Annotated in this window: 54 protein-coding genes and 1 pseudogene (2 of these 55 only partly in view); 23 read left to right on the plus strand and 32 right to left on the minus strand. The window is 71.7% G+C overall.

Annotation, left to right across the window (positions count from 1 at the left end; translation table 11 throughout):
- The 3 genes from ACGFNH_RS10835 to ACGFNH_RS10845 form a co-directional block, all read right to left on the minus strand.
- Window positions 1-914, minus strand: partial view of a DUF3492 domain-containing protein gene (locus tag ACGFNH_RS10835; protein WP_393652703.1) — the beginning only. Its footprint begins 1,114 nt before the window's first position; the window shows 914 of its 2,028 coding nt (coding positions 1-914); its start codon is at window positions 912-914; its stop codon lies off the left edge, out of view.
- Window positions 915-1,329: 415 nt separating this feature from the next.
- A complete protein-coding gene (locus ACGFNH_RS10840; RefSeq protein ID WP_393652704.1) occupies window positions 1,330-2,346 on the minus strand; it encodes a DUF3152 domain-containing protein in 1,017 nt (338 codons plus the stop codon).
- A 586-nt stretch (window positions 2,347-2,932) separates the two neighbouring features.
- Window positions 2,933-3,952, minus strand: coding sequence for an alpha/beta fold hydrolase (locus tag ACGFNH_RS10845; protein WP_393652705.1), 1,020 nt, complete (start codon window positions 3,950-3,952; stop codon window positions 2,933-2,935).
- 124 nt (window positions 3,953-4,076) lie between these two features.
- Between ACGFNH_RS10845 and ACGFNH_RS10850 the strand changes: the two genes are divergently transcribed.
- The 4 genes from ACGFNH_RS10850 to ACGFNH_RS10865 all read left to right on the plus strand — a co-directional run bounded on the left by ACGFNH_RS10850 (window position 4,077) and on the right by ACGFNH_RS10865 (window position 5,945).
- Window positions 4,077-4,298 carry a hypothetical protein gene (locus tag ACGFNH_RS10850; protein WP_393652706.1) on the plus strand — a complete coding sequence of 74 codons (222 nt, stop codon included), beginning with the start codon at window positions 4,077-4,079 and terminating at the stop codon, window positions 4,296-4,298.
- Window positions 4,299-4,452: 154 nt separating this feature from the next.
- Entirely contained in the window at window positions 4,453-5,091 is a 639-nt protein-coding gene (locus tag ACGFNH_RS10855; RefSeq protein ID WP_393652707.1) for a TetR/AcrR family transcriptional regulator, read from the plus strand.
- 160 nt (window positions 5,092-5,251) lie between these two features.
- Entirely contained in the window at window positions 5,252-5,479 is a 228-nt protein-coding gene (locus ACGFNH_RS10860; protein WP_393652708.1) for a DUF3107 domain-containing protein, read from the plus strand.
- 196 nt (window positions 5,480-5,675) lie between these two features.
- Window positions 5,676-5,945, plus strand: coding sequence for a hypothetical protein (locus ACGFNH_RS10865; RefSeq protein ID WP_393652709.1), 270 nt, complete (start codon window positions 5,676-5,678; stop codon window positions 5,943-5,945).
- Between the two features lie 99 nt (window positions 5,946-6,044).
- On the opposite strand, the gene ACGFNH_RS10870 is transcribed toward ACGFNH_RS10865, so the two are convergent.
- Entirely contained in the window at window positions 6,045-6,803 is a 759-nt protein-coding gene (locus tag ACGFNH_RS10870; RefSeq protein ID WP_393652710.1) for a ferritin-like fold-containing protein, read from the minus strand.
- Between the two features lie 467 nt (window positions 6,804-7,270).
- Between ACGFNH_RS10870 and ACGFNH_RS10875 the strand changes: the two genes are divergently transcribed.
- Both ACGFNH_RS10875 and ACGFNH_RS10880 read left to right on the plus strand, forming a co-directional pair.
- Window positions 7,271-8,857 (plus strand): DEAD/DEAH box helicase, encoded by a 1,587-nt coding sequence (locus ACGFNH_RS10875; RefSeq protein ID WP_393652711.1) that lies wholly within the window; start codon window positions 7,271-7,273, stop codon window positions 8,855-8,857.
- 245 nt (window positions 8,858-9,102) lie between these two features.
- Complete coding sequence (locus tag ACGFNH_RS10880; RefSeq protein ID WP_393652712.1) at window positions 9,103-10,008, plus strand: alpha/beta fold hydrolase; 906 nt, start codon at window positions 9,103-9,105, stop codon at window positions 10,006-10,008.
- Here the strand turns inward: ACGFNH_RS10880 and ACGFNH_RS10885 are convergent.
- Window positions 10,005-10,937, minus strand: coding sequence for an NYN domain-containing protein (locus tag ACGFNH_RS10885; protein ID WP_393652713.1), 933 nt, complete (start codon window positions 10,935-10,937; stop codon window positions 10,005-10,007). The genes ACGFNH_RS10880 and ACGFNH_RS10885 overlap by 4 nt on opposite strands.
- 258 nt (window positions 10,938-11,195) lie before the next feature.
- On the opposite strand from ACGFNH_RS10885, the gene ACGFNH_RS10890 reads away from it, so the two are divergent.
- Window positions 11,196-11,348 (plus strand): hypothetical protein, encoded by a 153-nt coding sequence (locus ACGFNH_RS10890; RefSeq protein WP_393652714.1) that lies wholly within the window; start codon window positions 11,196-11,198, stop codon window positions 11,346-11,348.
- A gap of 180 nt (window positions 11,349-11,528) precedes the next feature.
- Here ACGFNH_RS10890 and ACGFNH_RS10895 read toward each other — a convergent pair whose 3' ends face one another.
- The 4 genes from ACGFNH_RS10895 to ACGFNH_RS10910 form a co-directional block, all read right to left on the minus strand.
- A complete protein-coding gene (locus tag ACGFNH_RS10895; protein ID WP_393652715.1) occupies window positions 11,529-12,134 on the minus strand; it encodes a MarC family protein in 606 nt (201 codons plus the stop codon).
- A 94-nt stretch (window positions 12,135-12,228) separates the two neighbouring features.
- Window positions 12,229-13,089: a PHP domain-containing protein gene (locus tag ACGFNH_RS10900; RefSeq protein WP_393652716.1), complete on the minus strand. Its 861-nt coding sequence runs from the start codon at window positions 13,087-13,089 to the stop codon at window positions 12,229-12,231.
- A gap of 216 nt (window positions 13,090-13,305) precedes the next feature.
- Window positions 13,306-13,944: a DUF6758 family protein gene (locus ACGFNH_RS10905; RefSeq protein ID WP_393652717.1), complete on the minus strand. Its 639-nt coding sequence runs from the start codon at window positions 13,942-13,944 to the stop codon at window positions 13,306-13,308.
- Between the two features lie 173 nt (window positions 13,945-14,117).
- Window positions 14,118-14,714: a suppressor of fused domain protein gene (locus ACGFNH_RS10910; RefSeq protein ID WP_393652718.1), complete on the minus strand. Its 597-nt coding sequence runs from the start codon at window positions 14,712-14,714 to the stop codon at window positions 14,118-14,120.
- Window positions 14,715-15,199: 485 nt separating this feature from the next.
- Here ACGFNH_RS10910 and ACGFNH_RS10915 point away from each other — a divergent pair, with 485 nt between their 5' ends.
- Window positions 15,200-16,309, plus strand: a complete 1,110-nt coding sequence (locus ACGFNH_RS10915; RefSeq protein WP_393652719.1) for a magnesium and cobalt transport protein CorA — start codon at window positions 15,200-15,202, stop codon at window positions 16,307-16,309.
- A 149-nt stretch (window positions 16,310-16,458) separates the two neighbouring features.
- On the opposite strand, the gene ACGFNH_RS10920 is transcribed toward ACGFNH_RS10915, so the two are convergent.
- Complete coding sequence (locus tag ACGFNH_RS10920; protein WP_393652932.1) at window positions 16,459-17,379, minus strand: DMT family transporter; 921 nt, start codon at window positions 17,377-17,379, stop codon at window positions 16,459-16,461.
- 296 nt (window positions 17,380-17,675) lie between these two features.
- Between ACGFNH_RS10920 and ACGFNH_RS10925 the strand changes: the two genes are divergently transcribed.
- Window positions 17,676-18,206 carry a hypothetical protein gene (locus ACGFNH_RS10925; RefSeq protein WP_393652720.1) on the plus strand — a complete coding sequence of 177 codons (531 nt, stop codon included), beginning with the start codon at window positions 17,676-17,678 and terminating at the stop codon, window positions 18,204-18,206.
- Window positions 18,207-18,290: 84 nt separating this feature from the next.
- On the opposite strand, the gene ACGFNH_RS10930 is transcribed toward ACGFNH_RS10925, so the two are convergent.
- The gene (locus tag ACGFNH_RS10930) at window positions 18,291-19,064 is read right to left on the minus strand and encodes a hypothetical protein (RefSeq protein WP_393652721.1); all 774 of its coding nucleotides are present in this window, start codon (window positions 19,062-19,064) and stop codon (window positions 18,291-18,293) included.
- Window positions 19,065-19,236: 172 nt separating this feature from the next.
- Here ACGFNH_RS10930 and ACGFNH_RS10935 point away from each other — a divergent pair, with 172 nt between their 5' ends.
- Complete coding sequence (locus ACGFNH_RS10935; protein WP_393652722.1) at window positions 19,237-20,397, plus strand: Mrp/NBP35 family ATP-binding protein; 1,161 nt, start codon at window positions 19,237-19,239, stop codon at window positions 20,395-20,397.
- 138 nt (window positions 20,398-20,535) lie between these two features.
- On the opposite strand, the gene ACGFNH_RS10940 is transcribed toward ACGFNH_RS10935, so the two are convergent.
- The 5 genes from ACGFNH_RS10940 to sigE form a co-directional block, all read right to left on the minus strand.
- Entirely contained in the window at window positions 20,536-21,252 is a 717-nt protein-coding gene (locus ACGFNH_RS10940; RefSeq protein ID WP_393652723.1) for a hypothetical protein, read from the minus strand.
- Window positions 21,253-21,366: 114 nt separating this feature from the next.
- Window positions 21,367-21,819 (minus strand): sec-independent translocase, encoded by a 453-nt coding sequence (locus tag ACGFNH_RS10945; protein ID WP_393652724.1) that lies wholly within the window; start codon window positions 21,817-21,819, stop codon window positions 21,367-21,369.
- A gap of 123 nt (window positions 21,820-21,942) precedes the next feature.
- The gene (locus tag ACGFNH_RS10950; protein WP_393652725.1) at window positions 21,943-23,232 is read right to left on the minus strand and encodes a S1C family serine protease; all 1,290 of its coding nucleotides are present in this window, start codon (window positions 23,230-23,232) and stop codon (window positions 21,943-21,945) included.
- A gap of 838 nt (window positions 23,233-24,070) precedes the next feature.
- Window positions 24,071-24,940, minus strand: a complete 870-nt coding sequence (locus ACGFNH_RS10955) for an anti-sigma factor family protein (protein WP_393652726.1) — start codon at window positions 24,938-24,940, stop codon at window positions 24,071-24,073.
- The gene (gene sigE / locus ACGFNH_RS10960; RefSeq protein WP_360851912.1) at window positions 24,937-25,731 is read right to left on the minus strand and encodes an RNA polymerase sigma factor SigE; all 795 of its coding nucleotides are present in this window, start codon (window positions 25,729-25,731) and stop codon (window positions 24,937-24,939) included. The genes ACGFNH_RS10955 and sigE overlap by 4 nt, the downstream gene beginning before the upstream one ends.
- Before the next feature lie 140 nt (window positions 25,732-25,871).
- On the opposite strand from sigE, the gene ACGFNH_RS10965 reads away from it, so the two are divergent.
- On the plus strand, window positions 25,872-26,537 hold the full coding sequence (locus tag ACGFNH_RS10965) for an O-methyltransferase (RefSeq protein ID WP_393652727.1): 666 nt from the start codon (window positions 25,872-25,874) through the stop codon (window positions 26,535-26,537).
- 276 nt (window positions 26,538-26,813) lie between these two features.
- On the opposite strand, the gene ACGFNH_RS10970 is transcribed toward ACGFNH_RS10965, so the two are convergent.
- Window positions 26,814-26,981, minus strand: coding sequence for a DUF3117 domain-containing protein (locus ACGFNH_RS10970; RefSeq protein ID WP_003966491.1), 168 nt, complete (start codon window positions 26,979-26,981; stop codon window positions 26,814-26,816).
- A 346-nt stretch (window positions 26,982-27,327) separates the two neighbouring features.
- On the opposite strand from ACGFNH_RS10970, the gene ACGFNH_RS10975 reads away from it, so the two are divergent.
- A complete protein-coding gene (locus tag ACGFNH_RS10975; RefSeq protein WP_393652728.1) occupies window positions 27,328-28,128 on the plus strand; it encodes an enoyl-CoA hydratase/isomerase family protein in 801 nt (266 codons plus the stop codon).
- A gap of 115 nt (window positions 28,129-28,243) precedes the next feature.
- On the opposite strand, the gene ACGFNH_RS10980 is transcribed toward ACGFNH_RS10975, so the two are convergent.
- Window positions 28,244-28,837: a DNA-3-methyladenine glycosylase I gene (locus ACGFNH_RS10980; protein WP_393652729.1), complete on the minus strand. Its 594-nt coding sequence runs from the start codon at window positions 28,835-28,837 to the stop codon at window positions 28,244-28,246.
- Window positions 28,834-29,319 (minus strand): cell division protein DivIVA, encoded by a 486-nt coding sequence (locus tag ACGFNH_RS10985; protein WP_393652730.1) that lies wholly within the window; start codon window positions 29,317-29,319, stop codon window positions 28,834-28,836. The genes ACGFNH_RS10980 and ACGFNH_RS10985 overlap by 4 nt, the downstream gene beginning before the upstream one ends.
- Before the next feature lie 204 nt (window positions 29,320-29,523).
- On the opposite strand from ACGFNH_RS10985, the gene folP reads away from it, so the two are divergent.
- Window positions 29,524-30,336, plus strand: a complete 813-nt coding sequence (folP, locus tag ACGFNH_RS10990) for a dihydropteroate synthase (protein WP_393652933.1) — start codon at window positions 29,524-29,526, stop codon at window positions 30,334-30,336.
- A 207-nt stretch (window positions 30,337-30,543) separates the two neighbouring features.
- Here the strand turns inward: folP and ACGFNH_RS10995 are convergent, their stop codons facing one another.
- Both ACGFNH_RS10995 and dapE read right to left on the minus strand, forming a co-directional pair.
- Window positions 30,544-31,242 carry a TIGR00730 family Rossman fold protein gene (locus tag ACGFNH_RS10995; protein WP_393652934.1) on the minus strand — a complete coding sequence of 233 codons (699 nt, stop codon included), beginning with the start codon at window positions 31,240-31,242 and terminating at the stop codon, window positions 30,544-30,546.
- Between the two features lie 211 nt (window positions 31,243-31,453).
- On the minus strand, window positions 31,454-32,524 hold the full coding sequence (gene dapE, locus ACGFNH_RS11000; RefSeq protein WP_393652731.1) for a succinyl-diaminopimelate desuccinylase: 1,071 nt from the start codon (window positions 32,522-32,524) through the stop codon (window positions 31,454-31,456).
- A 20-nt stretch (window positions 32,525-32,544) separates the two neighbouring features.
- On the opposite strand from dapE, the gene ACGFNH_RS11005 reads away from it, so the two are divergent.
- Window positions 32,545-33,555: a hypothetical protein gene (locus tag ACGFNH_RS11005; RefSeq protein WP_393652732.1), complete on the plus strand. Its 1,011-nt coding sequence runs from the start codon at window positions 32,545-32,547 to the stop codon at window positions 33,553-33,555.
- Window positions 33,556-33,859: 304 nt separating this feature from the next.
- The gene (locus ACGFNH_RS11010) at window positions 33,860-34,288 is read left to right on the plus strand and encodes an ATP-binding protein (protein ID WP_393652733.1); all 429 of its coding nucleotides are present in this window, start codon (window positions 33,860-33,862) and stop codon (window positions 34,286-34,288) included.
- 259 nt (window positions 34,289-34,547) lie between these two features.
- Here the strand turns inward: ACGFNH_RS11010 and dapC are convergent, their stop codons facing one another.
- Together dapC and fdxA are read right to left on the minus strand one after the other, a co-directional pair.
- Window positions 34,548-35,642: a succinyldiaminopimelate transaminase gene (dapC, locus tag ACGFNH_RS11015; RefSeq protein WP_393652734.1), complete on the minus strand. Its 1,095-nt coding sequence runs from the start codon at window positions 35,640-35,642 to the stop codon at window positions 34,548-34,550.
- 318 nt (window positions 35,643-35,960) lie between these two features.
- On the minus strand, window positions 35,961-36,281 hold the full coding sequence (gene fdxA, locus ACGFNH_RS11020) for a ferredoxin (protein WP_018089397.1): 321 nt from the start codon (window positions 36,279-36,281) through the stop codon (window positions 35,961-35,963).
- A gap of 137 nt (window positions 36,282-36,418) precedes the next feature.
- Between fdxA and ACGFNH_RS11025 the strand changes: the two genes are divergently transcribed.
- Together ACGFNH_RS11025 and ACGFNH_RS11030 are read left to right on the plus strand one after the other, a co-directional pair.
- Window positions 36,419-37,447 (plus strand): GNAT family N-acetyltransferase, encoded by a 1,029-nt coding sequence (locus ACGFNH_RS11025; protein ID WP_393652735.1) that lies wholly within the window; start codon window positions 36,419-36,421, stop codon window positions 37,445-37,447.
- 17 nt (window positions 37,448-37,464) lie between these two features.
- Window positions 37,465-38,304, plus strand: a complete 840-nt coding sequence (locus ACGFNH_RS11030) for a transglutaminase-like domain-containing protein (protein ID WP_393652736.1) — start codon at window positions 37,465-37,467, stop codon at window positions 38,302-38,304.
- Window positions 38,305-38,337: 33 nt separating this feature from the next.
- On the opposite strand, the pseudogene ACGFNH_RS11035 reads toward ACGFNH_RS11030, so the two are convergent.
- The 5 genes and pseudogenes from ACGFNH_RS11035 to ACGFNH_RS11055 form a co-directional block, all read right to left on the minus strand.
- A pseudogene (locus ACGFNH_RS11035) lies at window positions 38,338-38,506 on the minus strand (ABC transporter ATP-binding protein); the annotation flags it as partial.
- 192 nt (window positions 38,507-38,698) lie between these two features.
- A complete protein-coding gene (locus ACGFNH_RS11040; protein WP_393652737.1) occupies window positions 38,699-40,921 on the minus strand; it encodes a hypothetical protein in 2,223 nt (740 codons plus the stop codon).
- 150 nt (window positions 40,922-41,071) lie between these two features.
- On the minus strand, window positions 41,072-41,440 hold the full coding sequence (locus tag ACGFNH_RS11045; RefSeq protein WP_393652738.1) for a DUF6113 family protein: 369 nt from the start codon (window positions 41,438-41,440) through the stop codon (window positions 41,072-41,074).
- Window positions 41,437-42,345, minus strand: a complete 909-nt coding sequence (gene mshB, locus ACGFNH_RS11050; RefSeq protein WP_393652739.1) for an N-acetyl-1-D-myo-inositol-2-amino-2-deoxy-alpha-D-glucopyranoside deacetylase — start codon at window positions 42,343-42,345, stop codon at window positions 41,437-41,439. The genes ACGFNH_RS11045 and mshB overlap by 4 nt, the downstream gene beginning before the upstream one ends.
- Window positions 42,346-42,398: 53 nt before the next feature.
- Entirely contained in the window at window positions 42,399-42,593 is a 195-nt protein-coding gene (locus tag ACGFNH_RS11055; RefSeq protein ID WP_360851860.1) for a hypothetical protein, read from the minus strand.
- Between the two features lie 381 nt (window positions 42,594-42,974).
- Between ACGFNH_RS11055 and ACGFNH_RS11060 the strand changes: the two genes are divergently transcribed.
- A complete protein-coding gene (locus ACGFNH_RS11060; RefSeq protein ID WP_393652740.1) occupies window positions 42,975-45,101 on the plus strand; it encodes a prolyl oligopeptidase family serine peptidase in 2,127 nt (708 codons plus the stop codon).
- 114 nt (window positions 45,102-45,215) lie between these two features.
- On the opposite strand, the gene ACGFNH_RS11065 is transcribed toward ACGFNH_RS11060, so the two are convergent.
- Window positions 45,216-46,202, minus strand: a complete 987-nt coding sequence (locus ACGFNH_RS11065) for a hypothetical protein (RefSeq protein ID WP_393652741.1) — start codon at window positions 46,200-46,202, stop codon at window positions 45,216-45,218.
- A gap of 388 nt (window positions 46,203-46,590) precedes the next feature.
- Between ACGFNH_RS11065 and ACGFNH_RS11070 the strand changes: the two genes are divergently transcribed.
- The 5 genes from ACGFNH_RS11070 (at window position 46,591) to ACGFNH_RS11090 (ending at window position 52,790) form a co-directional block, all read left to right on the plus strand.
- Window positions 46,591-47,619, plus strand: a complete 1,029-nt coding sequence (locus tag ACGFNH_RS11070) for an ABC transporter permease (RefSeq protein ID WP_393652742.1) — start codon at window positions 46,591-46,593, stop codon at window positions 47,617-47,619.
- A 98-nt stretch (window positions 47,620-47,717) separates the two neighbouring features.
- Window positions 47,718-49,517: an ABC transporter substrate-binding protein gene (locus tag ACGFNH_RS11075; protein WP_393652743.1), complete on the plus strand. Its 1,800-nt coding sequence runs from the start codon at window positions 47,718-47,720 to the stop codon at window positions 49,515-49,517.
- Window positions 49,518-49,621: 104 nt separating this feature from the next.
- Window positions 49,622-50,599 carry an ABC transporter permease gene (locus ACGFNH_RS11080; protein ID WP_393652744.1) on the plus strand — a complete coding sequence of 326 codons (978 nt, stop codon included), beginning with the start codon at window positions 49,622-49,624 and terminating at the stop codon, window positions 50,597-50,599.
- An 11-nt stretch (window positions 50,600-50,610) separates the two neighbouring features.
- Window positions 50,611-51,672: an ABC transporter ATP-binding protein gene (locus tag ACGFNH_RS11085; RefSeq protein ID WP_393652745.1), complete on the plus strand. Its 1,062-nt coding sequence runs from the start codon at window positions 50,611-50,613 to the stop codon at window positions 51,670-51,672.
- 11 nt (window positions 51,673-51,683) lie between these two features.
- Window positions 51,684-52,790 (plus strand): ABC transporter ATP-binding protein, encoded by a 1,107-nt coding sequence (locus ACGFNH_RS11090; protein WP_393652746.1) that lies wholly within the window; start codon window positions 51,684-51,686, stop codon window positions 52,788-52,790.
- An 80-nt stretch (window positions 52,791-52,870) separates the two neighbouring features.
- Here the strand turns inward: ACGFNH_RS11090 and ACGFNH_RS11095 are convergent, their stop codons facing one another.
- The 3 genes in view from ACGFNH_RS11095 to ACGFNH_RS11105 are tightly spaced (at most 12 nt apart) and all read right to left on the minus strand, a layout consistent with a single transcriptional unit that may run on beyond the window.
- Window positions 52,871-53,920: an ABC transporter ATP-binding protein gene (locus ACGFNH_RS11095; RefSeq protein ID WP_393652747.1), complete on the minus strand. Its 1,050-nt coding sequence runs from the start codon at window positions 53,918-53,920 to the stop codon at window positions 52,871-52,873.
- Window positions 53,913-54,893, minus strand: a complete 981-nt coding sequence (locus ACGFNH_RS11100) for an ABC transporter ATP-binding protein (RefSeq protein WP_393652748.1) — start codon at window positions 54,891-54,893, stop codon at window positions 53,913-53,915. Before ACGFNH_RS11100 ends, ACGFNH_RS11095 begins: the two co-directional genes overlap by 8 nt.
- Before the next feature lie 12 nt (window positions 54,894-54,905).
- On the minus strand, window positions 54,906-55,770 hold the 3' portion of the coding sequence (locus ACGFNH_RS11105) for an ABC transporter permease (protein ID WP_393652749.1). It continues 71 nt past the right edge of the window; only the last 865 of its 936 coding nucleotides appear in the window; its start codon lies off the right edge, out of view — the gene reads right to left on this strand; the stop codon is at window positions 54,906-54,908.

Genomic DNA, 55,770 nt, shown 5'->3' on the forward strand with positions numbered 1-55,770 from the left:
AGCTTGGCACGGTCGGCGCCGCAGCGCTCCTGCCAGCGGTACGCGTGGGTGTTGCCGGGTGTGATGAGCGACGCCTGGGCGTACACCTCGGTCGCCAACTGCCGCTGGAAGGAGGCGAGCAGGGCGCGCACAGGGGCGGTCAGGGGTGCGGCGGCGGAGGCGAGGTAGTGCTCGCGGAGCCGTACGCCATACTCGGTCACGAGCAGGGGGATCCCGTAGAAGCGCTTGGCGATCAGGCCGGGCAGGGCCGCTGTGCCTCCGGACGTCGCGTGGCAGAGGTCGACGCCGCCCAGGCCCGCGTCGCCCTCGCCGTACCAGTCGAGGGACAACGGCCGCAGTGCGCGCTCAAGTCCCTCGAGCACGGCGAGTACGTCGGAGAGCTGCGCCCCGTGCGCGCCGCGGAGGGCGCCGGGGGCACGGCAAGCCGTCTCAAGGGCGCGCACGGCCGCCTCGGAGCGGAGGGCGGAGCGCAACCCGCCCTGTTCCTGGGCGAGTTCGGCGAGTCCGTAGAGACCACTGGCGAAACGGTCCGCCTGGGTGCCCCCGGCCGGCGGAGCCTCCGCCGCGGACGCGGGTGAGGCCTCCGGTGCGGCCCCGCAGACCGCCGCGACGAGATCCGTGAAGTGCGCGGCGAACCGGCGCCGCTCGCGCCGGCCGTAACCGCGCGCCCGCGTGCGCCCCTTGAGGCCGTCCCGCTGCGGGTCCTCGGCCGTCCCCCACAACGGCGCCGTGCGCACCCGGGTCACGTGCGGCGGCAGTTCGAGCAGGCCGTGCGCTTCCTGACGCTCGCTGCGGCTCAGCGCATGGACGGCGAACTCGTGCTGCGCGAGACCGCGCACGAGACGGTCGCACCACACCCTTGCCTCACCGGTCGCATACGGATACCCACCCTCCGTAAGCAGTCCTACGCGCACGTGTGCACCCCCGTACTCGATCACTTGGCCGCCGAGTGGCAGCGAAGAGACCGTATGCGGGCCTGCGGGCAGTGCGATGGACGGTTGTCCATCGCACCACCGGAAGGGGTGAACGGTCGTGACTTTCGCTGTAGATCGACGTTGCGACGCGCTAAAGACAGCGGCACCGCGCCCCGTATCCCCACGCAACGGGCAGGTCAGACCCCGCTGCGCCCGGGCCGTCCGGCACGGCGGCCGGCCGCGACTCCCGGGGTACGGACCCCTACGACTGCGGGCGCGAGCAGACCCCCCAGGTGGCGGAGGGCTCGTACGCCCCGTGCGCCACGCGCCGTTCCGCACATCGGCTCATCCCGCATCGGACATCGCCTATCGGACCTCACACGGGACAGGCTCTCCCCGTGCGGGCGGGAGGGGATCAACCCTTGGGGTACGGCCAGGCGTTGGGCTTGCAGATGCGACCGTCGGTCGCCAGGTACTTGGTCTGCTGCATCATGACCGGCGCCAGTGCTCCCGACTTGGGGCACCCCTCGTGCCCGAGCCCGAGGCGGTGCCCCACCTCGTGGTTGATGAGCATTTCGCGGTACGTCAGCATCTTGTCGTCGCCGTAGGTCTCCGCGCCCTGGGCCCACCGGTAGGCGTTGATCATGACGCGCTCCGTGGAGGCGGAGTCGCAGGAGACGTTGTCGACGGTGGTGTCGAGACCGGACTTCGCGCACCAGGTCGCGGTGGTGCCCGGACTGGCAAGGGTGATCACCCAGTCAGGTTCGCCGGATGAGACCCGCTCGAAGGTGCGGGTGCCACCGCGGCCCCAACTGCGGCGATCGTTGAGGGTCTTCTGCACGGCCTGCGCGAACAGCTTCCCGTCGAGAGGGAGTTTCTTCTCGACATCCACGCGGTACCGCACGACCTCGCCCCTGCCGGGTGCCTTGTCGCGGCCGCCGACCGTCGCGAAGTCGCCCGACCCGGAGAGCCGTTCGTCGAGCGGGTACAGAGCGACCATCTTCTGGTCGTAGGTGACGGGAGCGGCGGGGGGCTTGGTCGGCGCGGGCCGGTTGTCGGAGCGGGAGGTGTCACGGGTGTCCTCGCGCGGCGCCTTGCTCGCGCCCGGCGACGCGGCGCGGCCCCGGTCGCCACCGACGAACTCCCCCGCGGCGACGACGGCGAGCACCGTGATCACGGCCGCGGCGGCGATGCCGGTGAACGTGCGGCCCTTCCCGCCCTTGGGGCGTCGAGTGCCGGGCTCGGCGTGGGACGCCGCGCCGTCGCCCGCCCCCTCCGTCTCGCGGAGGTCCACGGGCGCGGTTGCGGCGATCCTCTCCCTCGCGCCGCGTTCGCGCCCACCGCGCCCACCGCGCCCGCCGGGCCCGCCGGGCCCGCCGCCGTGGACGTCGTCATCGAATGCGTCGATGTACTCCTGCCGCGGCCTCGGCACGAACACGCCTCCTGGCGGGGTTTGGGTGGCAGCGGCGGTGGCTGACGCGGTGACGGATCCGGACGCGGATCCGTATCCGGGGGATGCCGAAGCGGCGGCGCCGGGTCCGCGGCGCCCCTGACGGTACGCGGGAACTCCGTTCGGCGGCGTGCCCGGGCCGTATGCCGGAACCCCGTGCGGCGGGGTTCCGGGACCGTATGCGGGAGCCGGCGGGCCGGACCGGCGCGGACCGGGTTCCGGCGCCGGGAAGGGCCTGCCCTGGACGGGCACCCCGTGCGATGGCGTGCCCTGCCGGGCGCCGGGCCCACCCGGTGAACCGTCCCCGCGCGGCGGCGGTCCGCCGAAGCGCATGCCGTGCGGCGGCGTTCCGTTGTGGATGACCGGTGTGCCGTGGGGCGGAGTCGGCGCTGCCGGCGCGGCGCCCCGGGCGCCGCCCTGTTCGCGCTGTTCGGGACGGCCGCCGCGGACATCGCGCGGCTGCTGCGCGCCGGGGCCCCGGATGATCCGTGGGGCTGCCTCCCCGTCAGCGGATTCCCGCCCTGGCGCCGGATCCGTTGCAGCGGCCGCATCGTTGCGGCCGCGACGGCTATGACGTCCCACGCGTCGACTCAGCTCCTGCCCGCTTCGCGGCCGTGGCCGCTGTCGTCGTCCCCGCGGCCTTCTCGTCATCCATCAACTCGCGGAAGGCCCGCGCCACCACATCGGGATACTCCATCATCGATACGTGCCCGGCCTCCGGCAGCGTCAGGAGCCGCGAGTCGCGAAAAGCCCGCGACGCGCGGGCAGCCATGCGGAAGGAGACCAGCTTGTCCCGTCCGCCGTACACGAGCAAGGTCGGCGCGAGCACACGCTCGGCCTGCCGCCACAGGGAATGCTGGCCGCCAAGCGTGTACGCGTCAACGACGCCGCGCGAGGAGCGCGCTATCACGTCCCAGAAGTACGGCAGTGCGAGCCGCCGTTCGTACTCGGCGACGGCGGCGGTGAAGCCGTCCGGATCGACGCGGCCCGGGTCGCCGTAGCAGAGGGCCAGCACCTCCAGGGCTCGCCGCTCGGCGGTCCACTCCCGGGTCAGGCGCGCGAAGAGATTGGTCACTCCGGGCACGGCGAGCAGCGCGGTGGGCAGCGCGGAGATCTGCGGGCGCAGTTCGGGCAGCGCGGGCGAGACGAGCGTGAGCGTTCGGACCAGGTCGGGGCGGACCGCGGCGACGCGGGTGGTGACGGCCCCGCCCAGCGAGTTGCCGAAGAGGTGGACGGGCCCGCGGCCGGCGGCGTCGAGGTGGCGGATGACGGCCCGCGCGTGTCCCGAGATGGAGTAGTCGCCGTCGTCCGGCGGCGCCGAGTGCCCGAAGCCGGGCAGGTCGAGGGCCTCGCCGTCCACCGTCTCCTCGAGGGACTTCATGAGGGCGGACCAGTTGAGCGACGAGCCTCCGAGTCCGTGCACGTACAGCGCCGGAGGAAGACACTCGCGGGCCGGCGGTCTGGTCCGTACGGTCAGATTGAGCCCCGGCAGCACGACCGGGCGCAGTTCCTCTCCGGCAGCACGGGCACCTCGCTGCTGGATTGCGGCGTGCGGGGCGCGGGTACCCGGCAGCTCGGTCGAAGACATGCGGCAATGTTACGAGACGATCACGCTGTGGCTTGTGTGGCGGCCGTCACACATTGTCATGGTGCAGCACACCCCGCCTCATAGGCTCGTGTAGAGGGCGCCCGCCCTGGAAAGGGGAGACTGCATGTCTGTCGACCCAACTGATCCCGAGACCTTCGAGGACGACCTCGAGCAGCCGGAGGAAATCGACGTCGAGGCCCCCGAGGCCGACGCCGTCGAGCAGCACGCCGAACTGGTGGAGGGGCGCGATGCCCCGCTCGACGACCTCACTCTGGAATCCGCCGATCCCGCCGACGCCGCAGAACAGGCGCGGGTCGTCGAGCAGAATGAGGACGACTACCGGTGATCTGCCCTTTTTGTCATCCCCCTAGCGCACCGGGCAATCTGTCCGGACCGTGAAATTCTGTGCCCGCACCGAGCACACCCGGGTTACCCGAAAGTACGATGGCGGACGCGGTGGACATGGCGTCGCCGCACACGGAACGACCATGGGAGGCGGCGTGACAGCCATCGAGCAGACCGAGGCGCGCCCGCGAGGCACGCGCCTGCCGCGCCGTGCCCGACGCAACCAGCTCCTGGGCGCGGCCCAGGAGGTCTTCGTCGCGCAGGGCTACCACTCGGCGGCAATGGACGACATCGCCGAGCGGGCGGGGGTGAGCAAGCCGGTGCTGTACCAGCACTTCCCCGGCAAGCTCGACCTCTACCTGGCACTGCTGGACCAGCATTGCGAAGCGCTGCTGCAGGCGGTGCGCACGGCACTCGCCTCGACCTCGGACAACAAGCTGCGCGTGGCGGCCACGATGGACGCCTACTTCGCGTACGTCGAGGACGAGGGCGGCGCGTTCCGGCTGGTCTTCGAGTCCGACCTGACGAACGAGCCCGCGGTGCGCGACCGCGTGGACAAGGTCAGCCTGGACTGCGCGAAGGCCGTCAGCGAGGTCATCGCGGAGGACACCGACCTCCCGGCCGACCAGTCGATGCTCCTCGCCGTGGCGCTGTGCGGCATGGCGCAGATCACCGCGCGCTACTGGCTGGGGTCCGGGCAGAAGCTGCCCCGGGACGCCGCGGCCAAGCTCGTCTCGTCACTGTCCTGGCGCGGTATCGCGGGCTTCCCGCTGCACGGCGCGAGCCGCTCGTAGGCGCGGCGGCCCACCCGGCGCGTGCCCGCGCGGCGCGCCCAAGGCGTTGTTCGCTCCTGGCGTGCACGAACGGCGGTCGGGAGGTCCCCGCACCGGGCTAATGTGTGCTGCGTACAGCGCGGCTGTCCGCGCACCCTACTGACCGTCGGAGGACGAAGCCGTGGAGGTCAAGATCGGCGTGCAGCACGCGCCCCGCGAGATCACCTTGGAGAGCGAGCAGTCTGCCGAGGAGGTCGAGCGAGCGGTGGCCGAGGCGCTCGCCGGCAAGGCGCAGCTCCTGAGTCTGGTGGACGACCATGGCCGCAAGGTCCTGGTTCCCGCAGACCGGCTGGCCTACGTGGAGATCGGTGAGCCGACCGCCCGCAAGGTCGGCTTCGGCGCCGCGTAACCGCGCCGCGCGTCACCCGCGCTGAGCAGCACGAACCCGTCACGGCGGTCGGGTGGTCGGATACGACCACTTGGCCGCCGTACGCGTGTCTCCCGCAGGATCCTGGCGGAGGATTACGTTCCGGAGGGCCGGGGTACGACGGCCGTGGACCGGTTTGCACCTGCCTGTTCGGCTGTCATGCGGGAGGGACGACACGATGATCCTGGAAGCGCTCGGCTCGCTACTGATCGGCCTCGCGGTCGCCTACGCAGGCACGCGCTGGCTGCCCGAGCGGCTCCCGGCCCGGCCCCTCGTACTCGCCACCGGCGCGGTCGCCGCGCTCTTCGGCGGCCTGATCACTTACACCGTCGTGGGTGATGAATTCCCGCTCGCGACGCTGTTCGGGGCCCTGGTCGTGGGCGTGGCGCTGCTGTCGCTGCTGATCCGCCCGGCAGGAGGCTGGGTCCGCCGCTCGGCCGCGGCCTGACGGTCCTCTCCGGAACCGCCGGGCCGCCGCCTTTCCGGCCCGCCCGGCCCCGCGACAGGAGCACGGCCGTCGCGGGAGTTCGGGAGGGACGTACGGGGTTCAGGCCGCGAGGCCCAGCGCGGCCATCCGCTTGGTGTGGGCTTCGGTGATCCGCGAGAACATCTTGCCGACCTCGGCCAGGTCGAAGCCGTCGGCGACCCCGCCCACGAGCATCGTCGACAGCGCGTCGCGGTCCGCCACGACCCGCTGCGCCTGGCTGAGCGCCTCGCCCATCAGTCGCCGCGCCCAGAGCGCCAGCCGTCCGCCGACCCGCGGCTCGGCCTCGATGGCGGCGCGCACCTTCTCGACCGCGAAGGTGGCATGGCCGGTGTCGTCCAGGACGCGGAGCACCAGGTCACGGGTGTCGGTGTCCAGACGCGCCGCCACCTCGCGATAGAAGTCACTCGCGATCGAGTCCCCCACGTAGGCCTTGACCAGGCCTTCGAGCCAGTCGGAGGGCGCGGTCTGGCGGTGGAACTCGTCCAGCGCGGCCGCGAACGGCTCCATGGCCTCGGTCGGGGAGGCCTCGATCGCCGCGAGACGGTCCCGCAACTGCTCGAAGTGGTGGAATTCGGCGGAGGCCATTTTCGCCAGCTCCGCCTTGTCCTCCAGGCTCGGCGCCAGCTTGGCGTCCTCGGCGAGCCGCTCGAAGGCCGCCAGCTCGCCGTACGCGAGGGCGCCGAGCAGGTCGACGACGGCCGCCCGGTACTGCGGGTCGGCGGATGCCTGCGCCCAATCCTGGGCGGCGATTCCCGTGTGATTCCCGGCGCTCCCGGTGTCGATTTCGGCGGGGGCGGTGGTCTCGTCAGGCGTCTCCATGAAGCGCACAATAGCCCGCTCGTGGCCGTGCGGAAGTCCCTGGTCAGGCATGTGCGACGGTGGGCGCTACCCGAATGACCCAACACATGTGCGCGAATCCGGGGTATGGTGGTAAAGAGCCTGCCGGTCATACGGTGGGTGCTCTGATGAATGCGGATGCCCGGTCGGTGGCCCGATCGGCTCCGACCGACAGCCCTCCCCGCGGGACGTGCAGCCGCACGAACCGCTGAGCGAGGGGCCCGCTCGCGGTGCGAGTGGATGTGCGAGAGCCAGTGGTCCTGCGCCGATGACGGCCAACCCACGGCCGACTGAATTCCGGGTGCGGTACGACCCCCCCCTCGCCTTCTGCCGCCGCGTTTCACAGAAGAGGCAAAATCCTGACTACGTTCCGAGACCTCGGGATCCTTTCCGAGACAGCCGAAGCCCTTGAGGCAGTCGGCATCACGTCCCCCTTTCCCATCCAGGAGATGACGCTCCCCGTCGCGCTTTCCGGCAGCGACGTCATCGGCCAGGCCAAGACCGGCACCGGCAAGACGCTCGGTTTCGGCCTTCCGCTGCTCGATCGCGTCGTCGTACCCGCGGACGTCGAGGCGGGCCGGGCCGAGCCCGGCGCCATCACCGAGAGCCCGCAGGCGCTCGTGGTCGTCCCGACCCGCGAGCTGTGCCAGCAGGTCACCAACGACCTTCAGACCGCCGGCAAGGTCCGTAACGTCCGTGTGCTGTCGATCTACGGCGGCCGCGCCTACGAGCCCCAGGTCGAGGCCCTGAAGAAGGGCGTCGACGTGGTCGTCGGCACCCCCGGCCGGCTGCTGGACCTGGCGGGCCAGAAGAAGCTGCGCCTCTCCGAGGTCAAGGTGCTCGTCCTCGACGAGGCCGACGAGATGCTCGACCTGGGCTTCCTGCCCGACGTCGAGAAGATCGTCCAGCAGCTTCCCGCCAAGCGTCAGACGATGCTGTTCTCCGCGACGATGCCCGGCCAGGTCATCTCGCTCGCGCGGCGCTACATGTCGCAGCCCACGCACATCCGGGCCACCGCTCCGGACGACGAGGGCGCGACCGTCGCGAACATCACACAGCACATCTTCCGCGCGCACTCGCTCGACAAGCCCGAGCTGGTGGCCCGCATCCTCCAGGCCGATGGCCGCGGCCTATCGATGATCTTCTGCCGTACCAAGCGCACGGCGGCCGACATCGCCGAGCAGCTCGCGCGGCGCGGCTTCGCGTCCGGCGCCGTTCACGGCGACCTCGGCCAGGGCGCGCGCGAGCAGGCACTGCGCGCGTTCCGCAACGGCAAGGTGGACGTCCTGGTGTGCACCGATGTCGCCGCGCGCGGCATCGACGTCGAAGGCGTCACGCACGTCATCAACTACCAGTCGCCCGAGGACGAGAAGATGTACCTGCACCGCATCGGCCGTACGGGCCGCGCGGGCCGGTCGGGTACGGCCATCACGCTGGTCGACTGGGACGACATCCCGCGCTGGAAGCTGGTCAACAAGGCGCTGGACCTGCCGTTCGACGAGCCGGAGGAGACCTACTCCACCTCCGCCCACCTCTACGAGGTACTGGGCATCCCCGAGGGCACGACCGGCGTTCTGCCCCGGGCCGAGCGGACCCGAGCGGGTCTGGCGGCCGAGGAGATCGAGGACCTGGGCGAGACCGGCGGCCGCGGCCGCCGGGGCGTACGGCCTGCCGAGGTCGTCGAAGAGGAGAGGCCGAAGCGCACACGCACACCGCGTACGCGACGCCGGACCCGCAACGGGGTTCCCATCGCCGATGACGCGGCGGGCACCGTCTCCGATGCGGCGAAGGCCGCCACGCCGGACGCCGGTGACCCGGAGTCCGGGTCCGCCGACGCGCCGGGCGACGCCGCCAAGCGTCCGCGGCGCCGCCGCCGTACGCGCGGCGGTGCGGCCGGTGCCGAGGGCGCGGCTCCGGCCGCTGAGCAGGCTCCGGAGGTCGCGGCGACCGCAGCGGAAGGCGCGGAGGGCGAGGCGGCATCCAAGCCCCGCCGTCGCCGCCGCACCCGCGCCCGTACTGCCACTCCGGAGAGCTGACCGGCACCGGCCAGTTGTACCGACGGCCCGCACCCCCGCGACGGGGTGCGGGCCGTCGGCCGTCATGGGGCACGGCAGGCGCCCGGTGGCTGTGACGGCCGGCGGCCGACGCTCGCGGGTCGTGCGAGGTCCGGGGAGGGGGCGTGGGGGATGCGAGGGACGGAGCCCACGGCGGCGCCGCGGCGCGCGACGGTGGACGTCCCGGTGACGCCCCGCCGTCACATGGGCCGGATAGCCTCATCCGCATGAGCAGGCCGCCCTCTCTCTTCCTCCCCTCGTGCGCCCGCGCACACCGGCTCCGCACCTCCCGCGGCGACTTCGCCGTGCACGAGGCCGTGCCCCCCGCCGGGACGCCTCCGCGCGGCCATGCGCTGCTCGTGCCCGGCTTCACCGGCAGCAAGGAGGACTTCATCGCGCTGCTGGAGCCGCTCGCGCTGCGCGGCTTCCGCGTCGTCGCCGTGGACGGCCGCGGCCAGCACGAGTCCGAGGGGCCGCGCGACGAGAGCGCGTACGCGCAGGAGGAGCTGGCGCAGGACGTCCTCGCGCAGACGGCGGCCGCGTTCGGCGGCGCAGAGCGGGTGCATCTGCTCGGGCACTCGCTCGGCGGTCTGATCACCCGGGCCGCGCTGATCAAGGACCCGTCCCCGTACGCCTCGTTCACGATCATGAGCTCGGGTCCCGGGGCCATCGCGCAGACCCAGCAGCAGCGGACCCGCATGCTCATCGACGTGCTCGCCGATCCCAAGACCGACATGGAGTGGATCTGGCGCGCGATGCGCTCGCTGGACCCGCCGGAGGCCGCCAAGGAATCGACGCCGCGGGAGATCGCCGCATTCCTCCGCCGCCGCTGGCTGAACACCGTTCCCGAGCAGCTCATCGCGACCGGGCGGCAACTCGTCGGCGAACCGGACCGAGTCGCCGAACTCGCCGCCGTCCCGCTGCCGAAGCATGTGCTGTCAGGTGCCGTCGACTACGCGTGGCCCATCGCGCTCATGGACGACATGGCCGTACGCCTCGGGGCCCGCCGCACCGTGATCGAGAGCGCCGAGCACTCCCCCGGCGCCGAGCGGCCCGAGCCCACGGCCCGTGCGCTCGCCGACTTCTGGGAGCGGTCCGGCCCCGAAGGGGCAGCCGGGGACCCCGCGTCCTAGAGCTGCGCCTGCAGGTGGTCCCAGAAGCCGTCCCGCAGCGCCCGCCGCAGGTCCGCGTGGCCGCGCAGTGAGCGCTGGAGCAGCCCCTCGGCCTCGATGAGCAGTTCCTGATCGGTGGAGCCGGGCAGATACGGATGGCCGGGGAGGAGTTCGGCCAGCGTGTCCCGGCCGCGCTCGACCAGCCACTGCGCGGCGATCCGCGCCCCCACGAACCGCATGTCCTCACGGCCCGGCCTGGGCCCTGCCGCGCTCCCGGCCGGCGGCTCGTCGTACAGCACGGTCCGCCGCGTCACGTACGGCTTGCAGAAGTCGAGCTCGAACGTCCGCTGGCTGTCGACCTCCCAGAGCAGCGGGTCGGCCTGGTTGCGGCCGGTCAGCGCCTCGATGCCCCACAGGTGCACGCGGGCGCCGTAGCCCTGCGCCGCCTCGACCGCCGACACCAGGTCCTCGTCGCCGCCGATGAGGACGGCGTCGCTGATGGCGCGGTTGCGGGCGAGGGTCTCCAGGTCCGTACGGATCAGGGAGTCGACGCCCTTCTGCTGGTTGTTGGCGTTGAGGTTGCCGAGTCGGACCTTGACGTCGGGGAGCTCGGCGATGCGCTGCTGCTCGGTGGTGTGGAGGCGGCGGCGGGCGCCGTCGTACCAGTACACGCGCAGCAGCCGGCTGTCGGGGAAGATCGTCCGCGCCTTGTCGATGAACGCCTCGATGAGCCCTTCGGCGTCGAGCTCGAACGCCCGCCGGTCCTCCTCCCCGGCGACCAGCCGGCCCATCGCCGCGTAGATGTAGCCGGCGTCCACGAAGATCGCGTGGATGGAGGGAGTGGTCGACACCTTGGCGAGCACGCGCTGAAGCAGCTCGTTGGTCTGCTCGATTCCTGCAGCAACCGCGGAGAGGTCGGCGTGGGGCCCCAGGGGCTCTGCGTTCGTCATACGAGCCTCATTGTTCGGGCGGCCCGCCGATGGCACAACCTGTCGCCTCACCGCGGGGTAGTTAGACGGCTGAAAATTTTCGTTAGCGTAGGGAATGATTGCATGGTGCACCTCGTTTGACACCTGTAGAACCTGCGATACGGACGTGCGCAATCCATCATTAACAGTCTGATAACGACCATGACTTGGCGGGGCACCACCCTGGATGGCCTGCCCAGCACGTTCTCCTGCAGGAGGAAACGGACGAAGGGAGAAGCCATGCGCTTCGAGATCATGCGCCTCGACGACATAGACGGTGCCGCCGTCGACAGCACTGTCGTGGACGCCGCCTCCGTCGACCGGATCGTGCAGCAGGCCGCAGCGTCCGGCCAGCGCATCTACATCCGCCCGGCCGAAACCGCGGTCCTGTAACCCTCGAGCGATCAGCGCCACCGCTCCATCGCACGACGAACCACGACAGCGCACGACAGCGCACGACGACAGCGCCCCCGTACGACGGTGTACGGGGGCGCTTGCGGTCGTCGGCCTCGACGAGACCGTCCGCACGGGCCCGGAGGCACAGGTGCCCGGGCCCGTCAGGACAGCGAGGGATCAGGAGCCGTTGATCACCTGCGTGACGCCGTTGATGATCTGCTGCACCGCCAGGGCCGACAGCATCATTCCGGCCAGCCGCGTCACCAGCACCACCCCGCCGTCCTTGATCACGCGGATGATCAGCAGCGAGTAGCGCATCGTCACCCACAGGACGACGTGCATCGCCACGATGGCCAGCCAGACCGACACCTGCGCCGCGGCGCCGTCCGCGCGCTGCACCGCGAGGATGACCGACACGATCGCGCCGGGTCCGGCCAGCAGCGGCATGCCGAGCGGCACCAGCGCGGCATTCACGTCCTTGGTCTGGGTGGGCTCCTCCGACTTCCCCGTCAGCAGGTCGAGCGCGATGAGCAGAAGCAGCAGCCCGCCCGCGATCATCAGCGCCGGCACCGACACATGCAGATAGTCGAGGATCTGCTGGCCGCAGAGGCCGAAGACCGCGATGACACCGAAGGCGACGGCCGCCGCCTGCAGGGCCATCCTGCGCTGGATCTTGACCGGGCGGCCGGAGGTCAGGGCGAGGAAGATCGGGGTGATCCCCGGCGGGTCCATGATGACGAAGAGCGTGACGAAGAGGGATCCGAAGACAGCGAAGTCGAACACAGTGATGTGGCCTTGCGGGAACAGGGGTCCGCGGCGCGAGCGCACCGCGGGCGGACAGGTTAAGGGCAGGGGAAAAGCGGAGGGAAGAAGCGGTTCAGACCCGGCCGCCCGTACCGGGTACGGGGAAGGCCCCGGTCGCACGGCGCACGATCTCGGCGTAGACCTCGGGGTCGGTCGTGTACTCCCCGAGGCGGCAGGTCTTGCGCTCGCCGTGGTAGTCGCTGGAGCCGGTGGCGAGCAGGCCGAGGTCGGCGGCGAGGCCGTGCAGCCGCTCGCGCGTCGCCGCGTCGTGGTCCATGTGGTCGGCCTCGATGCCGTCGAGGCCGGCGGCGGTCAGCTCCGCGATGGCGTGCTCGGGAACGCACGCGCCGCGTTTGACGGCCAGCGGGTGGGCGAAGACGGTGACCCCGCCCGCTGCCTTCACCAGGCGGATCGCATCGAACGGGTCGAGCTCGTGCTTCTCGGCGTACGCGCGGCCGCCATCGGCCAGCCAGTCGGGCGTGAAGGCGTCGGAGACGCTGTCGACGACGCCCAGTTCGACCAGCGCGGTGGCCACGTGCGGGCGCCCCACGGCGCCGTCCCCCGCGATCTCGGCCACCCGCTCCCAGGTGACGGGCACCCCCAGCTCGCGCAGCTTGCCGACCATGGCCTGCGCGCGGGGCACCCGGTCGTCCCGTACGAGTTCGCGCTCACGCGCCAGCTCGGGCTCCTCGGGATCGAAGAGGTACGCCAGCAAGTGCAGCGACACCCCGTCCAGGCGGCACGACAGCTCCGCACCGGTGACCAGGGTCAGTCCCTCGGGCAGCGCGGCCGCCGCCTCCGCATGCCCGCCGACGGTGTCGTGGTCGGTGAGCGCGACGACGTCCAGCCCGGCCCCGGCGGCGTGCCGTACGAGCTGGGCGGGGGTGTCCGTGCCGTCCGAGGCAGTGGAGTGGGTGTGCAGGTCGATGCGCACGGCACGGCTCCAAGCTGCGAGGTCGGACGGGGGGACGCTTCAGGATAACCGCGCGGGCACCCCTCCCCGTCCGGCCGGTCCTCCTGTCCCTGTCCCTGCCCCTGCCGCGCGGTGCCGGGGTGGTCGCCGCCCGCGGCGCCCGGACGGGACGCCGGCGCGCGGTGGCGCAGGGCAACGCGCGACGGTCAGGGCGGGTGGCCAGGGGCAGCGCAGTGGTCAGGACAGGATGCGGGGGGTGAGCGCGCCGCAGGGCACCAGCTCCACCTCCGCGCCGGCGTCCCGCAGATCGGTGAGCACCAGCTCGTCGTACATCAGCAGGCCGGACTGCTCCGGCCAGAGGATCGCCCAGAGCCAGAGTCCCCGAGCCTCCCCCGCGAAGACCGCGCGGTTCGGGGGCGCGCTCTCGACGTGCCAGAGCGGTGTGGGGCGGCCGGCGGCGTGGACCTTCACATGGGGCGACCGGTCCACGGCGATGTAGGGTCCCGGGTCCGGCCCGGGGACTCCGGCGTAGCGCGCCCCGAGTCCGACGCCCAACTCCTCGGCCACCAGCAGCAGTTCACCCATGCCGCCCACCGGGCCGGGGCCTGAGCAGGCGACCGCGGTCGCGCGTCCGCCGGTGCGGTCGTCGCCCGCCGTCGCCACGCCGGTGAACAGCCAGCCGAGCGGCAGCGGCCAGGGCATCCAGACCGGGACCTGGGCCCGCTTCACGACGACGCCGAGCGCTTCGACGCTCGGCGGGATGACCGGCTGCAGCGGGTGCACCGTGCCGTGCACATCACACTGCCATGAGTCGGAGAAGAGGCCGGGCGCACGGACCCGGCCACCGCACTTCGGGCAACTGGGTTCGCCCCTCATAGGGCCCCACGGTCCTACCCCTCCGTGCTCGCGTCAAGGACGACCAGCGGTTGCGTCTCCGCGTCCAGGACGATCACCCGTCCGGAGCCGCGGCCGGGAACGGCCCGCCGGCGCATCCCCGCACCCCGCACCCCCGCGCCCCAGCACCCGGCCCGATCGAGCGCTGCGGGGCCTCAGTCCAGCGGCACCCCCGCGCGCAGCGGGTCGCGCAGGTCGGTGCCGTACGTGAGCCAGCGCTTCTCCAGGGCGCCCGCACCGTGGACCCGTTTCCAGGCCGCCTCGTTGGGCGTCATCGGCAGCAGCGGCAGGAAGCGGACCGGGTCCAGCGGCGGCGGCATCTCCAGGTCCTCGACCAGACCGCCGGATTCGGCCACCAGCACCGAGGTGAACTGCGCCTCCGGCCACAGCGGCTCGCCCAGGTCGAGCGAGGCACCGGGCGCCACGACGACCCCCTCAACCTGGGGCGCGGCGGCGAGAACCGCGAGGGACCGGAGCACCCTGTCGGTCTCCGCGCTCCCCGCGCGTACGGACAGCAGCAGCTCGGCGCGCGGCCCGCGGACGGGGTCCGCGAGGGCGGCCGTGGGGTCGGTCATCGGCTGGGCGGACATGCCGAGCGTGGCGTAGCGCACCACCGCGCCGTCGCCGGAGACATCCGAGAAGCGGAGGATCTCGATGCGATCGGTGCCGAGGAAGGTGACGGCGGCCCGCCCGTCCGGCTCGCCGAGTGCGGTGAGCAGCCGGGCCTCGACCAGCCCAAGAACATCTGACATGGCGTGAGCATAGAACGCGTATACAGCAGGCAAAGGAGCGACTGGGCGCCCTGGTGGGCTGATACTGTTGACCGCTGGTTCAGGGCAGCACTCAGCGCACCGCTGACAGCCCTGCCGACCAGTCCGTCTCGCGGCGCTTCGCCGCGATCGGTGCTTCCCCCACGGGGGACCGGCCGGAGGAGGTGGGACTGCGGTGGATCCGAGTCGACCGTGCAGTACCAGCAGCCCTTCCGTGCCCTGCACCGTCACCGCACCCGCGGCCTGACCTACCCCGCACCCCCACCGCGAAACCACTGACTTTTTCGCAGGGGCCCACCGGGATTCGCGGACGCCGGAAGAGCGATTTTCGTCTCACACGAACAGCGTCACGCCGTCACCGCGGCACAGCGGTGTCGCCCGCTTTGCCGACGTACGATGCTGTACGTCCGCATTCCGGGCGGCAGTGCCCGTCCGCCGCCGACGGCCGGCCCGTGAAGGAGCCCGCCATGTCGATGATCCGCGAACTGCGCGCAGCCGTCCGCCCCGCCCTGCGCCGGGGCCACACCGGCTACGGACCAGGGGGCGGCGACCCCACCGGACTCCTCTCCTCTGTGGTGGACTGCGCGGTCTACCGCGACGGTGCCCGCGTCAAGGACCAGCTCACCCCGCACGAAGCGCTGGAGCGCGCCCGCTCGGACGGCGGCTTCGTCTGGATCGGTCTGCACGAGCCGACCGAGCAGGAATTCTCCGGTATCGCCTCGGAGTTCGGCCTCCACCCGCTCGCCGTCGAGGACGCCGTGCACGCCCACCAGCGGCCCAAGCTGGAGCGCTACGACGATTCGCTGTTCACCGTCTTCAAGACCATCCACTACGTGGAGCACACCGAGCTGACCGCGACCAGCGAGGTCGTCGAGACCGGCGAGGTGATGTGCTTCACCGGCCGGAACTTCATCATCACCGTCCGGCACGGCGGGCAGGGCTCGCTGCGCGCGCTGCGCCACCGGCTCGAGGACGACCCCGAGCTCCTCGCCAAGGGTCCCTCCGCCGTGCTGCACGCCATCGCCGACCAGGTCGTCGACGGCTACATCGCAGTCGCCGACGCCGTCCAGGACGACATCGACGAGGTGGAGATCGCGGTCTTCAGCTCGACGCCGAACGGCGGTTCGGCGCGTGGCGCCGACGCGGGCCGCATCTACCAGCTCAAGCGGGAGGTCCTGGAGTTCAAGCGGGCCGTCTCCCCGCTGCTGCGGCCCATGCAGCTGCTGAGCGAGCGGCCCATGCGGCTGGTCGACCCGGACATCCAGAAGTACTTCCGCGATGTCGCCGACCACCTCGCACGGGTCAACGAGCAGGTGGTGGCCTTCGACGACCTGCTCAACTCCATTCTCCAGGCCAACCTCGCGCAGGCGACGGTCGCGCAGAACGAGGACATGCGCAAGATCACCGCCTGGGCGGCGATCATCGCGGTCCCCACCATGATCTGCGGGGTCTACGGCATGAACTTCGAGTACATGCCGGAACTCAAGTGGAAGTACGGCTACCCGCTGGTGATGGGCGTGATCTTCGCCATCTGCTTCTCGATCCACCGCGGCTTCAAGCGCAACGGCTGGCTGTAGGCGGCGAGTTCGTCCGGTACGCCCGACCCCGGTACGCCCGGCCCCGCACGGCGCCTCCGTACGGGACTCGCGCAACCGCGCTGCCGTAGCACCGAGCGCCGCCGCAGCGACGCCGTAGCGACGCCGGGCCGTCCCGCCGTCGCGGTTCCTCAGGGGTCCGCGCGTGGGACCGGTGCCGGGGCGCCGCGGCGGTCTCCCACGATCACCAGCACCAGACCGGCGAGGATCACGGCGAGCGCGGGGTAGGCGGCGGCCGGAGGCGTCTGGCCGAGCCACACCGCCGCGATCAGGGCCGCGCCCGGGGTCTCCAGCAGGACCGCCGTCGAGGTGATGGAGGGGCCGAGGCCGCGGACGACCCGGTTGAGCAGCGAGTGGCCGAGGAACTGCGCGGCGACGGTCAGCACGGCGAGCTTCAACCAGGTCTCACCGCTGTACCCGGTGACGGCGGAGCCGGACACCAGGCAGGTGGCGAGCAGCAGCGCGGCGGTCGTGGAGTAGCAGACGTAGGTGTACGCGGTGGTGCTGACACTGCGCCGCACCTCGGACCCGATCAGGACGTATCCGGCCGCCGCGATGCCGCCGCCCAGCGCGAGCGCGTCGCCCGCGAGCGCCCGCGGCGACAGCGACAGATCGACGCCGGTCAGGAGCACGACGCCGAGGAACGCGACGGCGGTGCCCGCCCAGACGAGACCGGGCGGCCGGTGCCCGCGTATCCGCAGCAGGATCGTGGTCCAGATCGGCGTCGTCGTCACCAGCGCGGTCGAGGAGGCCACCGAGGTGAGGTGGAGGCTGGGCAGCCAGAGCCCGAAGTGCACCGCGAGCAGAACCCCCGAGGCGGCGGACAGCCACAGCGCCCTGCCGCCCATCCCGCGCAGCTCGGCCCGGTGCCGCAGCAGTGCGACCGGTGACAGCGCGCCGACCGCCATCGCGTTCCGCCAGAACGCGATGGCCAGGGCCGGCGCCGCGGTCGCGGCGATGAGCGGTGCGGAGAAGGAGATCCCGGACACCGCTACGGCGAGGAGCAGCAGATCGAGCCGTGCCGGCGAGGTGAGGGCGCCGGGCGTGGACAGGCTCGGGGCCCGGGCCTGTTCACGCTGCTGGGCTGGGCTGCGGCGCACGGGCTCCTCGCGGAAGGTCAGGGACGGAACCCCCTCAGCGTAAGGGGCATGCCGGGGCCATGGAACTGACCGTCCGCCGGATGGGACGGGCCGCGAGGCATACGGTCCGCAGGCTGGATGTGCACGGTCCGCAGGCCGAAGGCGTACGGCAGAACCGGGACGTACGGTCCGCAGGTGGCAGACCGGGCGCCGCGAGCGGGACGACCGGGCTCCGCGGGCTGCGGATGGTGCGGCATAAGCTGAGCGCCATGACGCAGACGACCCTCATGGACCGTGCCCTCATCGAGGAGGCCACCAAGAAGTCCGGCCTCATCTGGGTCCAGGGCGACGGCGCTGAGGCGCCGTCGCGCGCCCTGTGGCACGTATGGCACGAGGGCGCCGTCTGCCTCGTGGGCGACGGCCCCGGCGAGCAGCCGTTCACCGGTCTCGCTCTCGCCGACGGCGGGTCCGCCACCGTGACCGTGCGCAGCAAGGACAAGGGCGGCCGGATGGTGGCCTGGCACGCGCGCGTCGCCGAACTCGCGCCCGGCGGTGAGCCGTGGGAAGCGGCGGTGGCCGAGCTCAAGGGGAAGCGGCTCAACACCCCCGACGCCGAGCAGGTGACCGAGCGCTGGGCCCGTGAGTGCCGCGTGCTGCGGCTGGAGCCCGACGGCTCGACCGCCGGGCTGCCCGACGGCTCGCTGGCCGCCGCACCGGCGCAGACCCCGGCGACCACGCGCAGGCCGATCCCCGCAGCCCTGCCCCGGCTGCTGCGCCCCGGGCGGAAGAAGCGCGGCTGAGACCCGGGCGGAGGACGGCCGGTGGTCCGGCGAACCTGGCAGGGGAAATGGCCGGAGAACCGCCGAACAGCCGCCGCCCGACGGTCAGTTGCCCGTCGTGATCTGCCTGCCGTAGTCGACGATGTGGTCCTTGTTCGGCGCCTTGAGGGTGAAGTCCTTGTTCCAGTCGACGAGTTCGAGGACACCCGCCCCTCCGGCCCGCTGCAACCGCAGCGGATACGGCGTGCCCTCCAGGGACACATCGAGCGCGCCGCCCTTCGCGTCCCCGTCCCCGACGGTGATGCGGACCGTACGGATCCCGGCGACCGTGCCGCGGTCACCGGCCTCCAGGCCTCCGCGCAGATCGAGCAGCCCGTCCATCAGCAGCTCCATGTCGGTGAAGCCGCTCAGCTGCTGGTACGCGGGGTCGCCCGAGGGGACCTTGACGTACTTGTCGCCGAGCTTGCTGGCCGCCTCCTCGTCCGACTTGGACGGCTGTCCACCGCCCTCCTGGCTGGCCCAGAAGTTCGCGTCCGCCTTCAGATAGAGATCGTCGCCGACCCGCAGCATCTCGAAGGTCTTGCCCTTCGTGGAGACCTGGCCGATGCCGCCGCCCCTCTCGCCCCGCTTCAGCCGCACGTCGAGCTTGTACGTGCGCCCCTGCGAGACGACGGTGCCGGAAAGCCGTACCGAACTCGCCTTGCCGACCGCGGTGAGGGCCTTGCGCTCGATCTTCTGCGGGGAGAGCTTCCCGACGCCGTTCGTCCCGGCGTCGGGGTCTTCCTCGGCACACCCCACGAGCCCCACGGCGAGCGCCGTGCACACCGCTCCCACGAGCGCGGCGGTCCGTGGGCGGGGCAATGCAGTCACGTCGGTCATGCCTCCTGATCGGCGGGGCCTCGGCAGCAGACGCAGCGTACCGGGGTGGTCCGGGCCTCATGGGGGCGCCCGCCCCTCGCTGAGTTCCGGGTGCGTGACACTCGCCATATTCGGGGCGGTGATCCCTCTCAGCGCTTTCCGGAGGCCGCCTCCCGAGCCGTACCATCGGGGCATGGCTACCGACACACCCACAGGCTCCGCGCCCAGCGAGGACGCGGTGCGCGCCGCGCTCGCCACGGTGAACGACCCGGAGATCCACCGCCCCATCACCGACCTGGGGATGGTCAAATCGGTGGAGATCGCGGCGGACGGGGCGGTGGCGGTCGGCATCTATCTGACGGTGTCCGGCTGTCCTCTGCGCGAGACCATCACGCGCGAGGTCACCGACGCGGTCTCGAACGTGGAGGGCGTCACCGGGGTCAGCGTCGATCTGGACGTGATGAGCGACGAGCAGCGCCGGGAGCTGGCGTCCTCGCTGCGCGGCGGGCAGGCCGAGCGCGAGGTGCCCTTCGCCAAGCCGGGCTCACTGACCCGGGTCTACGCGGTGGCCTCCGGCAAGGGCGGCGTCGGCAAGTCCTCGGTGACGGTCAACCTCGCTGCGGCCATGGCGCGGGACGGTCTGAAGGTCGGCGTCGTCGACGCGGACATCTACGGCCACTCGGTGCCCCGCATGCTGGGCGTGGAGGGCCGTCCCACCCAGGTCGAGAACATGATCATGCCGCCGTCCGCGAACGGCGTCAGCGTCATCTCCATCGGCATGTTCACCCCGGGCAACTCACCCGTGGTCTGGCGCGGTCCGATGCTGCACCGTGCCCTCCAGCAGTTCCTGGCCGACGTGTGGTGGGGCGACCTGGACGTCCTGCTGCTCGATCTGCCGCCGGGCACGGGCGACATCGCGATCTCGGTGGCCCAGCTCGTGCCGAACGCGGAGATCCTCGTGGTCACGACGCCTCAGCAGGCAGCGGCCGAAGTCGCCGAGCGCGCGGGGTCGATCGCGGTCCAGACCCACCAGAAGATCGTCGGCGTGGTCGAGAACATGTCGGGCATGCCCTGCCCGCACTGCGACGAGATCGTGGACGTCTTCGGCACGGGCGGCGGTCAGCGCGTGGCCGAGGGGCTGACGCGGACGACGGGCGCCGAGGTGCCGGTGCTGGGCTCCATCCCGATCGACGTACGGCTGCGGGAGGGCGGCGACGAGGGCAAGCCGATCGTCATCACCGACCCGGACTCCCCGGCCGGCAGCGCGCTGCGGTCGATCGCGGACAAGCTGGGCGGGCGGCAGCGCGGGCTGGCGGGCCTGTCTCTGGGCATCACGCCGCGCAACAAGTTCTGACCGGACGGAACGGACGAGGGGCCCGGTCCTGGGCAAGGACCGGGCCTTCCGTAGGCGTGCGGAGAGTCGCAACGGCGCGCGCCTACGCGTACGGCGGCGGGGTCGCGCGCTGCCGAGCGCTCCGCCGGACGGCCTCGCTCAGTGGTCGTACTCGGAGACGTCCTTGATCACCGAGAAGCCCAGACCGTACGCGCTCATTCCCCGCCCGTACGCCCCGATGTGCACCCCGCCGGAGCCGACGGACCCCGCGGGGTCCGTCGAACCCGCGAGCACCCAGCCGAACTCGGACTCGCGGTAGTGGAAACGCGTCGGAATGCCGTCCACCGGCAGCGACAGGGTCGTCCACTCGGAGCCGTCGATGTCTTCGGCGAGCTCCCAGGCGGCCGCGGTCTGCTGCACCAGCCACTCGTCCCGCAGATGGCGTTCGATCTGCGCGGGCCAGGTGCAGGCGATCAGCCCGGACCCCGCGAGCCCGGCCGCGGAGGAGACGGAGGTGGCGTCCATGACACCCGTGCCGTCCGCACTGTCGCGCACCGGGCGCCCGGCGACCGTGACGACCACGGCGAAACGCTGTTTGTCCTGCTCACCGTCGGCGCGCAGGGTGGGCTCCTCACCGTGTCCGGTGCAGCCGTGTTCGACCGTGCCGTCCGCGGCCGTGCCCACCTGCATCAGCCAGCGCGGTCCCGAGAACGCCTCGTCCAGCCCGTACCAAGGGAAATCCGCGAGCAGATAGCCGTCCAGGCTTCGGCGAACGCCCGCCAGATCCTCCTGGGGCGTTCTTCCGGCCTCCACATCGTCGGACGTGCTGGGCGCACTGAGCGCGCCCTGCGCCCCTACCCGACCCGTCGTGTCCATGTGCGTGGTGCCTCCTCGTTGCCCCTCCGTCTGAGGGCGGACCGCACAGGCGGTGTCACCCCGGACACTGGGAGGATAGCCACACTGGTCGGTTCAGTCGGACATACGGCGGGATCAGGTGGCGTCGGCGTCGAAGGGCGGACGTTCGCCGGGATCGAGGTCCTGACGCTTGCGGAGCAGGTCGGAACCGCCCGTCGACGACCCGCCCGACGATGACCCGCCTGCCGCAGAACGATCGCTCTCCCGGCCGTGCACCGAGTCCGCCACCTCCGACACCTCCTTGCGGAAGTCGAAGCCGTTGCGGATCTCCTTGATGCCGAGGTCGTCGTTGTCCGCGAGCTGCTTGCGGACGAACGTCTTGGGGTTCAGGTCCTCGAACTCGAAGTCCTTGAACTCGGGGCCGAGCTCGGTACGGATGTCCGCCTTGGCGTTCTCGGAGAAGTCACGGATCTTGCGGATGAAGCGCGAGACGTCCTGGATGACCTTGGGCAGCTTGTCCGGGCCAAAGACGAGCACGGCAAGGATCACGAGCGCGACCAGCTCGAGTGTGCCTATGTCATTGAACACCGTGCAGCTCCTTGAGAAGTCCGCCGCCCGCAGGTCGGTGAAGGTCCGGGCGCCGTCCACGGTACCCGCCGCCGTACGCCTGCCGGTACACCAGTGTGTGGTGCGGCCACCGGTACCACCGCATCAGCCGCCGCTCGCCGAGCCGAGGGTCAGTTCGAGGGAGCGCTCCTTGCCGTCCCGCTCCAGCGTGAGCTTCAGCCGGTCGCCGGGGCGGTGGCTGCGGATCTTCACGATCAGCTCCTCGCCGCTGTGCACGCGCGCGCCGTCCACCGCGGTGATGACGTCCCCGGGTTCGATCCCGGCCTCGTCGCCGGGGCCGCCGGGCTTGACCGGGGCACCGCCGCTGCGCTCGGCCCGGACGCGGGCGCCGTCGCCCGTGTACTCCAGGTCCAGCGTCACACCGATGACCGGGTGGGTGGCCCGGCCGGTGTTGATCAACTCCTCGGCGACCCGCTTGCCCTGGTTGATCGGGATGGCGAAGCCGAGGCCGATACTGCCGCCCTGGGCTCCGTCCAGGGCGCCCGAGCCGCTGTCCGCGGCCCGGATGGCGCTGTTGATACCGATGACGCGGCCTTTGGCGTCGACCAGCGGGCCACCGGAGTTGCCGGGGTTGATCGGGGCATCGGTCTGCAGCGCGTCGACGTAACTGATGTCGCTGCCGTCCCCCTTGTCGCCGCCCGCGGTGATCGGGCGCTCCTTGGCGCTTATGATGCCGGTGGTGACCGTGCCCGCCAGGTCGTACGGGGCGCCGATGGCGACGACCGGGTCACCGACACGTACGGCGTCGGAGTCCCCGAGCGGCAGCGGCTTGAGTCCCGAGACGCCGCGGACCCTGACCACGGCGAGGTCGTAGCCGGAGTCGCGGCCGACGATCTCGCCGCGGACCACCTCACCGCCCTTGAAGGTCACCGATATGTCGCCGCTGCGGGCGGCTGACTCCACGACATGGTTGTTGGTGAGGATGTGGCCCCGCCCATCGAGCACGAACCCGGTACCCGTCCCCTGCCGGCCCGCCCCCTCGACATGCAGGGTGACGACGCCGGGCAACGCGGCCCCGGCGATCCCGGCGACGCTCTGCGGATCGCGGTCGCGGTCGCCGGGTTCGGCGGCGGCCTGCGGCAGTTCGACCTCGGTGATGCCGCCGTTGCGCTCGATGTACGCGCCGATGCCGCCGCCGATGCCGCCGGCGACGAGCGCGAGCAGGGTCGCGCCGATGAGGAGGCCGCCACGGCGCGACGTCCGGCGCGGGGGCTCCAGCAGGGCGGGCGGGACGGCCGGCACGAGGCCGCCCGCCCGGACGGGCGAGGCGGCCCACGGGTCGTAACTCTGCCACTGGCCGGGGCTGTTGGCCGTGCTGGGCGGGAGCTGCTCGCCGGGCGCGGGCATCGGGGTGCCGTGCGCGGGGGTCGTCACCGGCCCGGCGGGCGCAGGCGGTCGGGTGCCGTGCGCGGGGGTCGTGTGGTGCGCCTGGTTCGGATGGTTCGGGTGTTGCGGCGGGGGCGCTTGGTGCTGCGGCCCGGTCACGGGGCCCGTGGGGTGCACGGGATCCGGGACGACGGGGGGTGCCTGCGTTCCCGGCGCGGTCGGCGGCAGTTGGCCGGGGACGGCCTGCCCGTCCGCCGGCGGGACCGGCGTCCCGTGGGCGGGTGTGGTGGCGGGGTGCTGCACGGGCGGCGCCGGGGCCCAGGGGCCCGGCTGTCCGTACGGCGGCGTGCCGTAGGGGTCAGGTGCGTGCCGCGGCTGCGGCAGGTCGGGCGGGGATGCCGGCGCCGCGGCATCACTCGCCGTGGGGGCATCTGCCGTGGGGGCATCTACCGTGGGGCGGGCGGGAGTTGTGGAGACGGCCGTCGCCGCATCGTCGGTGGCGTGCACTGCGGGCGCCTGCGCGACAGACCCGTCCGGGACGGCGGCGCCGACCGGCGCCTGTGCCTGTACGTGTGCCTGGGCCTGGGCCTGTACCGCCTCGGAGTCACCGGGCTCGGTCGGGGCTACGGCACCGGAGCCCTGATCCGGCTGGGAACCCGGAGTACGCCGGGGCCGACTCCACCACTTCGGTTTCGGCTCGGTGGCCTTCCCCTCGTCCATGCTCTCCCCACCGTTCACCCGTGCCCGGCGGCGCGGGCCGTCTCGCCAACTGGTCCGCACCAGCGGCCCGGTGGCGATTCAATCAGGTCACGCCGCCCCGGCGCAGGCACCCTGCGCCGGGCACCAGCGCCGATGCGCACCGTGCGGACCCGCCGCTTCCGGTGGCTCAGTGCTCCGGAGTGGAGGACGGCAGCGCCACATGACCCCGCGCCGGGGCCGAGGGCGTACCCGCCGGGGAGACCTCGAGGGCGGTGCTCCGCGCATCGGTGGTCGTAGGGGCGACGAGCGGGGCCAGACCACCGGTCGTCGGCAGCATCGGCGGGAAGTAGTGATGCCGCACGCCGAACAGGGGGTGAACGGTCGTCTGCGCGCCGCCCGCCGTGGCAGGTGCGGACAGCAGAGAAGGACGGCCGCCGGAAGCAGAGGCCGCCAGCAGTGCGTCACCGCCCTGTACGGAGGCGCTGTTGCCCGCTGCCTCGGCCGTACGCACCGGGGTCGCGGTCGCGCCCGGATCGCGTTCGCCCCGTCCCGTGGCAGACTCGACCGCCGCTTCCAGTGGCAGGGCTCCGCCGAGCGCGAGCGCGGCCAGCGAGACCGCACCGGCCGCGGCGAAGGCGAACCGCCTGCCGCGCGAGGCCGACCGCTCGACGTCATGGATACGGAAGGCGCTCCTGGAACGTCCGTGGTCCCCCGCGGGGACATAGGCGAAGCCGCCCGAACGCACGCCGAAGACTCCGCCGGAGCCGAAGGAGCCCTCCGTCCCCGGGCCGCCCGGGGTCCCCGGACCGTCGTCACCGGCGCCGGGCAGTCCCTGCAGACGGGCGAGCAGCCCTTCCGAGGGGGGCGGTGGTGCGGTCTCCGCGAAGACGCTCTTCAGCCGCCGCTGAGCGTCGGCCTCCGCTTTGCACTTCGCGCAGGTCGCCAGATGCGCGAGCACCCGCTCGCGCGCGTCGTGCTCGAGCTCCCCGTCGACCAGCGCGGCGAGGCGGTCGCCCAAGTGCTGCTCGGCGTGGCTCGTGCCGCCGGATCCGGTCACGCCGTCCCGCCCTCCTCGGTGCCCCCCGGGACGACGGTGGCGAGAGAGCGCTGCTGCTCCGCACGGGCCTCGGGGGACCGGTGCTTGAGCGCCTTGCGCAGGTGGGAACGGCCACGGTGGATCCGGCTGCGGACGGTGCCGAGCTTGACGCCCAGAGTCGCGGCGATCTCCTCGTACGACAGCCCCTCGATGTCGCAGAGGACGACGGCGGCGCGGAATTCCGGCGCGAGGGTGTCGAGCGCCTGCTGCACATCGGCGTCGAAGTGGCTGTCGTGGAAGTGCTGCTGAGGCGAGGGCTCACGGCTGGCGAGCCGCTCGGCGGCGTCGTCACCGAGCGCGTCGAAGCGGATGCGCTGGCGACGCCGGACCATGTCCAGGAAGAGATTGGTGGTGATGCGGTGCAGCCAGCCCTCGAACGTGCCGGGCGTGTACGTGGACAGCGAGCGGAAGACCCGGACGAAGACCTCCTGGGTGAGGTCCTCGGCGTCGTGCTGGTTCCCGGTCAGGCGGTACGCCAGGCGGTAGACCCGTGCGCTGTGCGTGCTGACGATCTCCTCCCAGGTGGGAGGCGTCCACGCCTGCGCAGCCGCTTCGTCACCGAAAGACGCTGCAGTGGAGAAAGTCGCGGTCGTCGGTGCGGAGTCGGTGGTGGCGCCGGAACGCTCAGCGGTGTTGGTCACGGATTTCGGCTCGCCGGCCGACCTGCGAAAGCGCCTCAGCACTCCTCGGTCACCCGCCGCAGCCGCACCTCCCCTGTCGGCTCTGGTGGTGTCCAGTAGAGCCCCTACCATATCCACCTCGCCCGTTAGCTCCGGATAAGGATCTTTGACCCTCATTTTCGCCACCGCTCCCCCGACCCTTTTCTTTTCCCCCGCCTCTTGTAACGCCCGGTGCCATCTGCGGGTTCCCGTGCCAGCGGATACAGTCACGGGTGCGTCAACTACGGGGACAGGAGAGGGTCATTACCGGCAACCGGCAGACGAGCTGGGCGTTCGCCGATGCGTTCGTCGCCGAGGACGAGGCACTGCGCTGGGCCCGTGACCGGGCCAGGGAGGCAGGCCTGCGCTCGGTGTCGGCCGGCACCGGCGCTGCGCTGCGCCTGCTCGCCGCCGCCGCGGACGCCAAGGCCGTGGCCGAAATCGGGACCGGCACCGGCGTTTCCGGCATCCATCTTCTGCACGGTATGCGACCCGACGGCGTGCTGACCACCGTCGACACCGAGCCCGAGCGGCAGCAGTTCGCGCGGCAGGCCTTCCGGGCCGCGGGCTTCGCCGGGAACCGTGCGCGCTTCATCCCGGGGAGCGCTCTCGACGTCCTCCCCCGCCTCGCGGACGGCGGGTACGACCTCGTCTTCTGCGACGGCGACCGGATGGAGTGCCTCGACTACCTCGCCGAATCGCTGCGCCTGCTGCGGCAGGGCGGACTGGTGATCTTCGAGGGCGTCTTCGCGGACGGCCGGACCGTGGACTCCGCGGCCCAGCCCGCCGAGATCCAGCGACTGCGCGAACTGCTCCGGGCCGTAAGGGAGAGCACGGCTCTGCTGCCGTCGCTGCTGCCGGTCGGCGACGGCTTGCTCTGCGCGGTCAAGCGCGGCTGACGCGCACCTCGGAACACCGCGGATCCACTTCCCCCTGCACGCCCCAGCGGCACGTACGGCATCTCGTGCGACGACGGGCCGAGCACGACACCTCGCGCTCGGGGCCGAGCATGACACCTCGCGCTCCCCATGGGCACGCACGACACCTCGCGCTCCCCATGGGCACGTACGACGTCCATGCCCCGGCGGGCACGTACGACGCTGCCCCGGCGGACGCCGCACGCGAGCGTTTGCGCGGCGTCCGCCGGGGCAGCGGAAGTGGTGTGGCCCTGTGCCCTAGCCGACGACCTTCTTCAGGGCGTCGCCGAGCGCGTCGGCCTCGTCCGGTGTCAGCTCGACGACGAGCCGACCGCCGCCTTCGAGCGGAACGCGCATGACGATGCCCCGCCCCTCCTTGGTCACCTCGAGCGGGCCGTCACCCGTCCGCGGCTTCATGGCCGCCATGCTCGTTCCCCTTCCTGAAACCAGCTCATCTCAGCCGACGGCCCCATGACAGGCAGCGTCACCGGCATCGAACACATTGCTTCCAGGCCATTATCCCGCATCGCAGGACCCGATGACCAACATCGGTATGCATCCCTTCTGCAACGCGCTTTCACAAAACCACTCAATTCGGCGATCGAGCTGCGATACTTCGCGCCCCCTCGCCCCACGCACGACCCGGTCGGTTTGACGCAGGTCACATGTCCGGCGCCGACGATCTCCGCCATGCTGTGGGTGACCGACCGCTCACGACGTAGGCCGCCCGAGCCGCAGAGGGCGGCACCACCACTACGAAGGGGACCACTCCATGGCCGACACCGTGCTGTACGAGGTGACCGACGGGCTCGCGACGATCACGCTGAACCGTCCGGACGCCATGAACGCACTGAACATCGACACCAAGGTCGCCCTCCGCGACAGCCTGCGGCAGGCCGCGGACGACCCGGCCGTGCGAGCCGTCCTCCTCATCGGGACGGGCCGTGCGTTCTGCGTCGGCCAGGACCTCAAGGAGCACATCGGCCTGCTGGCAACGGCTCATGAGACCGGTACCGGCGACACGATGACCACCGTGCGCGAGCACTACAACCCCATCGTCAAGGCGATCACGGAGATGCCGAAGCCCGTCGTGGCCGGGGTCAACGGGGTGGCGGCCGGCGCAGGAGCGGGCTTCGCGTTCGCCGCGGACTACCGCGTGGTCGCGGACACCGCCGCGTTCAACACCTCCTTCGCCGGGGTCGCCCTGACCGCCGACTCCGGTGTCTCGTGGACCCTGCCGCGGCTGATCGGCGCGGGCCGGGCGGCGGACCTGCTCCTCTTCCCGCGCAACGTACCCGCCCAGGAAGCCCTGGAGCTGGGCATCGTCAACAAGCTGGTGCCGGCGGACGACCTCGTCGCCGAGGCCACCGCCATCGCGCGCCGCCTGGCCGAGGGGCCGACCGCCGCGTACGCCGCGATCAAGGCCTCGCTCGCCCACGGTGCCGCGCACTCGCTGAGCGAGACGCTGGAGAAGGAGGACGAACTCCAGACGCTGGCCGGAGCGTCGGAGGACCACCGGATCGCGGTGGAGGCGTTCGTGAAGAAGGAGAAGCCGGTCTACCTGGGGCGCTGAACTCCCGGCTGCCGAAGGGGCTCCCGCTTCTGCGGGAGCCCTTCGCGTGGGGCTTTGAGAGGCCCGCGCGGAGGGGACCGTGCGTACGGAGGGCGTACGGAGGCCCCTGCGCATCTCAGGCGCGGGCGCCCCGCGCGACGCAGTCCACCAGATGATCGTCGACCAGACCGCAGGCCTGCATCAGTGCGTAGGCCGTGGTCGGTCCGACGAAGCGGAAGCCGCGCTTCTTGAGGTCCTTGGACAGCGCCGTGGACTCGGGCGTGGTCGCGGGGACGTCCGCGAGCGTGCGGGGCGCGGGGCGCTGCGCCGGGTCGGGGGCGTACGACCAGATCAGGGCGTCGAGTTCGCCCGCGCCGAGTTCGGCGGCGATCCGTGCGTTGGCGATCGACGCCTCGATCTTCGCGCGGTTGCGGATGATCGAGGTGTCACCGAGCAGCCGCTCGGCGTCGGCCTCGGTGAAGGCGGCGACGGCGGGGATGGAGAAGCCCTTGAAGGCGGTGCGGAAGCCCTCGCGGCGGCGCAGGATCGTCAGCCAGGACAGACCGGACTGGAACGCCTCCAGGCACAGCCGCTCGAAGAGCTCGTCGTCCCCGTGCAGCGGACGGCCCCATTCGGTGTCGTGGTAGGGCACGTAGTCCTCGGCCGACAGACCCCAGGGGCAGCGCAGTCGGCCGTCGGGACCCGCGACGGCACCGGACGGCGCGCTCATGCGTGGTTCCCCTCGTCGCCGCGGCGCTCGTCGCGCGTCGGGCCGCCGCCGTCGAAGCGGCCGTACTCGTCGTGCCCGTACTCGTCGTGGCCGCCGCGCGCGCCGTAGCCGCCCGCGCTGCCGTACCCGCCGTACTCGTCGCCCCCGTCGTGGTCCTTCAGCAGCGAGTTGCCGCCCATCGCGGACGCCTGGACCCCGGCGAGCGCGGCCTCCAGCTCGGCGATCCGCGCGTCCCGCTCGGCCAGTTCGGCGCCGAGGCGGCCGAGGACGTCGTCGACGCTCGTCATGCGGTAGCCGCGGACGGTCGTCGGCAGGCGCAGCACCTCCAGGTCGGCCCGCGCGACGGGCCGGTCCTTGGGCAGGGTGTCGTCGAGCCGGTCGGGCTCCGCCTCGGGCAGCGCCACCCCGTCGTCACCCCCGACCACGACGAGCGTGACCGTGGCGACCACCGCGACCAGCGCGATGAGCAGGAACCAGAACACGACGATCTCCCCGGAGCAATCCGTATTGAACCTGTAGGGACGATCGTGCCACGCCGACCGGCCCCGCGGTCCTGCCGGGCGACGTGCCGGGGCAGGCGTTAGGGTCTCTCGCGGGCCGGTCCCGAGCGTCGGGCGGCCCGAGGAGGTTGACGCGTGGTGCTGCGGCTGGGGACGCGCGAGTTCGGTGAGCACGAACCGGTGATCATGGCGATCGTCAACCGGACTCCGGACTCCTTCTACGACCAGGGCTCGACCTTTCGCGACGAGCCCGCGCTCGCGCGCGTCGAGCAGGCGGTGTCCGAAGGCGCGGCGATCATCGACATCGGCGGGGTCAAGGCGGGCCCGGGCGACGACGTGTCCGTCGACGAGGAGACGCGCCGTACGGTCGGCTTCGTCGCCGAGGTCCGCAAGCGCCACCCGGACGTGGTGATCAGCATCGACACCTGGCGCCACGAGGTCGGCGAGGCGGCCTGCGATGCGGGCGCGGATCTGCTCAACGACGCCTGGGGCGGCGTGGACCCGAAGCTCGCCGAGGTCGCCGCCCGCCACGGCGCGGGCCTGGTCTGCACACACGCGGGCGGTGTGAAGCCGCGCACGCGTCCGCACCGGATCCGCTACGACGACGTGGTGGCGGACATCCTCCGGGTCACGACCGCACTCGCCGAGCGCGCGGCCGGGCTGGGTGTGCGCAGCGACGGCATCCTCATCGACCCCGGGCACGACTTCGGCAAGAACACCCGGCATTCGCTGGAGGCGACGCGCAGGCTCGGGGAGATGACGGCGACCGGCTGGCCGGTACTGGTGTCGCTGTCGAACAAGGACTTCGTGGGCGAGACCCTCGACCGCCCCGTCAAGGAGCGGCTGACGGGCACGCTCGCGACCACCGCGGTCTCGGCCTGGCTCGGTGCGCGGGTCTACCGGGTGCACGAGGTGGCCGAGACCCGGCAGGTGCTCGACATGGTCGCCTCGATCCAGGGCCACCGGCCCCCGGCGGTCGCCCGCCGGGGTCTCGCCTGAGACCGGCGCCGCCTGCGGGACAGGTCGCCGCCTGCGGGGAGAGGTCGCCGACCGCGGGCAGGTCGCCGGCTCCGCGTCGGGCGACGGCTCCGAGAACGGGCACCAGCTGCGGGACGGGCTCAGCCTCCCGTCGGGCGCCGGCCCCATGACGGGTGCGCCCCGGCAGGCTCCGCCTCGGCTGGCCGGGCTCGCGGCGGAGCCCGGGCCTCAGAGGGCCCCGGACTCCTTGGTCACCAGCGTGACGGCCTCGTCGATGTCGTCGGTGAGGTGGAAGAGCTCCAGGTCCTTCCCCGACGCCTTGCCCTCGGCGATCACGGTCCCGCGCACCCAGTCGACCAGGCCCTTCCAGTACTCCGTGCCGAACAGCACGATCGGGAACCGCGTCACCTTCTGGGTCTGGACGAGCGTCAGCGCCTCGAACAGCTCGTCCAGCGTGCCGAAGCCGCCCGGCAGCACGATGAAGCCCTGCGCGTACTTCACGAACATCGTCTTGCGGACGAAGAAGTAGCGGAAGTTCACGCCGATGTCGACGAAGCGGTTGAACCCCTGCTCGTACGGCAGCTCGATGCCGAGGCCTACGGAGACGCCGCCGGCCTCGCAGGCCCCGCGGTTCGCCGCCTCCATGGCGCCCGGGCCGCCGCCGGTGATCACCCCGAATCCGGCGCCCACCAGGGCCTTGCCCAGGCGCACCCCGGCCGCGTAGTCGGGCGAGTCCTCCGGGGTGCGGGCGGAGCCGAACACGCTGATGGCGGGCCCCAGTTCGGCGAGCGCGCCGAACCCCTCGACGAACTCCGACTGGATCCGCATGACGCGCCAGGGATCCTGGTGCACCCAGTCGGATGGGCCCTGGGTGTCCAGCAGCCGCTGGTCCGTCGTGGTGGGCTGCATCTGGCCGCGGCGGCGCATGACGGGACCGAGGCGCTGCTCGTGCCACGCGGCCTGCTGCTCGCGCTGGTCCTGCTGCTCGTTCCGCGCCTTCTGCTGGAGAGCATCCTGCTCGCGGGCCTCTCGGGCTCCCTCGGCGTTGTTCATGGTGTGCTCCCTCCGCATCGTGCCCTCGCCCCGGGCGAGGTCGTTCAGTGCAGGGTACGCACCCGGAGGTGACGTCCTGCGGAACTCAGCTGGTCAGCCAGGCGCGCAGCTTGTTTTCCGCTTCGAGTACGGCGGCGGTCGCCACATGCTCCTCGCGGGTGTGGGCGAGCTTGGGGTCGCCGGGCCCGTAGTTCACCGCGGGCACGCCGAGCCCGGAGAAGCGGGCCACATCGGTCCAGCCGTACTTCGGCGCCGGTTCCGTGCCGATGGCCTCGACGAACGCCGCGGCGGCCGGGTCGGACAGACCGGGCAGGGCACCGGGGGCCGAGTCGGTGAGGACGACCGTGTAGCCCTCGAAGACCTCCTGGACGTGGGCGAGTGCCTCCTCCTCGCTGCGGTCGGGCGCGAAGCGGAAGTTGACGGTCACGGCGCAGGAGTCGGGGATGACGTTGCCCGCGTGGCCGCCGTCGACCATCACCGCGTTCAGGCCCTCGCGGTAGGTGAGGCCGTCGATGTCCACGTTCCGCGGCTCGTAGGCGGCGAGACGGGCGAGGACGGGTGCTGCCTTGTGGATGGCGTTCTCGCCGAGCCAGCTCCGCGCGGAGTGGGCACGGCGGCCGGTGGTCTCGACGCGGGCCCGCAGGGTGCCCTGGCAGCCGCCCTCGACCTTGGTGTCGGTGGGCTCCAGCAGGACGGCGAAGTCGGCGGTGAGCCAGTCCGGGTGGTTCTCGGCGAGCCGCTTCAGGCCGTTGAGCTCGGCCGCGACCTCCTCGTTGTCGTAGAAGACGAACGTGAGGTCGCGATTGGGCTCGGGGACGGTGGCGGCCACCCTGAGCTGGACCGCGACGCCGGACTTCATGTCGGAGGTGCCGCAGCCCCACAGGACACCGTGCGCGTCGAGCCGCGAGGGGACGTTGTGCGCGATGGGCACGGTGTCGATGTGACCCGCGAGCAGGACGCGCTCCGTGCGCCCGAGGTCCGTACGGGCCACGATCGCGTTCCCGTCCCGGTCGACGGTCAGGTGCGGCAGCATGCGCAGCTCGGACTCGATCGCGTCGGCGAGCGCCTTCTCGTCGCCGCTCTCGGAGCGGAAGTCGACGAGCTGAGCGGTCAGGGCGGCGGCGTCCACGGACAGGTCGAGGGTGGGTTGATCCATGCGCCGACCATAGCCCGTCGATGTCGCTCGTCACGGCGCGGGAAGTTCCCTGCCGGTACCGTGGGCACGTGTCCGAGCCGACCTCAACCGCCCGTCGCTCACGCCTCATCCGTATCGGCGCGGCGTGTGCTGTTCTGCTGGCGTTGGCGGGCTATCTGATCGTGCAGTTCTCCACCGGCGGACCGGGCGCACCGCACTGCGTCGTCAGGGGCCCGGGCGAGGACGGCGGCACCTACCGTATGGAGCCCGAGCAGGCGGACAACGCGGCGACGATCGAGGCCGTGGGCTCCTCGCGCCGCCTCCCCGAGCGGGCGATCACCATCGCCCTCGCCACGGCCATGCAGGAGTCGGGCCTGCGCAACATCGACTACGGCGACCGGGACTCGCTCGGGCTCTTCCAGCAGCGGCCCTCGCAGGGCTGGGGCGACACGCGGCAGATCCGGGACCCCGTCTACGCGGCCGGGAAGTTCTACGACCACCTGGTGAAGGTGGACGGTTACGCATCGCTGCCGCTGACCGAGGCCGCGCAGCGGGTGCAGCGCAGCGGCTACCCGAGGGCGTACGCCAAGCACGAGCCGGACGCCGTCCTGCTCTCCTCGGCGCTGACGGGGCGCGCGGCGGCGGCCTTCACCTGTACGACGGCCTCGGACGCCGAGCGCCCCGGCAACCCGGCGCGGGTGCGGGCCGAGCTCGTCCGGGAGTTCGGCGCCGGTGTGCTGCCCGGCGCGGAGGCGGCGGCTGCGGAGCCGCGGGGCGGGTCGGGCCGCGGGACGAGCCGGGCGGGTGCAGACCCGGTGATCGCCGTACCGGTCGGCGCCGCGGTGAGAGGGGGCGGATCCGAGCGGCGCGGCTGGGAGCTGGCCCACTGGGCGGTGGCCCACTCCTCCGAGCTGCGCATCGCTCAGGTCTCCTATGCAGGCCGGATCTGGACGGCACGTGAATCCGGAAAGGGCTGGCACACGGCGGACGGAAAATCCGACGCGGAGAAATCCCGGAGTGCGGACGCGGTCCTCATCCGTACCGCGCAATAGTGCGAGCGGGCACTCGAAAGCGGTACGGGATCTCGCTTTCTCCGCAGGGCAGGACAGCGCGCCGCGCCCCCTCTCCTTTTCTTCTCAATTCCCTTGCACACCAAGAGAATTGACGATTCATCAGCACCAACTCCCGCTCCTCGTTTGCCCGTTTTTATCCACAGCGGATAATGCGACGCGTTGCCAACTCTTTACTCCCGGGCGCCGCAACCTTCGCGCTCCTCACGCGGTAGTCACTGCGTCCGCACCGCGGGCACCGCACCACCAGACAGAAGCGCAAGCCTCTCTCCGCTGAAGGAGCACCATGTCCCTCCCCCTCACGCGTCGGATCGCCCGTGCCGCGCTGCTGGTCGCAGCGGGCGCCGCTCCCCTCGTCGGCGCTGCCGGCACGGCGAGCGCCGCCGACCTCGCGAGCACGCCCAACGTCGCGGGCGGGCTCACCAAGCTGGACGGCGCCAACGCGAACGCGGTCGTCGACGGCGCCACCGAGAAGCTCGGTACGAAGGCGGGCGACACCGGCGTCAAGACCGTGAAGTCCCAGCTCCCCAAGGCGGGCAAGACCGTGAGCGGGGTCGGCGCGGCCGTCCCGACGGTGAAGAAGGCGGCGGGTGACGCGACCGGCTCCTCCGCCCCGCTCCTCAGCGGCGCCACGAAGTCCGCCAAGGGCACGCTCCCCGGCGGCGCCGCGACCCAGGGCCTGCCGCTCCAGGGCGGACTGCCGCTCGGCGGCTGAGGCTCAAGGCACTGTCGTACGCGCAGTCGTACGCGAAGGGGCCCGGGGAGAGGCGATCTCTCCCCGGGCCCCTTCGTCTGCATCCGTCGTACGTGCCCTCGCGGGCGTCGCCCCGTGAGCGTGGGCGTCACGCCACGAGCGTCGCGGCGCCGTCATGGCGCCACCGTGCCGCCACGGACGGTGAGTTGAGCTTCGGTCGGGCCAGGCGGAGCCGGAGGAGACGGCGTTCGGAGACGGCGGCGCTCGGCTGAGGCGGCGGTCAGGTGAGGCGGCGGACCGCCTCCGCCACCCGCTCATCCGTCGCCGTGAACGCCACCCGCACGAACCGCTCCCCCGCCGCACCGTAGAAGTCGCCCGGCGCGACGAGGATCCCGCGCTTCGACAGATCGCCGACCGTGTCCCAGCACGGCTCGTCCCGCGTCGCCCACAGGTAGAGGCTCGCCTCGCTGTGCTCGATGCGGAAGCCGTTCGCCTCCAGGGCCGCGCGCAGGGCCGTGCGCCGGGCGGCGTACCGGGCGCGCTGCTCGGCGACGTGCGCGTCGTCGCCCAGGGCCGCGATCGTGGCGGCCTGCACCGGGGCGGGGACCATCATCCCGCCGTGCTTGCGGATCTGGAGCAGTTCACCGAGCACCGCCGCGTCACCGACGAGGAACGCGGCGCGGTAGCCCGCCAGGTTGGAGCGCTTCGAGAGCGAGTGCACCGCGACGATGCCCTCGTACGAGCCCCCGCAGACGTCCGGGTGCAGCACGGACACCGGCTCGCTGTCCCAGCCCAGTTCCAGGTAGCACTCGTCGCTGAAGACCAGCACCCCGTGCTCGCGTGCCCAGGCGACCGCCGTCCGCAGCTCGTCCTTGGAGAGGACCCGGCCCGTGGGATTCGAGGGCGAGTTGAGCCACAGCAGCTTCAGGCCCGCCGGGTCGAGCGCGGCCGGGTCGTCGTACACGACGGGTTCGGCGCCGGCCAGCCGCGCGCCCACCTCGTACGTGGGGTAGGCCAGCCGCGGGTACGCGACGCGGTTGCCGGAACCGAGACCGAGCTGCGTCGGCAGCCAGGCGACCAGCTCCTTCGAGCCGACCACCGGCAGCACGTTCGCGTGCGCAAGGCCCTGAGCGCCGAGCCGCCGCTGCGCCCAGCCGGTGATCGCGTCACGGAGCTGCGGGGTGCCCCAGACGGTCGGGTAGCCGGGGCTGTCGGACGCGGCGGCGAGCGCGGACCGGACCGCCTCGGGGACCGGGTCGACCGGGGTGCCCACGGAGAGGTCCACGATGCCGTCCTGATGGGCGGCGGCGGTCGCCTTGTACGGCTCGAGCCGGTCCCACGGGAAGGCGGGGAGGCGGGCGGAGACTGCGGCCACGGTGCTCACTTCTCTCGGACTACGGTGGTGCGGGATGCGGAACGGCCGGGTCCGGCGGGCCGTCGCGGTGTGCCGTACGGTCACGGCTGCCGGGCCGTCGCCGGCCGGCTTCCGCGGCGGGAGTGCCGGACGGGACCGACGTGAACCGACGTGAACGGGCGGGATTGCGCGTGGGCCAACGGCACCAGCGGGACCGGCGGGGGCGGACGGACCGGAGGGGCCTGAGGGACAAACACCTCGGTCCCGTACGGCCGGGAGCCGTACGGGACCGAGGCGGCGCTGCGCCGGCCCTGGGCTCCCAGCAGATGCCGGGGAGCCTTACTGGTTCTGCGGCGGCAGCGCGGCGATGAAGGGGTGATCGCGCTCGATCAGGCCGAGCTTGGACGCACCACCGGGGGAGCCGAGCTCGTCGAAGAACTCGACGTTGGCCTTGTAGTAGTCCTTCCACTCCTCCGGAGTGTCATCCTCGTAGAAGATCGCCTCGACCGGGCAGACCGGTTCGCACGCCCCGCAGTCGACGCACTCGTCCGGGTGGATGTACAAGGACCGGGAGCCCTCGTAGATGCAGTCGACGGGGCACTCCTCGATGCACGCCTTGTCCTTGACGTCGACACAAGGCTGCGCGATGACGTAGGTCACGCTGTCGTTCCTCCTCGGTAGGGCTGGCGGGCCCATCGCGGCTCCGCCATGGGCGCGCGGGAGCGCGGCGTCGTCGATGCCCGCACCTAGTATCTCCGTTCCGGGGCGCGAGACGAACAGGAGGGGCTGACTGAGCTGTGGATTTCACCACTGGCGGACGGTTCGAAGTCCGGATCACCAGCGCTGACGTGGGCAAAAGGGTATCGGTGCGACGCTTGACGGAAGCTGGGGTCCCGGGCGAGAAATTCAGCGACACGGTCGGCGTGCTCACATCCTGGGACGGCGGTGTGCTGTCCGTCACACGCAGGAGCGGGGAGATCGTCCGGATCCCGGAATCCGCTCTCGTCGCGGGCAAGGTCGTCCCCGACGCACCTCGGCGCAGACGGGGGCCCGCCGCGCGCTGGGACGAACTCGACCGGGTCGCGGCCCGCGGCTGGCCGGCGGTCGAGAGCGTTCGGCTCGGGGACTGGGAGCTGCGCTGGGCCGGCGGGTTCACCCGGCGCGCCAACTCCGTCCTGGCGATCGGCGACCCGGGGCTCCCGCTGGACCGGGCGCTGGGCGAGATCACCGCGTGGTACGCCGAACGCGGCCGGCCCGCGTACGTCCAGGTGAGTACGGGTGCGAGCGGGGCGCAGGAGCAACTAGCCGCCGAACTCGCCGCCCGCGGCTGGACCCGTGAGGTCTCGGCGCTCATCCGCACCGCCGCCCTCGCACCCCTCGCCGACGCTGCGGCGGACACCGGCGAGGAGGGCGCGCGCGTGGTGCTCACGCGCGAGATCGACGAGGCGTGGCTCTCCCGCTACCGCCGGTTCGAGGAGACGGCGGACGAGGTGCTGAAGGTGCTCGGCGGAGGCCCCTCCGTGTGGTTCGCCACCGTGCCGGGCGCGGAGGACGGCGCTCCGCCCGCGGCGATCGGGCGGTGCGTGGTCGACGGGCGCTGGGCCGGGTTCGCGGCGATCGAGGTCGCCCCGGAGCAGCGCCGCCGGGGACTCGCCACCGCCGTGATGGCCGCGCTCGCCCGTACGGCACTGGAGGAGGGCGCCTCGGCGGCGTACCTCCAGGTCGAGTCGGACAACGGCGCGGCCGGGACGCTCTACGACGGCATGGGCTTCACCACGCACCACCAGTACCACCACTTCCGCGGACCGAAGGGTGACACCCGTTGAGCGGGTACGAGGCAGATATGCACGACATCACCGGCAGGCGGCAGCGGTTCGCGGAGGCGGCGCGCACCGAGCGCCCCGACCTCGCGCTGCTCTGCCTGCTCGTCGCCGCCGAGGCAGAGCCGGAGACGGGCGAGGCCGCCCTCGACGAGGCGCAGATCGAACTCGACCGTCTGGCCGGGCTGATGCCGTTCCGCCCCGCCGACGGCGCGCGCGGCTGGGCGCGGGCCGTCGCCGATCTCCTCGGTGAGCGTCACGGCTTCCACGGCACCCCCGGCGACTACCGGCGCCTGGAGTCCTCGCTGCTGCCGCACGTACTGCGCCGGCGGCGCGGACTGCCGATCCTGCTGTCCGTGGTGTGGATGGAGGTGGCGCGGCGGGCCGGAGCACCGGTGTACGGGGTGGCACTGCCGGGCCACTTCGTCGTCGGCTTCGGCGATCCGGCCGGCCCGGAAGGACCGGTGCTCGCCGACCCGTTCGACGCGGGCCGCGTCATGAGCGGTACGGACGCGGAGGTGCTCGTCACGAGCGCGACGGGCTCCCCGCTGACCCCCGGCATGCTGGAACCCGCGCCCCCGCTGGAGACCATCCTGCGGATCCTCAACAACATCCGGGCATGGGCCGTCGCCCGCCCGGAACGCTCCGACGTCCAGCTCTGGGCTCTGGAACTGTCGTTGCTGCTGCCGAGCCATCCTGCGCGGCTGCGCTACGAACGGGCGCAACTGCTCGTGGAGCGCGGGGACTTCACGCGCGGCGCGGTGGAGCTGGAGGCGTACGCGGAGGTGATCGCGCCGGTGGATCCTGGGGCGGCGGAGTCGGTGCAGAGCCAGGCGCTCGCCGCGCGGGCGAAGCTCAACTGACGTCTGCGGTCGCGGCATCGCGGCGCGCGAGCCCGTGGTGGACTTGCCCGCGCCGTTGGGGCCGCCGTTGGGGCCGAGGAGGGCGACGGTCTCGCCCGGGTGGAGGGTCAGGGTCAGGTCCCGTCACGGCGCGGGTGTTCCCGTAGGACTTGCCGACGTGGTCGAAGACGACGGCGGGTTGCGGGGGTTGTGGTGCGGTCATGGTGCAGGCCTGGCCGCGGAGGCGCCTTGCCCGGCGGTGTCGCCGGTCGTGCGTCCCGTATGACGGATGTCATGCCGCGGTGCGTGACCGGGCGGAGGGCGCGGACCGGGCGGAGGGCACGGACCGCGCGCATGGCCGAGCCCCCGGCCCTGAGGCGGGCGCGGGGGCTCGGTCGCGGCGAACCGCGTCGTCCTAGCTGGGATTGATCGGGATGACGCCGATACGTTCCTCCGGAGTCTTGCCGCGGAGCGCCTTGGCCAGTGCCGCGGCGACATCCTCCGGAGCGACGGGCTTCTTGCTGCCGTCGCCCTTGGTGATGAGGATGCCCTCGAAGGTGCTGCCGTACAGCTTCTTGAGCGCCTCGCGGTCGTAGACCTCCACCAGCCGGCCGTTGACCGGCTTCACGGAGAGGATCTTCGGCAGCGACTTGTCGGGCCCGAAGGGGATCGACTTGTTGCCGGCCTTGACCGTGACCAGATCGGACATCGCCGGTTTGGCGAACTCCTTCATCTTCCGGTCGATTTCGGCCTGGCTGATGGACGGCTTCTGCATGCTGACGGGCAGGTCCAGCGCCGCGTTCTCCCCGGTCTCGGCCCGCTCGCGGTACGCGTCCTCGACGGCGTCGACGGACTGGTTCACGTCCAGCGCCTTGTGCGTCTTGCCCGGTACGGCGACGGCCTTGCCCGGCACGAACTTGATGGTGCCGTCCTCGCTGCCCGCCGCCTGGCCGGAGAGCGTCTTCAGCGCCGCGGCGAGCTTCTCCTCGTCGATCTCGATGGCAGGCGTGCCCTGGCGGGAGCCCCCGAAGAGCGAGCCGATCACGGAGACCGGGTTGTAGTCGCGCCCGGCGACGTCGCGCACGGTCGTCCGGGTGTCGACGGCCAAGCCCGCGCTGGACGGCTTGAGCGAGCGCTCCTCGCCGTCGATCGTCACGGTCATCGGCGCGTTGATCCGGTCGCCGAGTGCGCCGTCGAGCTTGGCGACGGCGTCCTCCTTCGTCATGCCGCCGATGTCCACGCCGAGGACGGTGGTGCCGTTCGGCACGTCCGCGTGGTCGAGCAGCAGACCCGCGCCGTACGCGACGACGACCAGGCCGGCGAGCCCCGCCCCGACGAGAACGAGCTTGGAGCGGCCCTTCTTCGCGGGCCGGGGAGGCGGTGGACTCGGAACGTCGACCGGCGCGGGCGCCGGATGCTCCGGCCCTTCCGGGGCGGACGGCCCGGGCGGGAACGCCCGCTCGCCGGCCGCCGGACTCCCCGGGAACGGGAACTCGTTGGACGACGGAACCCGCGGGATCCCGCTGACCAGGGTGTCGCCCGAAATGCGCTCCGGTCCGCGCGGACCGTCGGGCCCACCCGGGCCCTCGGGTCCGGGAGGCACCTGGCCGCCGGGGCCCGGACCACCGTGGCCGGGGCCGACCGCACCGATGCCGGGAGCCGGTGGGAGGTGCCCGGTGTCGCCTGGCGCGGGGGGCTGCGGGGTGAACCGGGCGGATTCGTCGCCTCCGCCCTGGCCCGCGGAACGCTGGAACCCGGGCGGCAGGAGCGGCATGTCACCGGTCATCGGCCCGGAGGTCGGACCCCCGGGGCCGGCCGATCCGGGGTGACCGGGCTGACCCGGCCGGCCGCCGGAAGGCGGCGGCCCCGCGGAACCCGAGCCGGGGCCCGCGCCGTACGCGGGAACGGATCCGGTGCCGGTGTCGCCGCTCTGGCCGCCACCGTACGGGCCGGAGCCTCCGGCGCCGTACACGGGGTTGCTGCCGGTATCCCCCGGCCGGGGCCCCTGTCCACGCCCAGGACCGCGGCCCGCGCCGGGACCCGAACCGGCCCCGGGCGCACCGGTTCCGGACGAGCCGGACCCGGCGCCCGGTCCGCCGGAGAAGTACGGAAGGTCGGACCGCTGCCCGCCGCCCGCGGGCGGCGGGGTGGGGTCCGGCGGCGTGGCGGCCGGTGTCTTGCGCGGCGCGAACCAGTCGCTGGTCTTCGCCTCGTCCCTGCCCTCACCACTGCCGCCGGGCCTGGGCGCAGGCGACTCGCCCCGCGGAACGGGGGCGGGGGAAGGCGCGGGGACACCGGCCGGCGGCGTGGGCGACGTGCCCGTGACGGAGGACGTCGGTCCCGGCGCGGGACCGCTGTCCGTGTCTCCGTCTTCGACGGGCTTGCGCACGACGACCGGCGGAATGGGCCGGGAGCCCGGGATGTTGATCCGGATCCGGGTCGTCAGCGTCGTCTCGGTCTTCGGCTCCTCCGGCTTGCGCGCTTCGCTGTCGTTCGCAGCGGCGTCATCGTGCCCGGAGTCCTGCGCGGGGTGCGGCGACGGGTACCGACGGGTGCCGTACGGCGGGGTCCCCGACGGGTACGCGGCTCCGCCGCGCCCCTGGGGCCCGGAGGACGAACTGTCAGTTTCTCGGCTCAAGGCTGGTTCTCCCGGTTAGCTCCGCCACCCATGTCCGTGCTCGGGCGGCTCGGCGGCGCGTCCACCATACTGGGCAGCGCCGACGGCGACCCAGGGACGGCCGTATCGGCCACCCCGAAGGTGGTCCCGGTGCCCGGGGGGTTTGTCACGTCACTTGCCAAGTCGGGCGGCTTGCACGCCCGGTGGCGGCACCCGCGTCATAGTGGCGCAGATCACAGCCACAATCATCCCGCCCAGCAGGAACATGTACGACCCCACGCCCGCACCGAAAACGAAGTCGCCTTCCGGACGCGTGGCCGTCAGCAGGATGACGGCGATCAGCCAGCCGCCGCCGGGTGCCGCGGCACCGGCCCGGGAGCCGAGCGCCTTCGCCCCGCCGTAGCAGACAGCGGCGACACCGAGCAGCGCGAGCAGCAACCCGGCCGGGAACCAGGCCGCTTGGACGAGCGCGCCCGCCCCGCCGACCAGTGCGCCGAGCACGAACAGGACGGCGTACGCCGTCAGACGCCCGGTGGTCAACGGTCCCCCCTCTTCCCGTCCGCGACGGAGGAGACACCGGCGAACAGGTCGCCCTCCGGCGGCTCTCCGCCCGCTTCGCCCCGTACGAGCCGGTAGTGCTCCTCGGCGAAGAGCGGCTGGCCGAGGTCGTTGGAGAGCGCGAAGAACGGGCCGTCGACGGCGATCTGCGTGGCATGCGCCCGCATGGCCGCCGTCTTCGCCGCGGCGTGCGCCCGCCCGTCGATCCGCGCGGAGACCTCCGCGTCGTCGACCACACCCGGTACGTCGTCGGCGGTGGCGACGCCGTCGAAGCTCACGTCGGCCTCGCGCAGCCTGGCAAGTCCCGCTTCGGCGGCGGAGCGTGCGAGGCAGTTCCAGTAGATCTTGTCGATCGTGTGCGGTGCGCCCAGGTCGGGGCGGAAGGCGGGATCGGCGGCCAGGTCGGCCGCGCGCATGGCGACGCGGTGGGCCTGGATATGGTCCGGGTGACCGTAGCCGCCGTTCTCGTCGTAGGTGACCAGCACCTGCGGCCCGACCTCGCGCACCACCGCGACCAGATGCGCCGCGGCCTCGTCCAGGTCCGCCTGCCAGAAGGCGTCGGGACGGTCGTTCTGCGCCAGCCCCATCATCCCGGAGTCGCGGTAGCGGCCCGGGCCGCCGAGGAAGCGGTGGTCGGTGACGCCGAGCTCGGCCATGGCGGCGGCCAGTTCGCCGATGCGGTGCGTGCCGAGGGTGTCGTCACGGTCGGCGGCGAGATGGGCGAGGTCGGCGGGGATCACCTCGCCCTCCTCGCCGAGGGTGCACGTCACGAGGGTGACGTGGGCCCCCTCGGCCGCGTACTTGGCCATGGTGGCGCCGTTGTTGATCGTCTCGTCGTCCGGGTGCGCGTGGACGAGCAGAAGACGGTGGCCGGGAAGATCGGTCATGCCTACAGCGTACGAGCCGGGCGCCGGGGTACGAGCCGGGCGCCCGGGGGCGGTCAGAACTTGATGCCGCCGATCATGCCTGCGACGTTCGTGGTCAGCTCGCTGATCGTCGGGGCGACGGACGAACTCGCCAGGTAGAAGCCCAACAGCATGCAGACCACCGCATGTCCCGCTTTGAGCCCGGCTTTCCGGACCAGCAGGAAGACGATGATCGCCAGCAGCACTACCGCCGAGATCGAGAGTGCCACGGCGGTTCACCTCCAAAGACGGGGCCGAATCAACGAGCGGATGATTTCGCACTGCCGCGGGCTTCTCGCCCACTGTGCGCAACTGATCATAACTTTCCGCTCCTGAGCATGGATCGGTGCACGGGTGCAGAGAAGGGGCGCACGGGTCCGCCGCCGGGGGGCGCCCAGCGCAGGCCGGAAGCTCCCCGCCCAGGACCACCCGGCTCACGGCTCACGGCTCCCGGCATGCGCCGACCGCCGCACCCGCCGGGCGGACGCCCGCTCCCGCCCGGCGACGGGCGCGCGTTCCCGCCCGCCACCGGGCGCCCGTTCCCGCCTCGCGGCGCGGCAGGCCATCGGCGCGGTGTCCCTGAGGCGGGGCCGCACATAGGGTCTGGGGGCATGACGGGACAGATCTCCTTTCCGCGCCAGCACGCCCGCACCCAGCGGTTCACCCTCGGCGCCCCCCGCGCCTTCACCGTGTCGCCGGACGGGGAGCGCATCGCCTTCCTCCGCTCCCGCGGCGGCACCGACCGGGCCAATCTGCTCTGGGTGCGCGATCTCGACTCCGGCGAGGAGCGGGTCGTCGCCGATCCCGCAGCGCTGCTGGGCGGCGCGTCCGAGGAGTTGTCCGCCGAGGAGCGGGCGCGGCGGGAGCGCAGCCGGGAGGGATCCGCCGGGGTCGTCGGCTACGCGGTGGACGAGGCGGCCGAGTTGGCCGCGTTCGCGCTCTCCGGCCGGCTCTTCACGGCGGAGCTGCGCGCCGGTACCGCACGCGAACTCCCTGTCCCCGGACCGGTCGTGGACCCGCGCCCCTCGCCCGACGGGCGCCGCGTCGCGTACGTCGCGGGCGGTGCCCTGCGGGTCGTGGACGCCGACGGCGGTGGGGACCGCGCGCTCGCCGCGCCCGGTGACGGCGAGGACGACATCACGTACGGGCTCGCCGAGTTCATCGCCGCCGAGGAGATGGACCGGGCCCGCGGCTTCTGGTGGTCCCCGGACAGCGAGAGCCTCCTGGTCGCCCGGGTCGACGAGTCGCCGGTGCAGCGCTGGTGGATCTCCGATCCGACGCACCCGAACCGCGCCCCGCAGAAGGTCGCGTACCCGGCGGCCGGGACGCCCAACGCCGATGTCCGGCTCCTGCTCGCCGGGCTCGACGGCTCCCGCACGGAGGTGGAGTGGGACCGCGCCGCGTACCCGTACCTGGCGCGGGTGCACTGGTCGCCGGCCGGACCGCCGCTGCTGCTGGTGCAGGCCAGGAACCAGCGCGATCAGCTCTACCTCACCGTCGACACCGGGACCGGCCGGACGCGGATGCTGCACGCCGACGAGGACCCGGTCTGGCTGGATCTGTTCCCCGGTGTGCCCGCGTGGACTCCGGACGGGAGGCTGGTGCGGATCGCGGACGAGGGCGGGGCGCGCGTCCTCGTCGTGGGCGCCCGGCCGCTCACCGGACCGCAGTTGCACGTACGCGCGGTGCTGCATGTGTCCGCCGACGACGTGCTGGTCTCGGCGTCCGCGGGGCCGGAGGCGGAAGACCCCGCCACCGGTGAGATCCATGTCTTCCGCGTCAGCGAACTGGGCGTCGAGCGGCTCTCCGAGGGCCCCGGTGTGCACTCGGCCGTGCGCTGCGGCTCCGTCCTGGTGCTCTCCTCCGCCTCGCTCGACGCGAGCGGGTCCACCGTCCGCGTGCTGAACGAGGGCAAGGCGACGGCGACCGTCCCGTCGTATGCGGAGACGCCGGTGCTCACGGCCGCGCCCCGGCTGGTCCGGGCCGGCGCGCGCGGCATCCCGTGCGCCGTGCTGCTGCCCACCGGGTACCGCGAGGAGGACGGGCCGCTGCCGGTCCTGATGGACCCGTACGGCGGTCCGCACGGCCAGCGCGTCGTGGCCGCCCACAACGCGTACCTCACCTCGCAATGGTTCGCGGACCAGGGGTTCGCCGTGGTCGTCGCGGACGGCCGCGGCACGCCAGGGCAGTCGCCGGGATGGGAGAAGGCCGTCGCGCGCGACCTCGCGGGCGTGACCCTCGACGACCAGGTGGAGGCTCTCCGGGCACTGGAGGGGGACCATCCCCTCGACCTGACCCGGGTCGGCATCCGCGGATGGTCGTACGGCGGATATCTGGCCGCTCTCGCCGTGCTGCGCCGGCCCGATGTCTTCCACGCGGGGGTGGTCGGTGCGCCCGTCACCGACCAACGGCTGTACGACACCCACTACACGGAGCGGTACCTCGGCCACCCGGACGAGGCCGGCGAGGTCTACGCGGCGAACTCGGTGGTCACGGACGAGGGCCTGTCGGGCGCCGCGGAGACGCACCGCCCCATGATGATCATTCACGGGCTCGCGGACGACAACGTCCTCGCCGCGCACACTTTGCGGCTGTCCTCCGCGCTGCTCGCCGCGGGCCGGCCGCACGAGGTGCTCCCGCTGTCCGGGGTGACCCATATGACGCCGCAGGAGCAGGTGGCCGAAAACCTGCTGCTGCTTCAGGTGGACTTCCTCAAGCGGTCCTTGGGCATGGCCTGAGCCTGCGGCGCCCGAGGTCCGACGCCTGAGCCGGATCACGCTCCCGCTGTCCGCTCCGCGTCCGCCCGCCCTCGCGGTGGTGGGCGGGTGCGGGCCGGACGGCGCCGGCGGGCGTCACCAGCGCGGCGGCTGCACGGCGTACGGCTCGCCCTCCCGGTAGCCGTACGCGTCCCCGCCCGCATCCGGCACCAGGCGCTCGCCGCGCCGCGCCAGCACGGTGAGCACCAGGAAGCCGGCGAGGGTCTCGAAGAGCGCTGTCGCCACGCTCAACTGCTCCTGGAGCGGCAGGTCCCCGAGGTGCGCGAGCATCTCGCTGCGCTGCTGCGCGGAGATGCCGGTGAGCCCGCGCGCGAGCAGGATCACGGCCGCCGTCGACCCCAGCGCCCGCGCCCAGGTCGTGCGCCGGAGCGCGGCGACGGCGCCCGCGAGGCTCAGTGCGACGACGGTCCAGCCGAGCCATCCGTACGGCGGCTGGAGCAGGGCGTAGACGTTCTGCGGACCGTCGCCGACGAGCACCTTCCGGTACGTGGCCCAGCCCCACTCGCCGGCCCGGTGGATCTGCCAAGCGGCCCCGGCCAGCGCCGCGGTGGCGAGGAGCACGCAGGCGGTGAGGGAAGCGCCCCGGCCCGGCCGGGGCGAGGGCGGTTCGTAGTCCGCGGGCCGGCGGCCGGCCACGACCGTCACCAGCAGCACGGCGCCGATCACCACACCGGCGGCCGCGGTCAACGTCGCCCGGGACCGCAGGTCGTCGTCGATCACCCGCATCCAGTCGGACTGGAGCATCCACAGGCTGGGGAGGCGCAGCGCCATCGTGGCGACGGCGGCGGAGGCGAGCGCACCCGGGGCGACGGCGACGGACTGGAGCGCGATGAAGGCGACCACGGCATGGACGCAGACGAGCACGGGATCGATCAGCGATGTGCCCCAGATGCCCCCTTCCGCTCGGGAGGGCATACCGGCCCAAAGCCACCACACATCGACAGGCTCGGCGGCCGCCGTGACGTCCTGGATGACCCACATCAGCTCGATCAACGCGAGCAGGGCACAGGCGAATGCCCCGAATAGGCGTGCTCCGCGCACGAGTGTGCGCCCCTGTCCCATGCCTGCGGTTCTACCCCGCAAGGCGACCTTTCGACAAGCGACCGGCCGGGGAGGGTCCGAGCCCGCCCCGGCCGGTCTACGGCACCCGCACGGCCGTACGGTCTCCACCGTGGTCCGTCCGTATATCGGAGTTGCGTCAATGAAGTTGCTAGTACGTTAACGAAGTTGGTCCGGATTTATCCGGCATATCACTGCACGACGTGCCCCTGTCAAGCACGCGCGGACGTCAATCTGCGAAATCTTCGCTCAAGAAGCGAAGAGTCGGGCGTTCCCAACCGCTTTGCCTCTTGACGCGCGTTGATTAGCTCGTAAGAGTTCCGGACAATCAACAGCGCGACCCGCTGCTCTTCTGTGTCAAACAATTTTCGCCTCCGGGGGCATGAAGCCAATGACGAGCCCAACCCAAGCTGCTGGTCCGACCGCCGACGCAGCGACGGTTCCGACGACGCCTGAGAAGGGCGCGGGCAAGGACCCGTCCCTCACAGGCCGTTCCCCCGGCCAGTTGATGTGGCTGCGCTTCAAGCGCGACCGCACGGGCGTCATATCGGCGTTCGTGGTGCTCTTCTTCTTCGCGATAGCCGCCCTCGCTCCGGTCATCTCGTCGCTGTACGGCAAAGACCCGTACACGCTCTACGGCCAGGAGCAGGCCGGGCTGCTGGACGACTTCGGCGACCCGACGGGGCCCAACGGCGGCATGTCCGGCGACTTCTGGTTCGGCCTGGAGCCCAACCTCGGCCGTGATGTGTTCACCCAGCTCCTGTACGGCATGCGCACCTCCCTCTACATCTCGGTCGTCGTGACGGTCCTGCTGGTGATCACCGGAGTCATCATCGGCCTGGTCGGCGGCTACTACGGCGGCAGGGTCGACTACTGGCTGGGCCGGGTCACCGACTTCCTCCTCGCCTTCCCGAGCCAGCTGTTCTTCATCGCCACCATGCCGGTCATCACCGCGGTGTTCGTGAGCCCGCAGGACGAGACTCCGACATACGTCCGCGCGCTGGCGATCGTCTTCGTCCTGTGGTTCCTGGGCTGGATGGGCATGAGCCGCCTCGTGCGCAGCTCCACCCTGTCCCTGCGCGAGCGGGAGTTCGTCGAGGCCGCGAAGGTCTCCGGCGCCTCGCCCTGGCGGATCATCCGCAAGGAGCTGCTGCCGAACCTGGTCACGCCGATCCTGGTGCAGGCGACCTACCTGCTGCCCTCCACGATCCTCTCGGTCGCGTTCCTGTCGTACGTCGGTGTCGGCTTCGTCGAGCCGACCCCGGACTGGGGCCGGATGTTCTCCATCGCCGGCCGCATCTACGAGACCAATCCGACCTACATGTACTTCCCGGGCATCGCCATGGTGATCTTCGTGGTCGCCTTCAACCTCCTCGGCGACTCCGTCCGGGATGCCTTCGACCCGAAGTCCGGACGGTAGCCGTCCATTTCGAGGGGGGTGGCTGCCGACCCTTCGCCGGACTCCCTTCCGGACACGGCAGCGCAAATGGATCACAACCGACAGGAGCACCCGACGCCATGAACATTGGCTCTACGCGCAGAGCACGCGCCCTTGTGGTCGCGCTCGCCGCCGGCTCGCTGGCGCTGGCCGGATGCAGCAGCGGCAGCAGCAACGAAGGCAAGGACAAGTCCAGCAGCCAGGACGACGCGAAGTCGCAGTCCGAGGCCGTGGGACTCGGTGACGCCGCGGCGTCCAAGGGCCCGGCCAAGGAGGTCGAGGGCGCCAAATCCGGTGGCATGATCACCGTGTGGCAGGCCGACGACTTCTCCCACCTGGACCCGGGTCAGAGCTACGTCAGCGACGCCGGCCTGCTCGGCCGCCTCATCCACCGCGGCCTGACGCAGCTGGAGGAGGACGACAACGGCGGCAAGCAGGTCGTGGGCGACCTGGCGACCGACTCCGGCAAGGCCTCGGACGGCGGCAAGACCTGGACGTACACCCTCAAGGACGGCATCAAGGACGAGAAGGGTAACGCCATCACGTCCAAGGACGTCCGCCACACGGTGGAGCGTCTGTACGCGCCGTTCATCACCGACGGCCCGACCTACCTGCAGCAGTGGCTGTCCGGCGCGGGCACCAGCTACCGCAAGGGGCTGCCCGGCGGTCCGTTCAAGGGCAAGCACCTGCCGGACAAGGTCCTGGAGACCCCGGACGACAAGACGATCGTCTTCCACTTCAGGGAGCCGCAGGCGGACGTCCCGCAGATGCTGGCGATGCGCGGCTACTCCATCGTGCCGGAGAAGGCGGACACGAAGGAGAAGTACGACAACAAGCCGGTCGCGCTCGGCCCGTACAAGATCGGCGAGTTCAAGCCCGGCAAGGGCATGAAGCTGGTCAAGAACGCCAACTGGGACCCGAAGACCGACTCGGTCCGTCACCAGTACGTCGACGGCTTCGACATCCAGTACAACGTCCAGGACGCCGAGCAGACCAAGCGCATCCTGGCCGACCGCAGCGCTGCCAAGAACGCCATCCAGTTCACCGGCGCGGTCGACATCAGCCAGGCCAAGAAGGTCGTCAACGACAAGAAGGCCTTCGCCCGCACCATCCGCGGCTACCAGCCGTACGTGTGGCAGATGAACTTCAACCTGGACCGCATCAAGGACAAGAAGGTCCGCGACGCGATCACCTACGCGCTGCCGAGCACCCAGATCATCCGCCCCGACGGTGGCACCTACGCCGGTGAGCCGGCCGGTGGTCTGCTCGCTCCGACGCTGCCGGGCTACGAGAAGGGCTACGACCCTTACGGCAAGATCGCCAAGCCGAACGGTGACCCGGAGAAGGCGAAGAAGCTGCTGAAGGAAGCCGGCAAGGAGGGCATGAAGCTCGTCTACGGCTACGCCAACACCGAGATCCGCCAGCAGCAGGCCCTCATCATCACCAACGCGCTGGAGAAGGCGGGCTTCGACGTCCAGAAGAAGGACATCGACAACGCCACGTGGTACGAGCAGGTCGGCAAGGTCGACAACAAGCTGGACATCTACATGACCGGCTGGGGCCAGGACTGGTCCTCCCCCAGCACCGTCATCCCGCCGTCCTTCGACGGCACGCAGATCCAGGACGGTTCGTCGAACTACTCGCACACCAACGACAAGCACGTGAACAAGGAGATCAACCGGATCGCCAAGATCACGGACCCGGAGAAGGCGAATGCCGAGTGGGTCAAGCTCCACAAGTACATCGTGGAGGAGATCAACCCGGCGGCCCCGATCTACTTCACGAAGCAGTTCCAGATCTACGGATCCAACGTCGGTGGCGCCCGCTACAACGCGGACACCAGCTACATCGACGTCACGCGGCTGTTCCTCAAGAAGTAACAACCGCGCGTAGCTAGGACCAGGGGGCGCCCGCCCCGGCGGAGCGGGCGCCCCCCTGGCAAGCCCACCTCCCAGCAGCCGCCGTCCCGAGAGCAGCGAAATCGATGCTTCAATTCCTTCTTCGCCGGACGTTCGGCGCCGCAGTGATCCTCATCCTGATCAGCGCGTTCACGTTCTTCATTTTCTTCGCGGTCCCACAGGACCCGGCCCTGCTCGCGTGCGGGAAGAACTGCACCAAGCCCGCGATCGAGATCATCCACAAGAACCTGGGCCTCGACCAGTCGGTACACATCCAGTACTGGGAATTCATGAAGGGGATCTTCGTCGGCCGCGACTTCGCCGTCGGACACTGCAACGCCCCGTGCTTCGGCGTCTCCTTCAACAACAACCAGATGGTCTGGGACACGATCATCGACCGGTTCCCGATGACGCTCTCCCTGACAGTCGGCGGCCTCGCGGTCTTCCTGACCGTCGGACTCGGCGCCGGCATCGTCGCCGCCCGCCGCAAGGGCACCATGATCGACAAGACCGTCAGCTCGGTCTCTCTGGTGCTCAGCTCGATGCAGATCTACTTCCTCGGCCCGATCGTGCTGGGCATCTTCGTCTACAGCAGCGGCTGGCTGGACAACCCCAAGTACATACCGTTCACCGAGAGTCCCGGTGCCTGGTTCATGGGTCTGCTGATTCCGTGGTGCGTGATGGCGGCGATCTTCACGGCGCAGTACACCCGTATGTCGCGCTCCACCCTGATCGAGCAGTTGCAGGAAGAGCACGTCCGCACAGCCCGCGCCAAGGGCATGTCGAAGAACTACGTGTTCTACCGCTACGCCTGGCGCGGCTCGCTCACCCCGATCGTCACCATCCTCGGCATGGACCTCGGCGCGCTCTTCGGCGGCGCCATCGTCACCGAGACGACCTTCAGCCTCGCCGGCATCGGGCGCCTCGCGGTGCAGTCCGTGCAGAACAAGGACCTGCCACTCACGATGGGCGTGATGATCTTCAGCGCCGCGTTCATCCTTCTGTTCAACATCATCGTGGACGCCGCGTACGCCTACATCGACCCGCGCGTGCGCCTGTCCTAGGAGATCGACCCGTGACCACACTCACCAAGACCGAGGGCGAGCCCGCACCGACCGGGTCGGACTCCTTCCTGTCCGTGCGCGACCTTCATGTGCAGTTCTCCACCGAGGACGGCATCGTCAAGGCGGTCGACGGCCTCTCCTTCAACGTCGAGCGCGGCAAGACGCTCGGCATCGTCGGCGAATCGGGCTCCGGCAAGTCCGTCACCAACCTGACGGTGCTGGGCCTGCACAACCCCGCCACCACGACCATCACGGGCGAGATCGTGCTCGATGGCCAGGAGCTGACGGGCGCACCGGAGAAGAAGCTGGAGAAGCTGCGCGGCAACAAGATGGCGATGGTCTTCCAGGACCCGCTGACGGCCCTCTCCCCGTACTACACGGTGGGCCGGCAGATCGCCGAGCCGTACATGAAGCACACCGGCGCCTCCAGGCGCGAGGCGAAGCGGCGTGCGATCGAGATGCTCGACAAGGTCGGCATCCCGCAGCCCAAGATGCGGGTGGACGACTATCCGCACCAGTTCTCCGGCGGTATGCGCCAGCGCGCGATGATCGCGATGTCGCTCGTCTGCAACCCGCAGCTGCTGATCGCGGACGAGCCGACGACGGCGCTGGACGTGACCGTCCAGGCGCAGATCCTCGACCTGCTCAAGGATCTCCAGCAGGAGTTCGGCTCGGCGATCATCTTCATCACCCACGACCTCGGTGTCATCGCCAACATGGCCGACGACATCCTGGTGATGTACGCGGGGCGCGCCGTGGAGCGCGGCTCGGTCACGGAGGTGCTGCGGGCGCCGCGGCACCCCTACACCTGGGGTCTGCTCGGCTCGATGCCCCGTCTGTCCTCCGGGACCGACGAGGAGCTGCTGTCGATCCCCGGCAGCCCGCCGAGCCTCCTGAACCCGCCGAGCGGCTGCCCGTTCCACCCGCGCTGCGCCTTCGTCTCCGAGGTCGGGGGCAACCGGTGCTCCGGCGAGCGTCCGGTGCTGCCTCTGGGCCGCGGGTCGGCCTGCCACCTGACGGGCGAGCAGAAGCAGACCCTCTTCGACGAGCAGATCAAGCCCCGGCTGGGCTAGGGAGATTCACCGTGACCGAGAAACTCACCCTGCCCACCCCCCGCGACGCCGTTCCGGCGTCGGGTGAGCCGCTGATGACGGCGGAAGGCCTGACCAAGCACTTCCCCATCAAGGGCGGCTTCCCGATCAAGCGCACCGTCGGCGCGGTCAAGGCCGTGGACGGTATCGACCTGACCGTGCACGAGGGCGAAAGCTTCGGCCTGGTCGGCGAGTCCGGCTGCGGCAAGTCCACGACCGGCCGGTTGCTGACCCGTCTCATGGAGCCGACGGGCGGGAAGATCACCTACCAGGGCCGGGACATCACGCGGGCGGACCGCAAGGCGCTCGCCCCGATCCGCTCCGAGATCCAGATGATCTTCCAGGACCCGTACTCGTCGCTGAACCCGCGGCAGACGGTCGGCACGATCATCCGCAGCCCCATGGAGGTCAACGGGATCACCCCGCCCGGAGGCCGCGAGAACCGGGTGCGCGAACTGCTGGAGACCGTGGGTCTCAGCCCCGAGCACTACAACCGCTTCCCGCACGAGTTCTCCGGCGGTCAGCGGCAGCGCATCGGCGTCGCCCGTGCGCTCGCCCTGGAGCCGAAGCTGATCATCGCGGACGAGCCGGTCTCCGCGCTGGACGTCTCCATCCAGGCACAGGTCGTGAACCTGCTCCAGAAGCTCCAGCGGGAGCTGGGGATCGCGTTCCTGTTCATCGCCCACGACCTCGCTGTGGTGCGCCACTTCTCGCAGCGCGTCGCGGTGATGTACCTGGGCAAGGTGGTGGAGGTCGGCGACCGCGAGTCCATCTACAACCGCCCGCGCCACCCGTACACGCACGCGCTCCTCTCGGCCGTTCCCGAGGTGGAGCTGGACGAAGCGCCTGCGCGCGAGCGCATCCGCCTCGCCGGTGACGTGCCCTCGCCCATCAACCCGCCGTCCGGCTGCCGCTTCCGTACGCGGTGCTGGAAGGCGCAGGAGAAGTGCGCGACCCAGGAACCGCCGCTCGTCCAGATCGGCGGCAACACGGCAGGGCACCTGACCGCCTGCCACTTCCCCGAGGAGCCGACGATCGCGGCGCGCGGCGAGGACGTCGTCCTCGACCCGGCGCTGGCTGCGCTGGAGAAAGAGGCGTAGAGCCCCGAGCCCGGCGGGCAGAACCCGCGGTGGAGCCCGTGCCCCTGAGGGCGCGGGCTCCACCGCTTTCCCGGCGAGGCTTACGCGTCCGGCAACGGCCCCGCCGCGGCCCCCGTGACCGCCCGCTCCTCCGCGAAGTGGCAGGCGGAGTCGTGCGCCACCGGGCCGTCCGCCGCCCGGAACCCCGGCGGGACGGCGAGCGGCGGAGTCTCCCGCTCGCAGCGCTCGTTCGCCTTCCAGCAGCGCGTACGGAAGCGGCAGCCGGACGGCGGGTCGGCCGGCGAGGGCACGTCGCCCTGCAGCAGGATCCGCTCGCGCCCGCCGCGCCCCTCCGGGTCGGGGACGGGGACGGCGGAGAGCAGGGCCTGGGTGTACGGGTGGGTGGGGTGGTCGTAGATCTCCTCGTCGGTGCCGGTCTCCACGACCCGGCCGAGGTACATCACCGCCACCCGGTCCGCGATGTGCCGGACGACGGACAGATCGTGCGCGATGACGACGTAGGAGAGCCCGAACTCGTCCTGAAGACGCTCCATGAGGTTGACGACCTGGGCCTGGACGGAGACGTCCAGCGCCGAGACCGGCTCGTCCGCGACGATGATCTCCGGGCGCAGGGCCAGGCCCCGGGCGATGCCGATGCGCTGGCGCTGGCCGCCGGAGAACTGGTGCGGATAGCGGTTGATGTACTCCGGGTTGAGCCCGACGACGTCCAGCAGCTCCTGCACGCGGCGCCGCCGGTCCCCCTTGGGCGCCACCTCGGGATGGATGTCGAAGGGCTCGCCGATGATGTCGCCCACCGTCATCCGCGGGTTGAGCGAGGTGTACGGGTCCTGGAAGACCATCTGGATGTTGCGGCGTACGGCCTTCAGCGCGCGCCGGGACATCCGGGTGACGTCCTCCCCGCGGTAGCGGATCTCGCCGGCCGTCGGCCGCTCCAGGTTCACCAGGAGCTTGGCGAGCGTGGACTTGCCGCAGCCGGACTCGCCCACGATGCCCAGTGTCTCGCCGCGGTGGAGGTCGAAGGAGACCCCGTCGACGGCTTTGACCGCGCCGATCCTGCGCCTGACCACGACGCCGTGGGTGAGCGGATAGTGCTTGACCAGGCCGCGCGCCTGGAGGATCGCCTCAGGCATCGAGCGTCTCCTTCCAGAAGTGGCAGGCGCTGGACCGGTGTTGGGCCACCTCGTGCAGCGCGGGGAGGTCCGTGCGGCACATGTCGCGGGCGCGGGGGCAGCGCGGGTTGAAGGGGCAGCCGGGCGGGATGCCGAGCAGGCTCGGCGGCAGGCCCTTGATCGCGTAGAGCTCCCGGCCCTTGCGGTCCAGGCGCGGGATCGAGTCCAGCAGGCCCCGGGTGTAGGGGTGGGCGGGGCGTTTGTAGAGGTCGTGGACCGGGGCGGTCTCCACGATCCGGCCCGCGTACATCACCGCGATCTTGTCGGCCACGTCCGCGACCACCCCCAGGTCGTGGGTGATCAGGATGAGCCCCATCTTGTACTCGTCCTGCAACTCGGCGAGCAGGTCCATGACTTGGGCTTGCACGGTGACGTCCAACGCCGTGGTGGGCTCGTCCGCGATGATCAGGTCCGGCTCCAGGGCCAGCGCCATCGCGATCATGATCCGCTGCCGCATGCCGCCCGAGAACTGGTGCGGATAGTCGCCCGCCCTCTGCCGTGCCGCCGGGATGCGCACCCGGTCCATCAGCTCCACGGCCCGCGCCCGGGCCTCCTTGCGGGAGACCCCTTCGTGGACGCGGAACATCTCCGCGAGCTGATAACCCACGCTCAGCACCGGGTTCAGGGCCGAGAGCGCGTCCTGGAAGATCATGGCCATCCGGGCGCCGCGCAGCCTGCGCCGCTCCTCCCGGTCCATCGTCAGCAGATCCCGCCCCTGGAACAGGATCTGCCCGCCCGTCACCCGGCCCGGCGGGCTGTCGAGAATCCCCATGACCGCCTGGGCCGTCACCGACTTGCCGGAGCCGGACTCCCCCAGCACGGCCAGGGTCTCCCCGGCGTCGACGCTGTACGAGACGCCGTTGACGGCCCGGGCCACCCCGTCCCGCGTACGGAACTCCACCCGCAGATCACGCACGTCCAGCAGCGTCGTCATCGTGGGCTCTCCTCAGCGCAGCTTGGGATCGAGGGCGTCGCGCACCGCGTCGCCGAGCATGATGAACGCGAGCACGGTGATGCTCAGCGCGCCCGCGGGCCACAGCAGCATGTGCGGGGCGTTGCGGATCTGGGGTGCGCCATTGGAGATGTCGATGCCCCAGGAGACGGTCGGCGGGCGCAGCCCCACGCCGAGGTACGAGAGCGTGGCCTCCAGCGCGATGTACGTGCCGAGCGCGATGGTGGCGACGACGATGACCGGCGCGACGGCGTTGGGCGCGACGTGTCGGAGCAGCAGCCGGGTGTGGCCCGCGCCCAGCGCGCGGGCGGCCTGCACATAGTCGTTGTGCTTTGCCGTGATGACCGCGCCGCGCGCGATCCTGCAGACCTGCGGCCAGCCGAGCAGCACGATGAAGCCCACGACCGGCCACACCGTGGAACTGGTCACGACGGACAGCAGGACCAGTCCGCCCAGCACGACCGGGATACCGAAGAAGATGTCGGCCGTACGGGAGAGCACCGCGTCGCTCCAGTTGCCGAAGTACCCGGCGAGCCCGCCGAGAAGCCCGCCGAGCAGGGTGGCGCCGAGGGTGGCGCACATGCCGACGACGAGGGAGGCGCGGGCCCCGTGGACGGTACGGGTGTAGACGTCGCAGCCCTGGGTGTCGTAGCCGAAGGGGTGGCCGGGCGCGGGGCCCGCTTGCGACTTGGACAGGTCGCACTGGAGCGGGTTGCCGCCAGCGATCGCCTGCGGCCACACGGCGATGAACACCAGGAAGAGGATCAGCAGCCCGGAGAGGAGGAAGACGGGGTTGCGGCGCAGATCGCGCCAGGCGTCGGACCACAGGCTGCGCGCGGGGACGGCTGCCGCTGCCGCG

It is taken from the genome of Streptomyces sp. NPDC048639, from assembly GCF_043199075.1.
Lineage (GTDB): Bacteria > Actinomycetota > Actinomycetes > Streptomycetales > Streptomycetaceae > Streptomyces.

Coding starts and splice junctions, on each gene's coding strand:
- ACGFNH_RS10845 (WP_393652705.1), bottom strand. CDS start 3,952: ATGTCTTCGACCGAGCTGCCGGGTACCCGCGCCCCGCACGCCGCAATC.
- ACGFNH_RS10850 (WP_393652706.1), top strand. CDS start 4,077: ATGTCTGTCGACCCAACTGATCCCGAGACCTTCGAGGACGACCTCGAG.
- ACGFNH_RS10865 (WP_393652709.1), top strand. CDS start 5,676: ATGATCCTGGAAGCGCTCGGCTCGCTACTGATCGGCCTCGCGGTCGCC.
- ACGFNH_RS10870 (WP_393652710.1), bottom strand. CDS start 6,803: ATGGAGACGCCTGACGAGACCACCGCCCCCGCCGAAATCGACACCGGG.
- ACGFNH_RS10875 (WP_393652711.1), top strand. CDS start 7,271: ATGACGCTCCCCGTCGCGCTTTCCGGCAGCGACGTCATCGGCCAGGCC.
- ACGFNH_RS10880 (WP_393652712.1), top strand. CDS start 9,103: ATGAGCAGGCCGCCCTCTCTCTTCCTCCCCTCGTGCGCCCGCGCACAC.
- ACGFNH_RS10885 (WP_393652713.1), bottom strand. CDS start 10,937: ATGACGAACGCAGAGCCCCTGGGGCCCCACGCCGACCTCTCCGCGGTT.
- ACGFNH_RS10890 (WP_393652714.1), top strand. CDS start 11,196: ATGCGCTTCGAGATCATGCGCCTCGACGACATAGACGGTGCCGCCGTC.
- ACGFNH_RS10905 (WP_393652717.1), bottom strand. CDS start 13,944: ATGAGGGGCGAACCCAGTTGCCCGAAGTGCGGTGGCCGGGTCCGTGCG.
- ACGFNH_RS10910 (WP_393652718.1), bottom strand. CDS start 14,714: ATGTCAGATGTTCTTGGGCTGGTCGAGGCCCGGCTGCTCACCGCACTC.
- ACGFNH_RS10915 (WP_393652719.1), top strand. CDS start 15,200: ATGTCGATGATCCGCGAACTGCGCGCAGCCGTCCGCCCCGCCCTGCGC.
- ACGFNH_RS10925 (WP_393652720.1), top strand. CDS start 17,676: ATGACGCAGACGACCCTCATGGACCGTGCCCTCATCGAGGAGGCCACC.
- ACGFNH_RS10930 (WP_393652721.1), bottom strand. CDS start 19,064: ATGACCGACGTGACTGCATTGCCCCGCCCACGGACCGCCGCGCTCGTG.
- ACGFNH_RS10935 (WP_393652722.1), top strand. CDS start 19,237: ATGGCTACCGACACACCCACAGGCTCCGCGCCCAGCGAGGACGCGGTG.
- ACGFNH_RS10940 (WP_393652723.1), bottom strand. CDS start 21,252: ATGGACACGACGGGTCGGGTAGGGGCGCAGGGCGCGCTCAGTGCGCCC.
- sigE (WP_360851912.1), bottom strand. CDS start 25,731: ATGGTAGGGGCTCTACTGGACACCACCAGAGCCGACAGGGGAGGTGCG.
- ACGFNH_RS10970 (WP_003966491.1), bottom strand. CDS start 26,981: ATGGCGGCCATGAAGCCGCGGACGGGTGACGGCCCGCTCGAGGTGACC.
- ACGFNH_RS10975 (WP_393652728.1), top strand. CDS start 27,328: ATGGCCGACACCGTGCTGTACGAGGTGACCGACGGGCTCGCGACGATC.
- ACGFNH_RS10980 (WP_393652729.1), bottom strand. CDS start 28,837: ATGAGCGCGCCGTCCGGTGCCGTCGCGGGTCCCGACGGCCGACTGCGC.
- folP (WP_393652933.1), top strand. CDS start 29,524: ATGGCGATCGTCAACCGGACTCCGGACTCCTTCTACGACCAGGGCTCG.
- ACGFNH_RS10995 (WP_393652934.1), bottom strand. CDS start 31,242: ATGCGCCGCCGCGGCCAGATGCAGCCCACCACGACGGACCAGCGGCTG.
- dapE (WP_393652731.1), bottom strand. CDS start 32,524: ATGGATCAACCCACCCTCGACCTGTCCGTGGACGCCGCCGCCCTGACC.
- ACGFNH_RS11005 (WP_393652732.1), top strand. CDS start 32,545: ATGTCGCTCGTCACGGCGCGGGAAGTTCCCTGCCGGTACCGTGGGCAC.
- ACGFNH_RS11010 (WP_393652733.1), top strand. CDS start 33,860: ATGTCCCTCCCCCTCACGCGTCGGATCGCCCGTGCCGCGCTGCTGGTC.
- ACGFNH_RS11030 (WP_393652736.1), top strand. CDS start 37,465: ATGCACGACATCACCGGCAGGCGGCAGCGGTTCGCGGAGGCGGCGCGC.
- mshB (WP_393652739.1), bottom strand. CDS start 42,345: ATGACCGATCTTCCCGGCCACCGTCTTCTGCTCGTCCACGCGCACCCG.
- ACGFNH_RS11060 (WP_393652740.1), top strand. CDS start 42,975: ATGACGGGACAGATCTCCTTTCCGCGCCAGCACGCCCGCACCCAGCGG.
- ACGFNH_RS11065 (WP_393652741.1), bottom strand. CDS start 46,202: ATGGGACAGGGGCGCACACTCGTGCGCGGAGCACGCCTATTCGGGGCA.
- ACGFNH_RS11070 (WP_393652742.1), top strand. CDS start 46,591: ATGACGAGCCCAACCCAAGCTGCTGGTCCGACCGCCGACGCAGCGACG.
- ACGFNH_RS11075 (WP_393652743.1), top strand. CDS start 47,718: ATGAACATTGGCTCTACGCGCAGAGCACGCGCCCTTGTGGTCGCGCTC.
- ACGFNH_RS11080 (WP_393652744.1), top strand. CDS start 49,622: ATGCTTCAATTCCTTCTTCGCCGGACGTTCGGCGCCGCAGTGATCCTC.
- ACGFNH_RS11095 (WP_393652747.1), bottom strand. CDS start 53,920: ATGCCTGAGGCGATCCTCCAGGCGCGCGGCCTGGTCAAGCACTATCCG.
- ACGFNH_RS11100 (WP_393652748.1), bottom strand. CDS start 54,893: ATGACGACGCTGCTGGACGTGCGTGATCTGCGGGTGGAGTTCCGTACG.